This window comes from Vibrio sp. LQ2 (genome assembly GCF_023920125.1).
In the GTDB taxonomy this organism is placed as follows: Bacteria; Pseudomonadota; Gammaproteobacteria; order Enterobacterales; family Vibrionaceae; genus Vibrio; species Vibrio fluvialis.
This window is the reverse complement of sequence record NZ_CP085308.1, coordinates 745347-803017: the sequence shown is the minus strand read 5'-3', so window position 1 is coordinate 803017 and position 57671 is coordinate 745347. Positions and strand designations below refer to the sequence as shown.

58 protein-coding genes (1 of these 58 only partly in view) are annotated in these 57671 nt (G+C 50.2%); 23 read left to right on the top strand and 35 right to left on the bottom strand.

The annotated features are described in order from the left end of the window. The 10 genes from LGV68_RS03800 to LGV68_RS03755 form a co-directional block, all read right to left on the bottom strand. A protein-coding gene (locus LGV68_RS03800; RefSeq protein WP_024374476.1) for an ammonium transporter crosses the window boundary here: on the bottom strand, window positions 1-959 show its 5' portion. Its footprint begins 262 nt before the window's first position; only the first 959 of its 1221 coding nucleotides appear in the window; the start codon lies at window positions 957-959; the stop codon falls past the left edge of the window. 314 nt (window positions 960-1273) lie between these two features. Then, window positions 1274-1696 carry a hypothetical protein gene (locus LGV68_RS03795; protein WP_020331057.1) on the bottom strand — a complete coding sequence of 141 codons (423 nt, stop codon included), beginning with the start codon at window positions 1694-1696 and terminating at the stop codon, window positions 1274-1276. Beyond that, a complete protein-coding gene (locus tag LGV68_RS03790) occupies window positions 1683-2747 on the bottom strand; it encodes a formate dehydrogenase subunit gamma (protein WP_061057217.1) in 1065 nt (354 codons plus the stop codon). The genes LGV68_RS03795 and LGV68_RS03790 overlap by 14 nt, the downstream gene beginning before the upstream one ends. 6 nt (window positions 2748-2753) lie before the next feature. After that, window positions 2754-3362: a formate dehydrogenase FDH3 subunit beta gene (fdh3B, locus tag LGV68_RS03785; protein ID WP_004725926.1), complete on the bottom strand. Its 609-nt coding sequence runs from the start codon at window positions 3360-3362 to the stop codon at window positions 2754-2756. Between the two features lie 11 nt (window positions 3363-3373). Then, window positions 3374-6229 (bottom strand): formate dehydrogenase subunit alpha, encoded by a 2856-nt coding sequence (locus LGV68_RS03780; protein WP_020331055.1) that lies wholly within the window; start codon window positions 6227-6229, stop codon window positions 3374-3376. A 10-nt stretch (window positions 6230-6239) separates the two neighbouring features. Then, entirely contained in the window at window positions 6240-6437 is a 198-nt protein-coding gene (locus tag LGV68_RS03775; RefSeq protein WP_032081416.1) for a twin-arginine translocation signal domain-containing protein, read from the bottom strand. A gap of 75 nt (window positions 6438-6512) precedes the next feature. Continuing rightward, window positions 6513-7157 carry a molecular chaperone gene (locus tag LGV68_RS03770; protein ID WP_020331053.1) on the bottom strand — a complete coding sequence of 215 codons (645 nt, stop codon included), beginning with the start codon at window positions 7155-7157 and terminating at the stop codon, window positions 6513-6515. Window positions 7158-7167: 10 nt separating this feature from the next. Further along, window positions 7168-8829, bottom strand: a complete 1662-nt coding sequence (locus LGV68_RS03765; protein WP_252536289.1) for a 4Fe-4S binding protein — start codon at window positions 8827-8829, stop codon at window positions 7168-7170. Between the two features lie 198 nt (window positions 8830-9027). Continuing rightward, window positions 9028-9555, bottom strand: coding sequence for a DUF3306 domain-containing protein (locus tag LGV68_RS03760; RefSeq protein WP_252536288.1), 528 nt, complete (start codon window positions 9553-9555; stop codon window positions 9028-9030). After that, window positions 9545-10006: a DUF3305 domain-containing protein gene (locus LGV68_RS03755; RefSeq protein ID WP_252536286.1), complete on the bottom strand. Its 462-nt coding sequence runs from the start codon at window positions 10004-10006 to the stop codon at window positions 9545-9547. Before LGV68_RS03755 ends, LGV68_RS03760 begins: the two co-directional genes overlap by 11 nt. A 270-nt stretch (window positions 10007-10276) precedes the next feature. Here LGV68_RS03755 and LGV68_RS03750 point away from each other — a divergent pair, with 270 nt between their 5' ends. From LGV68_RS03750 to LGV68_RS03740, 3 genes are all read left to right on the top strand, one after another. Next, complete coding sequence (locus tag LGV68_RS03750) at window positions 10277-11116, top strand: formate dehydrogenase accessory sulfurtransferase FdhD (protein WP_020331049.1); 840 nt, start codon at window positions 10277-10279, stop codon at window positions 11114-11116. A gap of 143 nt (window positions 11117-11259) precedes the next feature. After that, window positions 11260-13608, top strand: a complete 2349-nt coding sequence (locus LGV68_RS03745) for an AAA family ATPase (RefSeq protein ID WP_252536737.1) — start codon at window positions 11260-11262, stop codon at window positions 13606-13608. Next, window positions 13608-14507: a mechanosensitive ion channel domain-containing protein gene (locus LGV68_RS03740; RefSeq protein WP_222726943.1), complete on the top strand. Its 900-nt coding sequence runs from the start codon at window positions 13608-13610 to the stop codon at window positions 14505-14507. Before LGV68_RS03745 ends, LGV68_RS03740 begins: the two co-directional genes overlap by 1 nt. 39 nt (window positions 14508-14546) lie before the next feature. On the opposite strand, the gene LGV68_RS03735 is transcribed toward LGV68_RS03740, so the two are convergent. Then, entirely contained in the window at window positions 14547-16589 is a 2043-nt protein-coding gene (locus LGV68_RS03735) for a cache domain-containing protein (RefSeq protein WP_104408507.1), read from the bottom strand. Further along, window positions 16567-18018 carry a sigma-54 dependent transcriptional regulator gene (locus tag LGV68_RS03730; protein ID WP_252536284.1) on the bottom strand — a complete coding sequence of 484 codons (1452 nt, stop codon included), beginning with the start codon at window positions 18016-18018 and terminating at the stop codon, window positions 16567-16569. Before LGV68_RS03730 ends, LGV68_RS03735 begins: the two co-directional genes overlap by 23 nt. A 259-nt stretch (window positions 18019-18277) precedes the next feature. On the opposite strand from LGV68_RS03730, the gene LGV68_RS03725 reads away from it, so the two are divergent. From LGV68_RS03725 to LGV68_RS03700, 6 genes are read left to right on the top strand one after another with little or no spacing between them, the layout of a single operon-like run. Further along, on the top strand, window positions 18278-19093 hold the full coding sequence (locus LGV68_RS03725; RefSeq protein ID WP_047456839.1) for a substrate-binding domain-containing protein: 816 nt from the start codon (window positions 18278-18280) through the stop codon (window positions 19091-19093). Window positions 19094-19102: 9 nt separating this feature from the next. Next, complete coding sequence (locus tag LGV68_RS03720) at window positions 19103-19801, top strand: ABC transporter permease (RefSeq protein WP_020331043.1); 699 nt, start codon at window positions 19103-19105, stop codon at window positions 19799-19801. A gap of 9 nt (window positions 19802-19810) precedes the next feature. After that, complete coding sequence (locus tag LGV68_RS03715) at window positions 19811-20521, top strand: energy-coupling factor ABC transporter ATP-binding protein (RefSeq protein ID WP_061056508.1); 711 nt, start codon at window positions 19811-19813, stop codon at window positions 20519-20521. Further along, window positions 20469-21086: a molybdenum cofactor guanylyltransferase MobA gene (gene mobA, locus LGV68_RS03710; RefSeq protein ID WP_172557374.1), complete on the top strand. Its 618-nt coding sequence runs from the start codon at window positions 20469-20471 to the stop codon at window positions 21084-21086. Before LGV68_RS03715 ends, mobA begins: the two co-directional genes overlap by 53 nt. Next, window positions 21083-22879, top strand: coding sequence for a bifunctional molybdopterin-guanine dinucleotide biosynthesis adaptor protein MobB/molybdopterin molybdotransferase MoeA (locus tag LGV68_RS03705; RefSeq protein WP_252536282.1), 1797 nt, complete (start codon window positions 21083-21085; stop codon window positions 22877-22879). The genes mobA and LGV68_RS03705 overlap by 4 nt, the downstream gene beginning before the upstream one ends. Window positions 22880-22907: 28 nt before the next feature. Further along, window positions 22908-23177 (top strand): DUF2960 family protein, encoded by a 270-nt coding sequence (locus LGV68_RS03700; RefSeq protein ID WP_020331039.1) that lies wholly within the window; start codon window positions 22908-22910, stop codon window positions 23175-23177. 38 nt (window positions 23178-23215) lie between these two features. On the opposite strand, the gene nagK is transcribed toward LGV68_RS03700, so the two are convergent. Continuing rightward, window positions 23216-24127, bottom strand: coding sequence for an N-acetylglucosamine kinase (nagK, locus tag LGV68_RS03695; RefSeq protein WP_020331038.1), 912 nt, complete (start codon window positions 24125-24127; stop codon window positions 23216-23218). 161 nt (window positions 24128-24288) lie between these two features. After that, on the bottom strand, window positions 24289-25026 hold the full coding sequence (locus LGV68_RS03690; RefSeq protein WP_024374413.1) for a tRNA-uridine aminocarboxypropyltransferase: 738 nt from the start codon (window positions 25024-25026) through the stop codon (window positions 24289-24291). Window positions 25027-25145: 119 nt separating this feature from the next. Here LGV68_RS03690 and LGV68_RS03685 point away from each other — a divergent pair, with 119 nt between their 5' ends. Beyond that, on the top strand, window positions 25146-25937 hold the full coding sequence (locus tag LGV68_RS03685; protein ID WP_252536735.1) for a sterol desaturase family protein: 792 nt from the start codon (window positions 25146-25148) through the stop codon (window positions 25935-25937). Here the strand turns inward: LGV68_RS03685 and LGV68_RS03680 are convergent. Then, window positions 25934-27967, bottom strand: coding sequence for a methyl-accepting chemotaxis protein (locus LGV68_RS03680; protein ID WP_252536280.1), 2034 nt, complete (start codon window positions 27965-27967; stop codon window positions 25934-25936). The genes LGV68_RS03685 and LGV68_RS03680 overlap by 4 nt on opposite strands. 98 nt (window positions 27968-28065) lie before the next feature. Between LGV68_RS03680 and LGV68_RS03675 the strand changes: the two genes are divergently transcribed. Then, on the top strand, window positions 28066-28587 hold the full coding sequence (locus LGV68_RS03675; RefSeq protein WP_020331034.1) for an NlpC/P60 family protein: 522 nt from the start codon (window positions 28066-28068) through the stop codon (window positions 28585-28587). Here LGV68_RS03675 and LGV68_RS03670 read toward each other — a convergent pair. Continuing rightward, complete coding sequence (locus LGV68_RS03670; protein WP_020331033.1) at window positions 28584-28925, bottom strand: DUF3802 family protein; 342 nt, start codon at window positions 28923-28925, stop codon at window positions 28584-28586. The two genes, LGV68_RS03675 and LGV68_RS03670, sit on opposite strands and share 4 nt — an antisense overlap. A 396-nt stretch (window positions 28926-29321) precedes the next feature. Between LGV68_RS03670 and LGV68_RS03665 the strand changes: the two genes are divergently transcribed. Both LGV68_RS03665 and LGV68_RS03660 read left to right on the top strand, forming a co-directional pair. Next, on the top strand, window positions 29322-30188 hold the full coding sequence (locus LGV68_RS03665; protein ID WP_020331032.1) for a fructosamine kinase family protein: 867 nt from the start codon (window positions 29322-29324) through the stop codon (window positions 30186-30188). A gap of 166 nt (window positions 30189-30354) precedes the next feature. Beyond that, window positions 30355-30558 (top strand): CPXCG motif-containing cysteine-rich protein, encoded by a 204-nt coding sequence (locus tag LGV68_RS03660; RefSeq protein WP_020331031.1) that lies wholly within the window; start codon window positions 30355-30357, stop codon window positions 30556-30558. A 28-nt stretch (window positions 30559-30586) separates the two neighbouring features. Here LGV68_RS03660 and LGV68_RS03655 read toward each other — a convergent pair whose 3' ends face one another. After that, window positions 30587-31198: a riboflavin synthase subunit alpha gene (locus LGV68_RS03655; RefSeq protein ID WP_158125010.1), complete on the bottom strand. Its 612-nt coding sequence runs from the start codon at window positions 31196-31198 to the stop codon at window positions 30587-30589. Between the two features lie 114 nt (window positions 31199-31312). On the opposite strand from LGV68_RS03655, the gene LGV68_RS03650 reads away from it, so the two are divergent. Both LGV68_RS03650 and LGV68_RS03645 read left to right on the top strand, forming a co-directional pair. Then, window positions 31313-32683 carry an MATE family efflux transporter gene (locus LGV68_RS03650; protein WP_020331029.1) on the top strand — a complete coding sequence of 457 codons (1371 nt, stop codon included), beginning with the start codon at window positions 31313-31315 and terminating at the stop codon, window positions 32681-32683. A 95-nt stretch (window positions 32684-32778) separates the two neighbouring features. Further along, complete coding sequence (locus LGV68_RS03645) at window positions 32779-33750, top strand: DUF3080 domain-containing protein (RefSeq protein ID WP_222753696.1); 972 nt, start codon at window positions 32779-32781, stop codon at window positions 33748-33750. Here LGV68_RS03645 and LGV68_RS03640 read toward each other — a convergent pair. The 9 genes from LGV68_RS03640 to LGV68_RS03600 all read right to left on the bottom strand — a co-directional run bounded on the left by LGV68_RS03640 (window position 33744) and on the right by LGV68_RS03600 (window position 41624). Continuing rightward, window positions 33744-34592, bottom strand: a complete 849-nt coding sequence (locus LGV68_RS03640; RefSeq protein WP_020331027.1) for a DNA ligase — start codon at window positions 34590-34592, stop codon at window positions 33744-33746. The genes LGV68_RS03645 and LGV68_RS03640 overlap by 7 nt on opposite strands. Window positions 34593-34835: 243 nt before the next feature. Continuing rightward, window positions 34836-35672, bottom strand: coding sequence for a patatin family protein (locus LGV68_RS03635; RefSeq protein ID WP_020331026.1), 837 nt, complete (start codon window positions 35670-35672; stop codon window positions 34836-34838). Between the two features lie 103 nt (window positions 35673-35775). Further along, complete coding sequence (locus LGV68_RS03630; protein ID WP_155393391.1) at window positions 35776-36543, bottom strand: siderophore ferric iron reductase; 768 nt, start codon at window positions 36541-36543, stop codon at window positions 35776-35778. Window positions 36544-36738: 195 nt separating this feature from the next. Further along, a complete protein-coding gene (locus LGV68_RS03625) occupies window positions 36739-37914 on the bottom strand; it encodes a tetratricopeptide repeat protein (protein WP_252536734.1) in 1176 nt (391 codons plus the stop codon). Next, the gene (locus tag LGV68_RS03620; protein WP_020331022.1) at window positions 37914-38534 is read right to left on the bottom strand and encodes an energy transducer TonB; all 621 of its coding nucleotides are present in this window, start codon (window positions 38532-38534) and stop codon (window positions 37914-37916) included. Before LGV68_RS03620 ends, LGV68_RS03625 begins: the two co-directional genes overlap by 1 nt. Further along, window positions 38534-38938 (bottom strand): biopolymer transporter ExbD, encoded by a 405-nt coding sequence (locus LGV68_RS03615; protein WP_020331021.1) that lies wholly within the window; start codon window positions 38936-38938, stop codon window positions 38534-38536. Before LGV68_RS03615 ends, LGV68_RS03620 begins: the two co-directional genes overlap by 1 nt. Continuing rightward, window positions 38935-39480 (bottom strand): MotA/TolQ/ExbB proton channel family protein, encoded by a 546-nt coding sequence (locus tag LGV68_RS03610; protein WP_020331020.1) that lies wholly within the window; start codon window positions 39478-39480, stop codon window positions 38935-38937. The genes LGV68_RS03615 and LGV68_RS03610 overlap by 4 nt, the downstream gene beginning before the upstream one ends. Window positions 39481-39489: 9 nt before the next feature. Next, complete coding sequence (locus LGV68_RS03605) at window positions 39490-40830, bottom strand: MotA/TolQ/ExbB proton channel family protein (RefSeq protein ID WP_252536732.1); 1341 nt, start codon at window positions 40828-40830, stop codon at window positions 39490-39492. Window positions 40831-40856: 26 nt separating this feature from the next. Continuing rightward, window positions 40857-41624, bottom strand: coding sequence for a DUF3450 domain-containing protein (locus tag LGV68_RS03600; protein ID WP_172465290.1), 768 nt, complete (start codon window positions 41622-41624; stop codon window positions 40857-40859). Between the two features lie 175 nt (window positions 41625-41799). On the opposite strand from LGV68_RS03600, the gene LGV68_RS03595 reads away from it, so the two are divergent. After that, window positions 41800-42327 carry a lipocalin family protein gene (locus LGV68_RS03595; protein WP_252536278.1) on the top strand — a complete coding sequence of 176 codons (528 nt, stop codon included), beginning with the start codon at window positions 41800-41802 and terminating at the stop codon, window positions 42325-42327. On the opposite strand, the gene LGV68_RS03590 is transcribed toward LGV68_RS03595, so the two are convergent. Together LGV68_RS03590 and LGV68_RS03585 are read right to left on the bottom strand one after the other, a co-directional pair. Next, on the bottom strand, window positions 42292-43077 hold the full coding sequence (locus tag LGV68_RS03590; RefSeq protein WP_252536276.1) for an MBL fold metallo-hydrolase: 786 nt from the start codon (window positions 43075-43077) through the stop codon (window positions 42292-42294). The two genes, LGV68_RS03595 and LGV68_RS03590, sit on opposite strands and share 36 nt — an antisense overlap. 113 nt (window positions 43078-43190) lie before the next feature. Further along, window positions 43191-44144, bottom strand: coding sequence for a malate dehydrogenase (locus tag LGV68_RS03585; RefSeq protein ID WP_032081390.1), 954 nt, complete (start codon window positions 44142-44144; stop codon window positions 43191-43193). 322 nt (window positions 44145-44466) lie between these two features. On the opposite strand from LGV68_RS03585, the gene LGV68_RS03580 reads away from it, so the two are divergent. The 6 genes from LGV68_RS03580 to LGV68_RS03555 all read left to right on the top strand — a co-directional run bounded on the left by LGV68_RS03580 (window position 44467) and on the right by LGV68_RS03555 (window position 50307). Further along, on the top strand, window positions 44467-45759 hold the full coding sequence (locus tag LGV68_RS03580; protein ID WP_024374063.1) for an extracellular solute-binding protein: 1293 nt from the start codon (window positions 44467-44469) through the stop codon (window positions 45757-45759). 146 nt (window positions 45760-45905) lie between these two features. After that, on the top strand, window positions 45906-46787 hold the full coding sequence (locus LGV68_RS03575) for an ABC transporter permease subunit (protein ID WP_020331013.1): 882 nt from the start codon (window positions 45906-45908) through the stop codon (window positions 46785-46787). Window positions 46788-46812: 25 nt separating this feature from the next. Further along, complete coding sequence (gene ugpE / locus LGV68_RS03570) at window positions 46813-47655, top strand: sn-glycerol-3-phosphate ABC transporter permease UgpE (RefSeq protein WP_020331012.1); 843 nt, start codon at window positions 46813-46815, stop codon at window positions 47653-47655. A 7-nt stretch (window positions 47656-47662) separates the two neighbouring features. Continuing rightward, complete coding sequence (gene ugpC / locus LGV68_RS03565) at window positions 47663-48802, top strand: sn-glycerol-3-phosphate ABC transporter ATP-binding protein UgpC (protein WP_354668684.1); 1140 nt, start codon at window positions 47663-47665, stop codon at window positions 48800-48802. 8 nt (window positions 48803-48810) lie between these two features. Next, entirely contained in the window at window positions 48811-49569 is a 759-nt protein-coding gene (locus tag LGV68_RS03560) for a DeoR/GlpR family DNA-binding transcription regulator (RefSeq protein ID WP_252536274.1), read from the top strand. Window positions 49570-49599: 30 nt separating this feature from the next. Beyond that, entirely contained in the window at window positions 49600-50307 is a 708-nt protein-coding gene (locus tag LGV68_RS03555; RefSeq protein ID WP_055452778.1) for a glycerophosphoryl diester phosphodiesterase, read from the top strand. 69 nt (window positions 50308-50376) lie between these two features. Here LGV68_RS03555 and LGV68_RS03550 read toward each other — a convergent pair whose 3' ends face one another. Then, a complete protein-coding gene (locus tag LGV68_RS03550; protein ID WP_252536272.1) occupies window positions 50377-50865 on the bottom strand; it encodes a YhcH/YjgK/YiaL family protein in 489 nt (162 codons plus the stop codon). Window positions 50866-51057: 192 nt separating this feature from the next. Here LGV68_RS03550 and LGV68_RS03545 point away from each other — a divergent pair, with 192 nt between their 5' ends. Next, window positions 51058-51888, top strand: coding sequence for a CPBP family intramembrane glutamic endopeptidase (locus LGV68_RS03545; RefSeq protein ID WP_252536270.1), 831 nt, complete (start codon window positions 51058-51060; stop codon window positions 51886-51888). Between the two features lie 38 nt (window positions 51889-51926). Here the strand turns inward: LGV68_RS03545 and LGV68_RS03540 are convergent, their stop codons facing one another. The 6 genes from LGV68_RS03540 to hppD all read right to left on the bottom strand — a co-directional run bounded on the left by LGV68_RS03540 (window position 51927) and on the right by hppD (window position 57487). Further along, on the bottom strand, window positions 51927-52493 hold the full coding sequence (locus tag LGV68_RS03540; RefSeq protein ID WP_020331005.1) for a DedA family protein: 567 nt from the start codon (window positions 52491-52493) through the stop codon (window positions 51927-51929). A 48-nt stretch (window positions 52494-52541) separates the two neighbouring features. After that, on the bottom strand, window positions 52542-53456 hold the full coding sequence (locus LGV68_RS03535; protein ID WP_203344477.1) for a hypothetical protein: 915 nt from the start codon (window positions 53454-53456) through the stop codon (window positions 52542-52544). 141 nt (window positions 53457-53597) lie between these two features. Continuing rightward, window positions 53598-54245, bottom strand: coding sequence for a maleylacetoacetate isomerase (gene maiA / locus LGV68_RS03530; protein WP_252536268.1), 648 nt, complete (start codon window positions 54243-54245; stop codon window positions 53598-53600). Then, window positions 54238-55275: a fumarylacetoacetate hydrolase family protein gene (locus LGV68_RS03525; RefSeq protein WP_020331002.1), complete on the bottom strand. Its 1038-nt coding sequence runs from the start codon at window positions 55273-55275 to the stop codon at window positions 54238-54240. Before LGV68_RS03525 ends, maiA begins: the two co-directional genes overlap by 8 nt. 9 nt (window positions 55276-55284) lie before the next feature. After that, entirely contained in the window at window positions 55285-56421 is a 1137-nt protein-coding gene (locus LGV68_RS03520; RefSeq protein WP_104966906.1) for a homogentisate 1,2-dioxygenase, read from the bottom strand. Further along, a complete protein-coding gene (hppD, locus tag LGV68_RS03515) occupies window positions 56414-57487 on the bottom strand; it encodes a 4-hydroxyphenylpyruvate dioxygenase (RefSeq protein WP_252536266.1) in 1074 nt (357 codons plus the stop codon). The genes LGV68_RS03520 and hppD overlap by 8 nt, the downstream gene beginning before the upstream one ends. Between the last annotated feature and the right edge of the window lie 184 nt (window positions 57488-57671).

Genomic DNA, 57671 nt, shown 5'->3' with positions numbered 1-57671 from the left:
ACACCCAATACGTCATCAATTTTGGTTTTATTCTGTAACTGAGTAAACAGCCAGACAAACAATGCGCCAGCGACAACGCCAGTGACCAGTGCGCCCAGTGGGTGCATCAGATCGGAGCCAGCACACACAGCGACTAAACCAGCAAGCGGACCGTTGTGGATAAAGCCCGGGTCGTTTTTACCCACGACCAGTGCGGCCAGAATACCACCAACCATCGCCATCAATGAGTTCATTGCCACCAAGCCACTGATACCATTCAGTGTTTGCGCAGACATGACGTTAAAGCCGAACCAACCTACACACAGGATCCAAGCGCCTAACGCCAGAAACGGAATGTTGGACGGCGCAAAGTTGGTGTGTTTGCCCGCACGAATACGGCCTTTACGCATGCCGAGAAAGATAACCGCGATCAGCGCAATCCAGCCGCCAACGCCATGAACCACCACAGAGCCGGCAAAATCATGGAAACCCATACCAAATGTGGTTTCAAACCAGGCTTGAATACCAAAGTTACCGTTCCAGATGATGCCTTCGAAGAATGGGTAGACCAAACCAACGGTAAAAAATGTGGCCATCAGGATTGGGTAAAAACGGGCGCGCTCAGCAATACCGCCCGATACGATGGCGGGAATGGCTGCGGCAAACGTCAGCAAAAAGAAGAATTTAACCAGCTCGTAGCCGTTGCCTTGCGACAACGTGGCGGCATCAGAAAAGAAGTTGGCGCCATACGCTATCCAGTAACCAATAAAGAAGTACGCGATGGTAGAGACGCCGAAGTCGGCGAGAATTTTAACCAACGCGTTGACTTGGTTCTTCTTTCGTACGGTTCCCACTTCCAGAAATGCAAATCCCGCGTGCATCAAAAACACCATAATGGCGCCAAGCAGCAAAAATAAGGTATCTGAACTTTGGGTCAGGGTTTGAACGGCACCTTGTACCTGACTTACGGTTTCACTCATTCTCGTTATACTCCATTGCAAAGTGGTGCACTAATCCTGTGCCACTTGTTTAAAAATTCACCAAATTGGTGAGAAAGTTATAATTTTTCTCTCATGGAGCAAGATGTGTTCCAATTATTAATAAGAGTATGAACAAGAAACTATTTTTATTTAACTTAATGATAAATATGGTTTTAGCTGAGATTGGTAATCGAGAATGATTCGTTATTGAGTCAAGTGAGGGCGCTTTGTTGCACTAGTATGGAGCAAAAGCACAATATTGATGCGCACAGAGATGTGGCAAAAAAACACCCGGTATTAAACCGGGTGCGTAATCAGAGGTTGGGACCTTTGGATGGTTTGTGAGGAATGTCGTTTTTTAACTGACTCATCCCCTGCACCATTCGTCCTATCCAGATTGCGATGGCAAACAGTGCGATGAACGCACCGATATACGGAATAGCATAACCCACGGTGCTTAACCAGGAGTGAGCATACCAGTACCGGTTCACCCCGATGATCAACCCATTTGAGGTCGCGACCGTGACGAGCAACACCACGAAAAACGTCAGGAACAGAAAGAAGCTGCGAATCAGTCCGTAATAGTGAGAATTCGCCACCTCCCCATCTTCGTTCTTGTCCAGACGATAGCCTGCGTAAATAATCCCGATAACCCCGGACAGCAGACAAGTGAACGGGGTCAGCAGGCTCGCAATATACACAAACCACAACGCACTATTTTGACTAGCGGGTTTCATGCTTTGGCTCTCCTGTAGCGACTTTCGGTACCTTGGTTTCTGCGGTTTCAGCCGCTTCAATCTGGCCTTGCTGCTTCATCTCTTCGTACCAAAGATCGTGATGCTCTTTGGCCCAGGTTTCATCCACTTTACCCGTCACCATGCCTTCCAGCGCGCCTTCCATACCGAACAAACCGATGTAGATGTGGAAGATAAAGCCACAGATCAGGATCAACGCTGACACCATGTGCGTCAGATTCGACAGCTCCATATCTCGGCGAGTCTGGCCGAAAATTGGGAAATCGAGTACCAAACCGCTGAAAGCGGCAAAGGTTCCAAAGAAGATCAGAAGCCAGTAGATGGCCTTTTCACCGCCATTGGAGAATCCGGCCGAAGGATGACTGCCTTTATGTTTGCCCGCCATACCGCCCAGCTTCATAAACCACTGGAGATCCACTTTATTGAACAGCGATTTACGCCACCACTTGAGCAGAATAAACAGCAGCAGAACGAAGAAAATCGGGCCCATATAGTTGTGATACTGCTTGGCGGCATACACGATAAAGCCCCACAGTTCTGTCGGTACATACGGCTTAAGGAAATGTTTGCCATAAACCAGCATCAAACCACTAAACGCCAGGGTCAAAAAGGTAAACGCCATGCTCCAGTGCAGCGCACGATCCAGGCGCGACCAGCGTTTGAGCTTGCGGCCAGTTCGCGGCTTGCTCAGCATTAAGGGGCCAAGCAGCACGTACGCCAGAATCACCATGGCAATGCTGCCAAAAATGGCGACTGCACCGGCTGGAGACATCCATTTCTCTTTCAGGATGAACCAGGTTTCACCGGGTTTACTGATCAAAACGCCGTGTTCAGGAGATTGAGAAGTCGTATACCCCTCTTCTCCTTGGCGAACCTGACGCCAGTAATCAGCCCCGGCCAGTTGGGTTATTTCTCTTTGCACCACGTCCGGTTTGCTTTTCTCTTCGGCAAACGAAGGTTGAACAGCAAAGCACATCAGTGCTGCCAATAGCGGCAGCACATAACGAGTGGCGCGCATCAATCTGTGTCGCATCACCACTTAGCTCCTTGTTGCGTCGTAAGAGAGATCTTCACCGTCTGTCCAACCTGCACCTTTCGCTCCGCGCTCCACGACGCGTTGACGGAAGATGTCAGACACTTTTTCGGCATCACCTGCCATCAGTGCTTTGGTTGAGCACAGAGAGGCACACATGGGCAACTTGCCTTCAGCAATACGGTTGGCACCGTATTTCTTGCGCTCTTCCTCAGAACCGGGCTCAGTTTCAGGACCGCCGGCGCAGAAGGTACATTTATCCATCTTGCCGCGTTCACCGAATGCCGATTGTTTCGGAAACTGTGGCGCGCCAAACGGACACGCAAACAGGCAGTAACCACAACCGATACACAGATCTTTGTTGTGCAGCACGATCCCGTCTTCGGTATGCACAAAACAGTCCGCTGGACACACCGCCATACATGGCGCATCCGTACAGTGCATACACGCCACGGAAATCGAGTTTTCGCCCGGCTCGCCATCGTTCAGGGTGACAACGCGGCGGCGCTGAATGCCCCACTCTAATGCATCGTCGTTTTCGTTCTTACATGCGGTGACACAACCGTTACACTCGATACAGCGTTTGGTGTCACATAGGAATTTCATTCTGGCCATGATTGCGCTCCTTACGCCTTACGAATGTTACACAGGGTGACTTTGGTTTCCTGCATTTGAGTGGTTGGATCGTAACCGTAGGTGGTCGCAATGTTCGCTGAATCACCGACAACGTAAGGTTGAGTACCTTCTGGGTATTTGCTGCGTAAATCTTCGCCCTGATAAATACCGCCGAAGTGGAATGGAATGAACGCCATGCCCGGTTTCACGCGGCGTGTGACCATGGCTTTCACATGGATGCGGCCTTTTTCTGCGCCTTCCACCCACACGTACTCGCCATCTTTAAAGCCGAGATCGTTGGCATCTTTCGGGTTCACTTCGACAAACATCTCTTGTTGAAGCTCGGCCAGCCAAGGGTTTGAACGAGTTTCTTCACCGCCACCTTCGTATTCCACTAAACGGCCGGACGTCAGAATGATGGGGTACTCTTTCGAGACGTCTTTATCCTGAATCGATTTGTACAGGGTTGGTAAACGATAAATCGACTCGGCATCGTCCCACGTTGGGTAATCGGCAATCAGGTCGCGACGCGGCGTATAGAGCGGTTCGCGGTGCAGAGGCACGCGGTCAGGGAAAGTCCAGACAATCGCACGGGCTTTGGCGTTACCAAACGGAATACAGCCGTGTTTGATCGCCACACGTTGAATACCGCCGGAAAGGTCGGTTTTCCAGTTCTTACCTTCGGCTTCCGCTTTCTCTTCTGGTGTCAGATCGTCCCACCATCCCAAATGCTTCAGCATCTTGTCGCTGAATTCCGGATAGCCGTCTTCAATCTCACTGCCTTTCGAGAAACTGTCTTCCGCCAGCAGACTCTTACCTTCGAACTCCACCCCGTAGCGCGCACGGAAAGTACCACCGCCATCGGCAACGGTTTTGGACGTGTCGTACAGAATGTGTGTGCCCGGGTGTTTCATTTCTGGCGTGCCCCAACATGGCCAAGGTAAGCCGTAAGTTTCACCGTGCACTGGTCCGCCTTCTGCTGCCAACGTGGTTTTATGGAATGTGTGCCAGTTTTGTTGGTGCGCTTTGAGACGCTCAGGGCTCTGACCGGTATAACCGACTGTCCACATGCCGCGGTTGAATTCGCGAGTAACGTCTTCAATTACCGGTTGATTGTTCTCAACCTGAATGTGTTTGAATACTTGATCGGCGATACCGAGTTTTTTCGACATCAGGTACATGATTTCGTGGTCTGGCTTAGAGTCGAACAGCGGTTGAATGACCTGATCACGCCACTGAATCGAGCGGTTGGACGCCGTCACACTGCCGTAGGTTTCGAATTGTGTGGTAGCCGGCAGCAGATACACGCCGTCGGTACGATCGTTCATGACCGCAGCAACGGTGGGATACGGGTCCACGATGACCATCATATCCAGCTTTTCCATCGCCTTTTTCATTTCAACACCGCGGGTCTGCGAGTTCACTGCATGGCCCCAATAAAACATGGCGCGAATGTTGTCGCGTTGTTCGATGTTCTCTTTGTTTTCCAGCACGCCATCAATCCAGCGAGAAACCGGAATGCCCATATTGTTCATTGGTTTCTGACCGCGATATTCGTTTTGATCAAAACGATCTTTCAGCCAGGCAAAGTCAATATCCCAAACGCGGCACCAGTGTTTCCACGCACCATCTGCCAGTCCGTAGTAGCCAGGCAGCGTATGCGACAGCACGCCAAGGTCTGTTGCGCCCTGCACGTTATCGTGGCCACGGAAAATGTTTGCGCCGCCACCCGACTTACCCAGGTTACCCAGTGCCAGCTCCAGCACACAGTACGCACGGGTGTTGTTGTTACCTGTGGTGTGCTGGGTTCCGCCCATACACCACACTACGCAACCCGGACGGTTCTCAGACAGAATTTTCGCGGTCTGGTAGACCTCTTCCTCTGAAATGCCCGTGACGCGCTCAACTTCTTTAGGGTTCCATTTCTCGACTTCAGCACGAATCTCATCCATGCCAAATACGCGCTGACGGATGAACTCTTTGTCTTCCCATTTATTGTTGAAAACGTGCCACAGAATGCCCCAGATAAAGGCCACATCCGTACCTGGACGCAGAGCGACAAAATAGTCCGCTTTTGCTGCGGTGCGAGTGCGACGAGGATCCGCAACCACGATCTTACAACTGTTCTTCTCTTTCGCGATCAGGATGTGCTGCATCGCTACCGGGTGCGCTTCGGCGGGGTTGGAACCGATAAACAGAATCGACTTACAGTTGTGCATGTCGTTAAACGAGTTGGTCATTGCGCCATACCCCCAGGTGTTGGCAACACCTGCGACCGTGGTGGAGTGACAGATACGCGCCTGGTGGTCGACGTTGTTGGTGCCCCAAATCGACGCCATTTTGCGGAACAGATACGCTTGCTCGTTGCTGTGTTTGGCACTGCCCAGCCAGTAGACCGAATCCGGGCCGGACTCTTCACGAATCCGCATCACCTCGTCACCGATTTCATTGATGGCTTGATCCCAGGAGATCTTTTTCCATTTGCCACCTTCCAATTTCATCGGATATTTGAGGCGGCGTTCACCGTGGCCGTGTTCGCGCAGCGCAGCGCCTTTTGCACAGTGGCCGCCGGCATTAAACGGATGATCGAAAGCAGGCTCCTGGCCGGTCCATACGCCATTTTGAACCTCGGCGTAAATGCCACAGCCCACAGAACAGTGTGAACAAATGGTACGTTTGACTTCGGTTTTTGCGCTGCGATCGACTTCATTCGCTTGCGCTTTCTTAATCATGCCTGGCGCAAATAGTGCAGCGCCAACCGCAGCACCGCCAGCGGCCAAAGAGGTATTTTTCATGAATGCACGGCGGCTGATGCCCAGCTGATTCTGTTCCTTGCTCGTGCTGTCTGAACGTTTGGTTAATCTCATCGCTGCGCTCCTATAGCGTTTCGTAGTAATCACGAATGTGCTGAGTTTCGTGATACCCTTTTTTCAGAGTGTTTTTAGTTTCGACAGGACTCTCGCTCGCGACAGCTTGCTGAGAAACACCAGCGACAACGGCACCTGCAACAGCAGCGGTTCCCAGACCTTTGAGCAGTTCACGTCTGCTTTCGTTAATCGGTTTTTCTTTTTTCATCATTGCTTCCTTTTCCCGTTCCCGCTTTCCAATACGGAGTGGTCAACATGGATTGGTTCGTCTGCTTTGTTGTATTCATTGTTGAGCTTTGTCGGTGAGGTTTTTCACCTCAATCCGGTGTGTATTTCGGCGGCTCGGTGGTGCTTGCGTCAGGGCGATATTCTCCAGTGAGAGAAAGGCCTGAAGCAGCTGAGCCACAGACAGATAAAACCGGGCGTGCTGAGCGTGTTGAATCTGATCCACCAGCTTTTCAAACCACGGTGAAATGTGGCGATTAAAGAACGCCTGTTGCGCGTTGTCGTCGCCCTCGCACAGATACGCCATGGTTTCACACAATGCCGCCATGTGATCTTCGGGTTCTTTCACCGACTCATCGCGCTCGAGCCCGAGTTCATTTAAATGGAAGCGGATTTCTGCCAGCGGCTTTTCCATCAGCGAACCGGTCAGGTGCCACGACGCAAAAGGTACAACCTCGCCACGGCCGATGCCGATAAACAGCTCTTGGTACTCCTGTTCCAGTTCATCACGCTCAACGGTTTGAGCAGCAGCACTCAGTGCGCGCCATGCATCTGCCATCGGTGTGCCATTGTTCTCGTTCTCTAACTGGCTGAGGAAGTCCACCAGCGAAGGCGATGGAGCATCGCGCAGCAGCGTAGCCAGCAACAGATAGATATCGGATCGCATCGATGCGGTAGTTTCATTCAACGAATCGTGTTCCATCTCGTGCTCCTCAGTAGCGCAGTTGTTTTTCTGGATCGCTCGCCATCGACTCAAACACATCGACAACACGGCAGTCCTCGCACATCGCAATGCGATCGAGTGACGCCTGATCAGAGAAATGTGAGTGACCGCGTAACTTATTTTGTAGCATGGTGATCATTGATTGCGGCGCAAAAGGTTTATGGCAACGCAGGCATTTTGCTGGTTCTTCCTGATGCAAAGTCACCACCGATTGGCGCTGAGCGGCGTTCCAATTGAGTTGTTGAACCGCCGTTAACGCTTTCTCTGGGCATGCTTTCACGCACAAACCGCATTGCACGCAGTCTTGTTCAATGAACTTGAGTGAGGGGGAATCGCCTTCGTGATGTAGTGCTCGGGTTGGACACACCGCGACACAGCTCATGCACAAGGTGCAATCGGTAGTCGAACACTCAATCGCACCATAAGGCGCAGTGGCCGCCAGTGGTTGTGCGCCAGGTTCTGTGCCACGCGCTGTCGCCAGCGCATCAAGCGCGACATATAAACGGTCGCGTTTTTTGCCTTCCAGCTCTCCCAAATTCAGGCCAAATGGTTCATCGCACAGTGTTGGCGCCGCTTCGCGTAGTGATTCGAGATAGAGAATGTCGATGGTTTCTTTACGAATGCCGAGATGGGCCAGAAAACTCTGCGCCATACTCACTTCCTGATTGAGAATGCGCAGAATGGTTGGCGGCATGTGTCGACTGGCGGCAAACAGTACCTGAGTTGCGCCATTCACCAGCGCAGCAAACCAGGTATCGATACCGACCGAAGGCAGCTCTTCGACCGTCACTGGAATGACGTTTTCAGGCAGTACTCGCAGCGCCATCAAGTTGTATTGTTCGTGACGCGAGCTACAGATCAGCACTATCGGCTTTTCGCCGCCAGCCTGATGATAGTTATTCAGCAAACGCTCAATGAATTTCTGCGTATCGGTCGGGTTTGGCAGCGCGTAGTGAATTGCTTCTGTCGGGCAGGAGGTCGCGCAGGTACCGATGCCCTGACACAGATAGGGGTTGATTTGAATGCGATGACCGATCTTTTCTGACCCTTCACTGGACAAAGCGCCTGCCGGACACGCATCGACACAACGTTCACAACCTTTTACGCCGCGCGATGAGTGCGCGCACAAATCGTTATCAAGACGGAAATATTTCGGTTTATCAAATGTCCCCATCAGTTCCGGTATTTCTTCCAGCGCATCGGAGAGTTTTGGAAAGCCGCGACCGACTGGGAAATAGCCCGGAACAGGCACTTCTTCGTTCATCACTCCATTGAGCGACATATCCAGCACGATATCAAAGCAGTCGTGATCAATCGCCGCGTTGGCCAGATTGATATTCAGGCCATGATTCTCAACGGTGACTTTAAACGCACCTAAAAAGCCGCTGATTTCAACGGTATCCGCGAAGTAAAGTTTGTCATGAGTGCCCTGCTCGCCATCAATCGACAGCAGAGTGACGGAGGCCATTTGGGATAATTGCAGCGCCGTGCGCTCGATAAGACTGGTAGGACCGAGAATCAAAGTATGCCCGCCGCTTTCATAGCTGACGGTTGGCGGAATCAAATTAGTCAGTTCGACGGTGTTCTCAATAGCAAACCACCGCGCACTTCCATTCGGTGAAGTCGCTTGTTGCAGAAATTGTTTTAACATTGCTCGTTTCCATTATCTGAGCGAATCTCGAGTGTTCGCTCTTTTTGATGAAAATAGCAATTAGTGTTCCAACCTGAATTAACCATGAAATACAGTTGGTTAGCGTAAATAATCGCCACCAAGTTGGGACAAAAAAGAAAGGTGAGACAATTTGTCTCACCTTGTCGGTGTGTCGTTAGGTCAAAATGTACCTATTTTTCATGTGGTAATTTTTGTCTCAGGGATACCCGTATCGGAATCTGGGGTCTGGGTAAGTTCTGCCTCAGCGGTTTGTCCAGATTCACTTGGCGTTGAGTCGATGTGGATACTTTCACCTTCGTGTTTCTCGTCCGCGTCGGCAGTTTGCATATGGTCATCGGCTTTGTTCATCCAATCTCGTAATCCATGAGCCACTTCAGCGCTGAGCGATTTCACTGCGGTGTAGTCATGGTCGTAATCGTTGAGGCGATCGACTTCACTGAACTCGCCACTTAAAAACAGTTTACGCAGCGCCGCTTTTTTTACCTGCTGAGTCGCTTCAGAAGCGAGCAAGGAGGCAATCGAAGGCTCTTTGGTGTTTTGGGTAGTCTCTTCAGAACTACCTGTATGAGCTTCTGTGAGTTCAACGTCTTCGGTATGCTCCGAATCGGTTTCGACACTCGCAGTGGGCTCTTCAACTAACGCTGATTCCTCTTGAGGTTCCAGCTTACGCTTGGACCAACGAGATAAAAACGAATCACTGGCCACTGGCTCTCCCCGCGCCTTTGCGCTTTTTACGTTTTACTTCGAGTAATTCCCCATTGCGGCCGATAAAGGCTTCCATCCAGGCTTGCACTGGCAGAGGCATCTCATTAGACAGCACCAAATAGTCACCATCCATATACTGACCGGCCACACTCTGAGACGCTGTCAGGCGGATGATCTTTGGCTGGGTGTCCTCTTCCGGGTTTTCTAACACCAGAAACAGTTTGGGTTGCTGAGAGCTCAAGTTAAGGCGGTAGTCGGTGCGCTCATCGCGAAACAATTCCAACACGGCGGGAAATGGCGCATCCTTCGCTTGTAATTGAAATCCTTTCAGCTGCCATTGTGTGGTGACCCACATTCCCGTCGTGATTTCATGTGCCACCAGATCGCAGCCCATGGGCCAGATAGTTTCGGTTTTTTCCGTGTCCGGTAAGGAAGTTTGTGTTTCTGACATGAGGATACCTAATTCGTTCTTTTCTTATGCTGACTGACGAAAAGCCGTTCACGATCATCATCAGACATGTTAGTGCGGTTTGTCTCTGATTTAGCAATTATTGAGCCATCAGACAGTTATCGTGATGCAGGCAATAAATTTTGTGTATTAACGATTAGATCGTTTTTGCTTTTTTCGCTAGTGTTGAAGACAGATTTGGAACAATCCTTGCTGCTTGCGTTTCCCTAGCAATAAGCAATGACATCATGTGAAAAACGACAGGAAATGGCTGTGACCAAACTTTCGATTATTAAAACCAGCGAAAACCCACTGCAGACAATGGACGTAGAGGTGTATGACGAATACGGCGAAAAACTGGTGAAGTCTATCGCCTGTGAACGCCCTCTTACGGTGTTATTGAATTGGAAAGAGATTGTCACGCTCATGACGCTGGGCTCCAGGCCTGAAGCGCTGGTGCTCGGGTATCTGAAGAACCAGAGCTTTATCTCCGACCCGCAAGCACTTGACTCGGTGATCATCGACTGGGAAACGAATTCAGCGGCTGTGGTGACCAAAGAAAACATTGATCATCTCGAACCTGCATTGAAGAAAAAGACAGTGACGTCTGGCTGCGGTCAGGGAACCATGTACGGCAACGTGATGAAACAGCTGGAAAACTACCAGGTTCCTCAGCGACCGATTAAACAATCACAGATTTATACGGCGCTGGAAGCGCTGACTCATTACAACGATACCTATAAAAAAGCAGGCGCTGTACATGGGTGTGCAGTGTGTCAGGGCGATCAGGTACTTTCTTTTGTTGAGGACGTTGGCCGCCACAACGCGGTGGATACCTTAGCAGGTGAAATGTGGCTGAACGGCATGAGCGGCGAAGATAAGATTTTCTACACCACCGGACGCTTAACGTCTGAAATGGTGATTAAAGTCGCTCAGATGGGCATTCCCGTATTGCTGTCTCGTTCGGGGGTGACACAAATGGGGCTCGAACTGGCGCACCGCTTTGGCATTATTACGATTGCCAGAGCTAAGGGATTGCGTTTTCAGGTGTACAGCGGCGCAGACAAGGTCGAATTTGATGTCAAAGGCCATCTTGCTGAACCTGATGCGTGACATTGTCACCTAGCGCTTAGTCCCGCCTAGTGTAAATACTGCCTGCCTATGGAGTCGCGATCCCAATCTTGAGTCGCGACTTTTTTTGTCTTTCAGCTACACTAAATTCTGATAATCAATAAGTTAACTAAGTGAAAACGTCTATGCGGGCAGTGTCGAAATTCTTACTTTTGTTGTGTTGGTGCGTGGCTTTTCCAGCGCTGGCCGAATGGGAATATGATCAGGTTGATTTGATTCCAAAAGCGTCTGAACGCGTATTGCAGCTGGAAAACGAAGTCAGCGCCCTACCTGAGCCTCTGTTTATGTCTCGTTCGGATCAGCAGAAAGTGAATACCCTGCTGCATCAAGCTATTAGCGCGCAGCAAGATACTGTGGACCAATTTCAAACCTATCTGGCCAATTATCGTCACCAGAGCGATGAACTGAACTGGTTCAATCTTCAGCAAACTTACCTCTCTCTGGCCAGCCTCTCCCGCTCCAAGCAACACCTGCTCAGCCTGACCGATGGTTTTACGCGCGACCAATACACTGGCTTTGGTCCGGACGGCGTAAAGCAGTTTCAGGTTGAGTGGAAACAGATGCAGCTCAATCTGGAATATCTGATGCTGTTTCAGATTCGCAGTTTCGAATCGATGCTCGGCGATTTACTGATTTCACCCGTGCCGTTTATTTGGTCGGTCTGCAAGGTGCTGCTGATTTACTTCTTGTTGATTGGCTGGCTCAGGAACAGCAAACATCTCATCGATCTGTTTTGGCAGAGTTATCTGAAGGACAAACAGTCGCCGTCGCTGTTGGCGCGTGTAATTTGGTATATCAGCAGTGCGAACAAAGCGATTGCGTGGTTGATTGCGATTACGCTGTCCCTGCAGGTACTCAGTGCCATCAAGAGTTTGCAGCATTTGGTGTATCTGGAGATCTTTATTTGGTGGATTTGGGGTGGCGCCATTGCGGTAAGCCTTATCCTTGAATTTACCTACCGCTCCAGCCACACCTCCAACAAGGCATTGATAGCACTGCGTTTGAGCACGATTCGGCGTATTGTCTGGACGGTGATCATCACGGGTGTGGTGTTGCAGCTTTCCATGCGCACCTTGGGTAAAGGCACCATCTATACGTGGATTCTGACGACCATGTACCTGTGGTTCCTGCTGATGATCATTTCGGTGCTCAGTTTGTGGCGTGAACGGATTTTTGCCGTGGTAGAGAAAACGCCGGACAAGCCTTTGTGGGTTATGTGGGCCATGGGTAAAAAGAATAGCCTTCTGCTGCGTATTCCTGCGACGCTGGTTGCCATGGTGTGGCTGACCATCAACGGTATTGAACGCCGCTTGATCGCAGCGCTGTCCAATTACACATTCTTTAGTCAGGCGCTTGCTTACCTGTTTCGTATTGAGGCCGCCAAACAAACCACCAACATTGCGGCCGATCAGAACTATGTGCGTGTGCGGGGGGATGAGACATTTGAGTATATTCTGCCTGGGTCGTTCGACAGTGTGTTGGTCGACTACGCGAGTGAAGAGATGAAGCAGCTCTCCCGTTATCTGCTGACGGACAGTCCGGCGATTTGCGTGGTGACAGGCGAACGCGGGGTTGGTACGACGACACTGCTGTATAAGATTCTCAACAAAGTGAAAAACGCAGAGCCGCTTTATCTCAGCTGTCCTTATTCTGGTTACAACGAGCTGCTTTCGTTGTTGGCGCTCAGCCTGGGGCTAGATGAAGATGCCACTGAGGTGCAGATCCTTGCTTACTTACGCAAAAGTGAACAGACCTATCTGATTGCTGTCGATAACGCCCAGCGTTTAGTCAAACCTATGGTTGGCGGGCTGAGTAGCCTGATGCGTCTGACCAACCTGTTACGGCGTTCGAAAAAGAATCACCGAGTGGTCATGGCGCTTGAAAAATCGAGCTGGCGTTTTGTGGATCGCGCGCGTGGCGAACGGCTGCTGTTTGACTGGGTGACCGTTCTTCCGCGCTGGAGCGAAAAACAGCTTGCCGAATTGCTTGATAGCCGCATTAACCCTGATGTCGAACATCCCGTCTCATTTGACGGACTGGTGGTGCCCAAACAATGGGGTCAAGAAGAAAGTAGTGACGAAGAACGCGCGAAACAAGGTTTCTATCGCATATTGTGGCACTACTCGGATGGCAACCCGACAGTTGCGCTGCGTTTTTTCCGTCGTTCACTCAATCGCAACAAAGAAACTCAGCAAGTGGTCGTGCGCCTGTTCCATACGCCGGAATCGCAGGAGCTGGAAAAAATGCCCAAACCGATGCTGGCCGTCCTGCGCTCGATTGTTCAGCTTGAGATTGCTTCTCCGGAAGAGTTGTCGGAGTGTACTCAGCTGACGGTCCCCGAAGTGATTGGCATCATGCGCTATTTTGAAAGCCGCGGTTACATTGAATGGGCGGAAGACAAAACTCGTGTCTCTGACCACTGGTATCGCACCATAACCAACGTTCTTGATCGTCAACATCTGCTGGTGAAGTAATGAAAAGACTCAATCACATCGTACCTATCCACGGGTTGTTAGCGCTCCTGGCGTTTACGGCTTTTCCTGTTTTCGCGGCGGAGGATCTGGCGAATCTTGAAGACTTTCAACAGTTCGCCAGCCTTATCCGCTGGAGCGGCGTGTTTTTCTCGGTTCTGATCATCGCGGCGACCTGGTTGCTGTTGAAATTCATGAGTTCACTGGTGAACACCATCGGCGGCCAGTTTGTGCAGTACCGAATGGTGTTGCAGAAGTTTCATTCGTTCCTGCAGTTCTTCATCTACATGAGTGCCGGGATTGTGGTGTTCATGTTGAGCTTTCGCATGAATGACCACATTCTCGCGTTGATTGGCGGTACGCTGGCCGTCTCTGTAGGTTTTGCACTGAAAGACCTGGCGGCCTCCTTCATCGCTGGGATGACGGTGATGATTGACCGCCCGTTTCAGGTCGGTGACCGCGTCACGTTTGAAGGAAATTATGGCGATATTATCGCGATTGGTCTGCGCTCCGTACGTATGCGCACTCTCACCGACGACATCATTACCATTCCGAACAACAAATTTCTCAATGAAGTGACCATCAGTGGCAACTACGGTGCGCTCGATATGCAGGTAGTGATCCCGTTTTACGTCGGTATGGATGAAGACATCGTGCTAGCGCGCGACCTGATTCAGGAAGCCGCCTCTTCAAGCCGTTATATCCACCTGCCCAAACCAGTGACGGTATTGGTGAAACAAACCATTACCGATAACTATCTTGCGGTACAGCTCACGTGTAAGGCGTATGTGGTGGATACCGCCTACGAGAAACTGTTTGAAACGGACATTACCCTGCGCGTCATGAAAGAGTTTAAAAAGCACGGTATTAAGCCGCCAAAGATTGCCGTACAAGCACACTAAGTGAAAAACGCCTCCAGTCGGAGGCGTTTTTCTTGCAGGTTAAGAGGCTTTGGTAATCAATAAATGGGCATCGGCCTTGCTTGGCAGATACACGCTGAAGGTACTGCCTTTGCCCACTTCCGACTGAACACGAATCTCTCCGCCCGTCTGACTGAGTAAACTTTGTGAGACGGACAAACCGAGCCCGGTGCCTTCGCGCTTGGTGGTATAAAACGGGTCAAACACTCGCTTGAGGTGTTCCGGCTTAATGCCACACCCTTCATCTTCGATGTGGACGATGGCACCCAGCACTTCGCCATGTTCGCACCAATCTTCGCTGCGAATGGTCAGTTTGCCTTTGCCGTTCATGGCGTGGATAGCGTTCATCTGTAAATTGACCAGAATCTGCAATAACTGATGGCGGTTTACTTCCACCGAGCTTTGCGCATGCAGGTCGGTGACAAATTCCACATCGCGCTTTTTCGAACCGGTTTTGACCAGCGTGATGCTTTCATCGATGATCGGATTGACGTGCTGCCAGGTAATTTCATCCTGTACGCCACCGTGGCGGCTGTATTGCAGCAGACTGCGGGTAATATTGCGAATCCGGTCTATCTGCAACATGATGGCGTCGATTTCCTCTTCGACCCGTTTGGCGTCATCACCCAGCTCAAAGCGGATCAATTCCGTATTGCCCAGAATCACCGCGGTCGGGTTGTTGATCTCGTGTGCGATACCTGCGGTCAGTTCGCCCAATGCGGCGAGCTTTTCATGCACAATCAGTTTGTCGCGAGTTTGGTTCAGTAACTGAATGTGGTGTTCCAACTGTTCGGTTTTCTCTTGCAGGCTTGCCGTGCGATCGAGAATTTTTTCCTCCAGATCGTGGGCGGCACGCTGAATTTCTTCATTCCGCTGCTGCAGAAGATCGAGCATGTTGTCGAACTGTTTGGCAAGCTGTGCCAGCTCATGACGCTCATCCAAGCCAATGGCGCCGATGCGCTGATTTTTACCCAATTGAACCAGCTTTACCACGCGATGGATACGCTCTATGGGCCGGAACAGATCGCGTGAGCCACGATAGACAAACACGCCCGAAGCGAGCAGCAATAGCAGCGTCGCTACGCCGATTTCGACAATATTGGTCAAATAGGTTTTCACAAATGGCCACAGCAGGTAGCCGGTATACAGCATGCCGACAACGTTATCGTACTGGTCACGAATCGGCTGGTACGCGGTGATATACCAGGCATCATACACATACGCTTTATCGACCCACTCTTTGCCCTGATTCAGCACGGCGTCGCGCACTTCGTTCGATACGCGCGTACCAATCGCCCGGCCTGCGCGCTCATCACTGTTTAACGGCACATTGGTACTGACGCGCAGATTATCGAGAAAGATCGTCAGAGTGCCGATAGGACGCAAATTATCTTGTTTGGTGGGATAAATCAGATCGCGGATCTGATCCACCAGTGTGCTGCTGTTGTTAAGCAACAAGCCGCCATCAAGAAAACCGATGATGTCGTTATATTGATTCAGTACCGGAATGACTGTGCGGCTGACCAAGCCGCGCGTCTCGGTGCGATCGGCGTTAACCCGTTCGATTTCCGCGCGCTTAGCCAGTTGAGGATCGAGTTGTGCCAGCTCGCTTTGCGATAGCACATCAAAAAACGATTCACGTTTGGTTAAATCCAGATAACGAAACTTCTGCTCCAGCGTATCCACTCGCTCAAAGGTGAGAAAATCGAGATCGTAGCGCTGCTTCTGCTGATTCACCCATTGGTTGAGATCCGGCTCCTCACCCGCGTGCATTATGCGGGTACGAAACTCGTAAGAGTCGCCGAACGCTTTGACGTAACTGGCTTGCTTTTGTTGCAGTAACGTCATGCTGTTGTGCGCCACACCTAAGCGTTCAGACACATCGACCAGTGCACTTTGCCATGTGTAGTGAATCGACCAGTAGATAGAAATGGCGATCAACGCAATCAGCGTAAAGCCAATTGGCACTGAAGTGAGGATCAGCAGACGATAGCGCACCATGGTTTTGACCCGATGTCGCCACTTCTGCCACAGTGGAATCTTAGCCAAGATTGTCTTGCTCATCGCCGTCCCACTCTTTGAATTTGCGCTCTAAGGTTTTGCGTGCAACACCTAAGTCACGTGCAGCCGCCGATTTGTTGCCTTCGTAGAAATCCACAATCTGCATGATATGTGCTTTCTCTACCTCTTTGAGTGTCCAGTGGTTGGGATAACCCGTACCTGAAGTTTCCACCACAATATCGCTGTGGGTCATCTTATCATTTAATTTTTGTGACGTTGTCACCTCAATGGCGACAGGATAGCCGTGTAACTCGCGCCAGTAATGAGCGGGTGGTTTGCCGAGCAGAATGCAGCGTTCTATGAGGTTTTTCAGCTCACGAATATTGCCCGGCCAGTCGTAATCGTGCATGGCGGACACATCTTCATGTGCCCATTTGGGTACTGGCATACTCAGCTCGGCGCACAGCTTCTTGGTAAAAAACGGCACCAAATCTTTGAGATCGGCTTTGCGCTCGCGTAGTGGACTGACATCGATTTTGAGGACATTAAGACGGTAGAACAGATCGCCGCGAAAACGCCCCTGCTCGACTTCTTGCTGCAGGTTGCGGTTGGTCGCCGCTACGACTCGGACATCAATATTGATCTCTTTTTCGGACCCGACCGGACGAATGGCGCGCTGTTCCAATACACGCAGCAATGCGGACTGCATGGCCAGCGGCATTTCACCGATTTCATCAAGAAACAACGTGCCGCCATTGGCGACGCGAAACAGACCTTCTCGACTTTTCTTGGCACCGGTAAATGCGCCTGACGTGTGGCCAAACAGCTCACTTTCGAGGAGTTCCGGGGCAATGGCACCACAGTTAACGGGCACAAAAGGCCCCTGACGGTCGCTGGCTTCGTGAATCGCGCGAGCCACCAATTCCTTACCCGTCCCCGACTCCCCTTCAACTAAAACGGAGGCTCTTGACGGCGCGAACTGCAGGATCAACTGCTTGAGTTGCTCAGTTTTGTGTGAATGGCCCATGATCTGGGTCGCGCAGTGGCGTTGATAGTCTCGTTGCAATGCGTACTGCATACGTTCGTTAAGACGCTTGTCCATACAGCGTTTTACCGCTTGCAGCATCTGATCAAGATTAAACGGCTTGAGAATGAAATCCGAAGCGCCGAGTTTCAGCGCGCTGATGGCGGTTTCCAAATCGGCATAACCGGTCATGAAAATAACGTCTGCGCGGCGGTCTTCGTCACTGAAGGCCTCTTCCCATTCGATGCCGGAGCGCCCCGGCAGGTTGATATCAAGAATGATCAGGTCGTAATGATGTTCAATACGCAGCGCTTCAGCTTCTTCAATGCTGCCGCTGCTGTCGACTTTGGAAAACCATTTACCCAGCGCTTTTTTTAGAATGGCTTGCATGCCGGGTTCGTCATCGACCACGAGCACAGAAAAAGCCTGGTATTGGAGAGATGATTGCGAGTCAAATGATTGAGACATAATGGATTCAAATTTCCTGTTGGGACATAACGACGCAATTAACCTTACTCTCGATAAGAGTAAATTGGGACATTTTGTCCTAGCTTATGTGCACTGACACTTATTTTAGTCAGGATCTGTGGAATATCCTTTGTTTTTCGGCGGGAAATTGCGCTATTAGTTTTGGCATTCAGATTGCAATAAGCCTCGCTTTGTTCGTGACTTTTTGGTCACGAATCAATGCATTCGTAATCAATCTCATCAAAAAATGGAAATTAGAATGAATAAAGTGACTTTCAGCCTCGCTGCTACTTCTTTGCTTCTCGTCAGTTATTCCGCTACCAGTGCCGATGATGTTCATCGCATTCGTCTGGCCACCACAACCAGCACTTATCACTCTGGCCTTCTTGATTATCTACTGCCTAAGTTTGAACAAGATTCCGGTTACAAAGTCGACGTCATTGCTGCTGGTACGGGCAAAGCGCTGAAGATGGGCGAAAACGGCGATGTGGATTTAGTGATGACACACGCGCCGAAAGCGGAAGCGACTTTTGTTGACCAGGGCTTTGGTGTCATGCCGCGTAAACTGATGTACAACGACTTCGTGGTTGTTGGGCCGGAAAGTGATCCTGCGCACGTCGCTGACCAGAAAGACGTCGCGGGCGTGTTTAAACAGATCGCAACCAGTGGCGTAACTTTCATCTCTCGTGGCGATGATTCCGGTACGCACAAAAAAGAGCTGGGTATCTGGGCACAAAACAAAATTGAACCGAACTTCGGTGGCTACCGCTCTGTCGGTCAAGGCATGGGACCAACGCTGAACATGGCGTCTGAGATGCAAGCATATACGCTGACCGATCGTGGCACTTGGCTGGCGTACACCAACAAGCTGGATCTGAAGATTCTGTTCCAGGGCGACAAAGCATTGTTTAACCCATACCAAGTGATTCTGGTGAACCCTGAACGTTACCCAACCATCAACTATCAAGGCGCGAAAGTCTTCAGTGACTGGTTGGTAGCCGATAAAGGCCAGAAGCTGATTAACGATTTCAAACTCAATGGACAGCAGCTGTTTGTTGCCAACGCGCACGAGTAACCGCGGTTCATGAGCTTATGGCAAACCACATTGGAGGCACTCACCTTACTGGTGAGCTTTGACTCTGAGCTATGGGAGATCGTTGCGGTCTCCTTTAGTGTTTCTCTGGCGGCGATCGGTTTAGTGATCGTCCCGTCTGTATTGCTGGCTTTTGTGTTCGCGTATACCAATTTTCGGGGCAAATGGTTCCTGCTTTCCCTGATCAACACTCTGCAAGCTGTTCCAACGGTGGTGATTGGCTTGTTGCTCTATATGCTGCTGTCTCGGGCGGGTCCGCTTGGCGATTGGCAAATGCTGTTCACTCAAAAAGCGATGATCTTCGGTCAGATGCTGATCTGTTTTCCTATTTTGGTGTCAATGATGCACGGCGCGTTGCAATCGAGCGATCGCCGATCGGTCGAAACGGCAATGACGCTGGGGGTGTCGGTTCCGCGGATTGCTGCAACCATGGTGTGGGAAACCCGTTTTCCACTCTGTGCCGCGACTATTGCAGGCTTTTCTCGTATTGTGACTGAAGTCGGCTGTTCAATGATGGTGGGCGGCAACATTATGGGCCTGACCCGCAACATCCCAACCGCGATTGCGATGGAAAGTCACAAAGGCGCTTTTGCGCAAGGTGTTGCACTGGGAATGGTGCTACTCTCATTAGCACTGGCTCTCAACTTTTTGCTTACCAGTATGCGTGGCAAAGGCTATCTACGTACATAAGGATGTCGAATGTCGATTAAGCTGACCGCACAGCAGTTATCTATGCGTTTTAAAGATCGCGTTCTGTTTCACATTCCACAATTGTCGATTGGCCCGAATGATGCGATTTATCTCAAGGGTGACAACGGTGTGGGTAAAACCACGCTGCTTAAAATTCTGTCCGGGCTTCTGGTTCCGACCACGGGCAGAGTGTCTAACAGCCAGATGTGGTGGCGCAGAATCTGGCGTAGCAAAGCGCGCCGCAACGTTATCTACCTGCATCAAAGTCCCTATCTGTTCGACGACACCGTGTATCAAAACGTGGTGTATGGCATTCGTTTCTCTTCTCTGTCTGCCAAAGACAAGCGTGCTGAAGTGATCACTGCGCTGCGCATGGTGGGACTAGAAACATTGGCCGATGAGCATGTGTCGGTGTTATCCGGTGGTGAAAAGCAGCGTGTTGCGATGGCTCGCGCGTGGATTTTAAAGCCGTCTATTTTGCTGATGGATGAGCCGAGTGCGTCATTAGATCAGGAATCTATCGACAGATTAGTTATAATGGCCAAGGATTTACTGGACCGAGGCTCCAGTTTGGTGATCACCAGTCACCAGACCAACGCGCTCACTACATTGTGTAAAAAACAGTGGTGGATTAAAGACCGTACCTTGGTTGAATCACCGCTGCTTCATGTCGTCAAAGAAGAACAAGAGAATACCTATGTTACTTCCCTCTCAAACTAGTTGGGTGATTTTAGCGGGTGGGCAAGCCAGCCGCATGGGTGGAAACGACAAAGGACTGATCAAACTCAACGATAAACCTTTGGTTCAGCACGTACTGGAACGTCTGCAACCTCAAACAGACCATATCCTCATCAATGCCAACCGTAATCAGGAGTGGTACCAACAGTTCGCGCCTGTGGTTTCGGATCAGTTTGCCGGTTACCCGGGCCCACTTGGTGGTATTCACGCCGGACTCAACGCAGCGCAGACTGATTGGGTCGGCTTTGTACCTTGTGACAGCCCGATGATTGCGAAAGACCTTGTGGCGCGTTTTTGCGCCGCCGTGACGCCGCAAACCGATATTCTGGTCGCGACCGATGGTGAACATCAACAACCCGTGTTCACACTGTTTCACAAACGCGTGCTGCCAAAACTGGCGGCGTTTCTGGAGCGTGGCGACCGCAAAATTATTCTGCTGTATAACGAATGTCACACCGCCGAAGTTGATTTCAGCGATTCACCAGACTGCTTTTTCAATTTAAATACGCCACAAGAGCTGGCTCAATTCGGAGCATTACAGCCATGAATTCATCGCATTCTTCACGCCTATCCCTGCCTTTGCTCGGTTTTGCGGCGTACTCCGGAACTGGCAAAACCACCTTGTTGGAAGCCTTGGTTCCCAAACTTACAGCGGCTGGCCTTCGCTTAGGCATTCTGAAACATGCTCATCACAATTTTGATGTCGATAAGCCGGGCAAAGACAGCTACCGTCTGCGCAAAGCCGGTGCATCCCAGATGCTGATCGCCTCACGGAATCGCTTTGCGCTGATGACGGAAACGCCGGATGCAGAAGCCGAGTTTGACTATCTGTTGCAACGCTTTGATGCTCAGCAGTTGGATGTGATTTTGGTGGAAGGGTGTAAGAACATTGCGTTTCCGAAAATCGAACTGCACCGTGCCGAGGTTGGCAAACCGTGGCTTTACCCGAACGATGACAACATCATTGCGATTGCTGCTGATGAAACGGTGGAGTCGTCCCTGCCACAGATGAACATTAATGATTTGGATGCGATTGCCAAGTTTGTGCTCGATTACGTTGGCAAAGCAGGCGAGCCTCTTGAATCCAAAACCGGTAAAGCTGAAACCGGAAGCTGCGATTCGCTTTCCCCTGCCTTCTTATCAGTAGAACAAGGTCGCCAAAACATCCTTGATGCAGTAAAGGTGCTGACAGAATCTGAATCCGTTGCGGTCAATGAAGGCTACCAACGGGTATTGAGTGAGGCGGTAACGTCCCCTATCAATGTACCGGCATACCGTAATTCCGCCATGGATGGTTACGCTATTCGCAGTGAAGACATTGGTTTGGCGCAATTTGAACTGGTCGCGGAAGTGATGGCGGGCCACGGCTACAACAAAGTGATTCAAGCCGGGCAAGCGGTGAAGATCATGACTGGCGCGCCCGTTCCTGAGGGCGCAGACACAGTGGTGATGCGCGAACAGGCACAAACCAATGGAAATCGCGTGTCTTTCGGCGATGCGTACATCAAGCCAGGTCAGAACGTGCGTCAGGCAGGCGAAGATCTGGCGCTTGGTCAACATGTCTTCGAGTTTGGCCAACGAGTGCTTTCTGCTGAGATGGGCATGATAGCATCGCTGGGTTTTGCCACTTTGCCTGTTTATCGCAAACTCAAAGTCGCCCTGTTTTCCACCGGTGATGAAGTGCAGGCGCCTGGCAGTGAACAGAATGATCACTGCATTTTCGATTCGAATCGCTACACCCTGATGGGGCTACTGACGAACTTGGGGTGTGAGGTCATCGACCTTGGCATTATCGAAGACGACGAAGCGCGAATGATGGAAACATTGCAACACGCCGCAGAGAATGCGGATGTGGTAATGACCTCTGGCGGTGTTTCTGTCGGTGATGCCGATTTCATTAAGTCCGCACTGGAAAAACTGGGACAAATTGATTTCTGGCGCATCAACATGCGCCCGGGACGTCCACTTGCGTTTGGCCATATCCAAAACAAACCTTTCTTTGGTTTACCAGGCAATCCTGTCGCGGTGATGGTGTCATTCATCAATTTTGTCGAGCCTGCCCTGCGCAAGATGCAAGGTGAAACCAATTGGACTCCGTTGAAAATCAATGCGATCGCGATGGAAGAGCTGCGCTCCCGTCAAGGGCGCACTGAATTTAGCCGTGGTGTCTACACCCTTAATGAGCTCGGCCAGCTCACGGTCAAAACCACGGGTAAACAGGGTTCCGGCATTCTGCGTTCCATGAGCGAAGCGAATTGTCTGATTGAAATCAATCCTGCGATTGATACGGTAAAAGTCGGTGAAAGCGTGACAATCATCCCACTACAAGGCAGAATCTAGCCCATTCATAAGGTATGAGAGAGAAAACATGGCTCGCACCATTATTTACACCTACAAAAACGAAGAGAAAACGCTGACATTCTCATACGAGAAACATCGCAATATTCATGAAGCGGTCGCCGAAGCAGAAGGCATCGATTTGAAAGACTATCTGAAGATGGAACAACAAATTGAAGCGATTTCGGATACCAAAGCGGTACGTAACTACCGTGATAACCACTTCAAGAAGTTGGGATTTGGCACCATCACCCTGCAAGCCAAAGAGAACTTTGGTGTCGGTAAAAAGCCGAAACAGTGATGATGAAAAAAGGGCTTGCGACTGCAAGCCCTTTTTCTTTATTTGATGTTCAGGAATGCCGCGCCGCGCACACCACCTGAATCGCCATGTTTGGCTTTGATGATCTTCGGACATTTCGCTACCGACAGCAGATGCTTAGGTACGCGCTTTGGCATCTCTTCATAGATCAGTTCGAAGTTCGACAGGCCACCACCCAACACGACAACGTGCGGATCGTTCGCGGTAAAGATATTACCGAAACAGATCGCCAGCAGTTCCATAAAGCGCTCAACGTGCTCAACCGCTTTCGCCTCACCTTCTTTGTGCGCGTTGATGATCTCGATCGCTTTCTTCTTCTCGCCAAAGTAGTGTTCGTAAATCAGTTCAAAACCGCGGCCAGACAGGTAGTTGTCCATACAACCTTTATTGCCGCAACCACAGCTCAGCAGCGGCGCTTTATCAGAGCCTAAATGGAACCAGGCATCAATTGGCAGGCGCATGTGACCGATTTCACCCGCAACGTGGTTGCGGCCAGAAAATACTTTGCCTTCGTAAACCAGACCACCGCCAAAACCTGTACCCAGGATCAAACCCATGACGGATGGCGCGTCTTTCAGTTCATCATCCCACGCTTCAGACAGCGCGAAACAGTTCGCATCGTTTTCAATTTTTACGCTGCGGCCAATTTTGGCTTCCAGATCCGCGCGTAACGGTTTGCCTTTTGCAGACGGTACGTTTACGGTCAGAACGGTACCATCATCAGCATCTTCCATTCCTGGCAAGCCAAGACCAATTGTGCCTTGGACGCCAAATTCTTCATCGTATTTCGCAACCAGACCAGCGATCGTGTCCACTAATAGCTGGTAATCTTCTGTTGGTGTCGGCACGCGCTCAGTCGCTACGCGTTCAAGCTTCTCGTTGAATGCACCAAACTCAATTTTTGTCCCGCCGACATCAAAGCCGTAGTACATGCGATTCTCTCCTAATAAAGCACCCCAACCTTGGGATCAAAATAACAAAAGTTAAACAGCGGTATTATCCATAGACCACCTGACACAGTCCGTGACCAAGGACGGGTTTATTTTGTCACTTGAACTGATTGCGCAGTTAGCAACCAGCAAATTGCCAGAGTTTAGAGTGACTTCTCGCTTTCGCGATGCTCAATGAATCGTTTCAGGGCAATTTTTTCACCATCCACTTTGAGGCGAGACTTACACATCAGGTAGCTCTCTTTAAAGGCGTCGAACCACAGTCGCAGTGTGTCTGCGGCTTGATATTCCCCGAACTTATCCAAAACTAAACTTGCCACTTCAGCGGTCGCCAGATGTTGTTCGTTATCTGACTTACGCATGACGTAACGCGACAAAGTCTCCGGCTCGATCGATACTAAAGGCAGATTGGCGAGGTAATCCGATTTACGGAAAATGCGCTTCGCTTCGCGCCAACTGCCATCGAGGAAAATTAAAAGTGGTTTGCGACGGTCTGTTCTCTCAGGCAGCGCGGTCATGACGCGTTGTTTGTCTTCTTCAAGTTCCGCCGGGAAAACGAGAACCGGGAAATAGGCAGGATCGTTCAGGATCGCCAGCATCTCTTCTGCGGGTTCTGTCCGGCTCCACTGAAACACGTAGGTTTCTTTGATGATGTCGGCAATTAAACGCCCGGTGTTGCTGGGTTTAAACACTTCGTTTTCAGAGACGATCAACATCACCGCAACGTCGGTGTCGACATCAGGCTGGTGGGCACACAAGCAGTGCGCTTCACTGACATGGCAATACGGGCAGCGAATGATACGTGACCCGCGAGCCAAAAAAGGTTTAGTTGATCGTTCAAGGCGATACTGATACAAACGATGGAAGGCGTGAATTCTCATAGACGCAGTGACAGAGGAAAAATAGGCTGCGATTTTACTGACAGCTTGTGCCCTGCGCCAGTGTTGTCTTGAGGGAAACGTAAAGTTTTTAGCGAAAAGGAAATTTGCTGGAGGCGATGATGTTACAACACACAGAAACCGTTCGACTGATGATTTTCATGCTGGTGCTGATCGCATGTGCACTGTGGGAATCGAATCGTCCGCGAAAAATACTGACACAGAGAAAGTGGCTGCGCTGGGTAAATAACCTCGGCTTAGTTGGCCTCAACAGCCTGCTTTTGACGTTGATGATGCCGATCGTGGCGGTATCCGCGGCGCACTGGACCGAAGTGACTCACTTTGGCCTGCTTTACTGGCTGGAAATTCCGCCAGCTCTTGCCTTTGTCCTGTCCATTATCTTGTTAGACGGCGTGATTTACGCGCAGCATGTGATGTTTCATCGCCTGCCCGTTTTGTGGCGTTTGCACCGTATGCATCACGCGGATCAGGACATTGACGTCACCACAGGTACACGTTTCCATCCGGTCGAAATCATTATCTCGATGTGGATTAAAGTGGGTGCGGTGACGTTGATCGGTGTTTCACCACTTGCCGTGGTTGTGTTTGAAATTGTGCTCAATGCCAGCGCAATGTTTAACCACAGCAACGCTCGTCTGCCGCTTGCGATCGATAAATGGCTGCGCATCCTGCTGGTGACGCCCGACATGCATCGTGTTCACCATTCTGTGATTGACCGTGAGACACACTCCAATTTTGGTTTCTTTTTATCGGTGTGGGATCGGCTGTTTGCGACTTATATTGCCCAGCCAGAGTTGGGACATGAAGGGATGAAAATCGGTCTGCCGCAGTTTCAGCAATCCCGAGAACAATGGCTGGATAAAATGCTTACCCAGCCATTTCGGGAAAGTTAACTCAGAGTGTACTTGTGCAGCATCGCTTGCTGATGACCGGCGATTTCGGCCACGTGCTCTGAGCTTTCGACCATGGCTTCGAGCTGTAGCTTAGTTTGCTCACCTTGCTCTGAAATTTGTGTAATGGACTGGCTGACATCCGCTGTAGCGCGTTCTTGTTCTTCCGTGGCCACAGATATTTGCTCAACACGAGCGCGAATGTGGGTCACTGCCTGCTCAATATCAGAGAAGGTGGTTTTAACCTCTTCGCTGGATGCGAGAGCATGCGCCATTTCGGTACGTGAATCTTCCACTGCCTGACGAGAACGGCCAGCCGCTTGCACCAGCTCGTTCATCATTTCGCGAATATTGGCTGTTTGTGTTGTGGTGTCGCTGGCAAGCTTGCGCACTTCATCCGCGACCACCGCAAACCCTCTGCCCTGTTCACCAGCACGTGCCGCTTCAATCGCTGCGTTCAATGCCAGCAAATTGGTGCTGTCGGCAATACCGCTGATCAAATCGACCATTTCACGAATTTTGGTCACGCGAGTGTCGAGCTCCAGCATCGCCGATTCGTTGATGTTGAGCGTTGAATCGAGAGACTCCAGACGTTGACGGTTCAGTTCGACCACCTTCACGCCATTGGCCGAGTGCTCCGCGGCAGACAGTGAATCCGTGTAAGAATCATTGGTTACGCCCGCAATTTCACGAATAGATGCTTCGAGCTGGTTGATGGTGGTTACCATATTCATCAGTGCCTGGTTTTGCAGGGCCAGACTCTTATTCGATTGATCGGCGGCGTCGTAACTCAGTTCAGCCGTTTGGTACAGCGTTTCGCAGTTGCGTGTAACGGTCGAAATGGAATCGTGTGTACTGTCGATCACCTGATTGAGTTGGTTTGCGATGTGATGAAACTCTTGCGGCCCCGTCATCGAAGCTTGATGTGCCAGATCGTGTTCGGTCATCAACGTCAGATGTTTGCTGATATTTCGCATGCCGCTGTTGACCCATTTACGCAGTCCAAACCAGGCAAGTACAATCATCACCACCAGAGCCGCGCCACTCACCAATTGAATCCAAGTGACGCTTTGCATCGTGCTTTGCACTTCTTGCTCTTTGGATGCGATCAATGATTTGGCATCATCCGACAACGCATTCAGAATGCTTACCGTCTGTTGAGCGACGACGGCCGCTTGCTCAAATTGCTGGTTTTGTTGTTGTGACGTTTCTAACTTCGTGAGGATCTGATCCAGGATGCCGCCGGATTTGAACCCGGTTTTCACCATGTCATACGGCGCGGTCAGGCTGGCAAAGTCAGTAACATCCGGGTGCCACTCTTTGAAATCGTCATAGGCCAGTTCAAGGCCCGCAATGCGGCTTTTCAACTCTTTGTATTGGGTGTGTGCCTTGTCTAAATCGTCCTGCATCATCAGCATCAGGAAAGTACTTTCCATTGAGCTTGCCGAAGCGGTAAAGCGGTTAGCCGCATCCATAGATTCCGGGTTGTCGACAGAAAGAAATGAGGCAATACGGCTCATTTCTGGCCCTATCGAACTCAAACCATAACGAAAGCCTGTTGCCTGCTGGGCAATTTCTTGTTGTTGAGCAAGCTGTTGCTGTTGAGCGTTGAGAATATCATTCGATAAGTTGCTCAGTTGCGCAATGCTGTCAACCAGTGCCTGCTGTTTGCTGGCATCGATCAAATTGTTGAATTGAGCCGCGATGGTCTTCATCTGCTCAAGAGAATGCTGGGCTTGCGTATCGAGCTCAGAAATGTTGGACTGAATAGCCGTGAGCTCGTCAGTGGTTTTGGCACGCGTGCCGTAACCCAGGTATTTGACCTGTTCGAGAATGTTTTGGGTCAGTGTGGCGTTATTTAACGCGAGCGGCAATGCCTGCTCCGATAAGTGATTGAATTGATACCCCACCCGTTCGATGCCTTTGATACTGGTGACAGACAACACGATAACGAGTAGTGTGATCGACATAAAGATGGCAGTGAGTGTTTGGATTAAAGAAAACACTTTGCCCTGCTGAGTAAGCTGAGTCATAGGAAGTTGAGAGTCCGATTCCACTTTTAAAGATCCGTCGACATGGTAGGAATCGAATGTGTCAGAAATATTTCATTCAAATTTCAGTTAAGTGACAGATGATGAGAAATCGCATTCCCTATCTGATTTTATTGCTGGTTTTGGCCGGTTGTTCGTCAGCGCCGCAAGAGCAGGCAGAACCCGATACCGCCGTGTCGGTGCCGGAGAGTTTGACGCCATTTGAGCAAACCGAAGAGCGTAAAGAGATTGCGTTTTTTGATATTTATAACCAGTGGCAAGGTGTGCCTTACCAATTGGGCGGAAATACAAAACGTGGCGTGGACTGTTCGGCGTTTGTGCAAATTGCTTACCGCGAAGCCTGGCAGCAGCCTTTGCCGCGTACAACATCGTCACAGAGCCAGGTTGGCAATGCGATTAAGTACAAACAGGCAAAATATGGAGACTTGGTGTTCTTCAAGACATCACGAACGACGCAACATGTCGGGGTCTATCTGGGCAATAAACTTTTTATGCATGCATCGACATCTAAAGGCGTGATAATTTCGAGATTGGATAACCCGTACTGGGCATCTAAGTTCTGGCAATTCAGGCGGATTGAAGATCCGCCCGTTGTCAATTAATCATACTTGCTGACTGCTGAATCAAACAGGTTTTTTACCAGCGCAATATACTCATCCAGAAAAACGATTTGATCGTTTGTCGCTGGTTTACCCCATACACCTGCCAACACTTCACCGAGATCTTCTACAACAGAATCGGCTTCTTTCAATAACTGAAAACGTACGCTGGAGTGAAGCTCTGGGTTTTGCTCAAAGATAGCCATGATGTTGCTGGCGACCATATCCGTTACGACGTCTTCGACACTCTCTTTGCCAGTGTCGCCTTCGCGCGTAAAGATATCCATGTTCATTGCCAGATGTTCAATCAGAGCCAAATAACCATCGGTTTCTACAACCACTTTTCTTCTCCGCTATACCGCTTTGTGCCAGACACGACGTTACCTTGTGTAATACTAAGCCATGTGTCCGTTTTTTCACAGTTTCTTACCGAGGATAATTACCTCAGAACCTTGCCTAATATCAAGAGACGGACACATTTTGGCGAATCGATAACAGGACGTTGAGTCTTAGAAAGGCTCAATATTGCATTACAAGGCGACATTATTGCACCGGATCGTTATTGTGCGGAGATAACTTGCTGAAATGAGTTATCGTATTTTTGATAAAAGTCACATTTATATGCATTTGTAGGAATGAGTCAGTAAGTGAATGAAATTCTGTGCATTCGTGGTCTGAAATATTGGCAATGATCGCCTAAACTTGCATACAACGACGTACGGGGATGGAGCAACACTATGTGGCAAGCGATCGCTCAACAGCTCTCAGATACTCTGATGTTTCAATACGACATCACAGAAAAGACGAAGATCAATGGTGGAGACATTCATGAGTGTTACATGATCTCCGATGGTAGCGAACGGTATTTCATCAAGCTCAACCAGCGTGAGTTTCTGCCTCAGTATGAGTTAGAGGCGGAAAATCTGCGCATGATGCGTGAAAGCTCCACGGTGTTTGTTCCGGAGCTTATTCTGGTGGGTACCAGTAAGAGCCACGCGTTTATCATCCTCAATTACCTCCCCACTAAGCCATTGGACGATGCGGCCAACAGCTTTAAATTTGGTGTTCAACTGGCGCAACTTCATCAGTGGGGGGATCAAAAAGAGTACGGGTTCGATGTCGATAACTACATCGGTAACATTGTTCAGCCCAATCAGTGGACCAAAAAATGGAACCACTTTTTTGCTGAACAGCGTATCGGCTGGCAGTTGCAGTTGCTGAAAGAGAAAGGCATTGAGATGGTCAACATCGATGAATTTGTCGAGTTGGTCAAACAGCGCCTTGCCAACCACACGCCTCGCCCATCCCTGCTGCATGGCGATTTGTGGCATGGCAATGTGGCTAACTCAGCGTTCGGTCCGATTTGTTATGATCCGGCTTGCTACTGGGGTGATCGCGAGTGTGATATCGCCATGACGGAGCTGTTTGGTGGATTCCAACCCGATTTTTACCAGGGTTATGAGAGTGTCATGCCACTGGATTTCAACTACGGTGAACGCAAGGACATTTACAACCTGTATCACATCCTTAATCACTACAATCACTTTGGTGGTCATTATTTGGCTGAGGCGGATAGTTTAATTAAAAAAATTCTTTCTTTCTAACAGGTTAGACTGAGTTTTTTGACACATTTTGTGACGTTAAAGGGTTCCGGATTGGGGACCCTTTATTCGTTTTATGCCTTGCCTCAAGTTTTGTACTTAATTTATCTCTTTAACTAACTTCACGGCTTACTATTAATTCATCTCCCACAGATGTAAGGAAAGCGAGATGAAAGAATTCACTGAAAAAACGGTTCTATGCCCGCATTGTGGCCATTCCATCCGTATTACTCTGGACTCTTCCAACGGTAGCCAGGAGTTTTATGACGATTGCCCTGCATGTTGCCATGCGATTCATCTCAATATGATGGTCGATGAGCAGCAGGACACCATCGAACTTTATGTCGATGCGGATGATGAACAGATCTTCTGATAAAAAAAGAGCGCCTAAGCGCTCTTTTTTATGCCTCTCGCGCGGCGAGAACACGTTCTACGGTGTCGACTATCGCCTGAGTTTGCGGGTCGAACTCGACGTTCACGTGGTCACCCATCTGTTTGTTGCCAAACAGCGTACGCTGCATTGTTTCTGGAATGAGATGGACGTTAAAGCGGTTGGCTTTGACTTCGCCGATAGTCAGCGAGCAGCCGTCTAAACCGATAAAGCCTTTGGCCAGCACGTATTTCATATGTTGCGGTGGCAGTTCAAACCAGATAGTACGGTTGTTCGGGGTGTCAATCACATCCACAATGGTTGCCATCTGGCTGATATGGCCAGACATACTGTGCCCGCCAATTTCATCACCAAATTTTGCTGCACGCTCGATGTTGACAAAATCTCCGGCTGCGAGTTCACCAAGATTGGTCAGGCGCAACGTTTCCTGCATTAAATCGAACGAAACCTGAGTGCCGTCGATTTTCGTTACCGTCAGACAACAGCCGTTGTGCGCGACAGATGCGCCAATGGACAAACCCTGCCCCAACGCTTCAGGCAGTTCAAGTACGTGAGTCTGGAATTTTTCTTTCTTTTCGATGGTCACAACTTTTGCTGTGCCTTGCACAATACCTGTAAACATTTTGTGATTCCGGCAGTTTTTCGTGGAGCTTAGTGTGACATTTCTTTATCATTCACTCCAGCATCAAAATTTGCTTTTGGTGCTCTCTTGCAGTTATTCCTTCCGGAGAAATTCGTGCACCGTTATAAAAAAGAAGCGTCTAATTTAATTAAGTTAGCCACGCCAGTCCTGATTGCATCTGTTGCTCAGACGGGTATGGGTTTTGTCGACACCATTATGGCTGGTGGCGTGAGCGCTATCGACATGGCAGCTGTGTCTATCGCGGCCAGCATTTGGCTGCCTTCTATCCTGTTCGGTATCGGATTATTGATGGCGCTGGTACCTGTGGTTGCTCAGCTTAATGGCTCTGGCAGGCAGCATAAAATTCCGTTTGAAATTCATCAAGGTGGTGCATTAGCGCTGTTGGTGTCGGTGCCCATTATCGTGGTGCTGTTGCAGACTGAATCAATCCTTGGATTGATGAAAGTCGAGCCGCTGATGCAGGAAAAATCGATTGGCTACATGCACGCGATGGTGTTTGCGGTACCTGCATTTTTACTGTTCCAGACACTGCGCAGCTTTACCGACGGCATGTCGCTGACTAAACCTGCGATGGTAATTGGTTTCCTAGGCTTGCTGTGCAACATTCCGCTCAACTGGATCTTTGTTTACGGTAAATTTGGCGCGCCAGCACTAGGCGGCGTCGGGTGTGGTGTCGCGACCATGATCGTCTACTGGATGATGTTTTTGATGCTGCTGTTCTATGTGGTGACATCAAACCGTTTGGCGCACATCAAATTGTTTGAAACGTTCCACAAACCACAACTAAAAGCCCAGGTACGCTTGTTCCGCCTTGGTTTCCCGGTTGCTGCTGCCCTTTTCTTTGAAGTTACCTTGTTTGCAGTGGTTGCGCTGATGGTAGCGCCGCTCGGTTCACTGGTTGTTGCTGCGCATCAGGTTGCACTTAACTTTTCGTCTCTGGTGTTCATGTTGCCCATGAGTATCGGTGCGGCCGTGTCGATTCGTGTCGGACATACCCTGGGTGAGAAAGATTTCCGCGGCGCGGCTATTTCCTCGAACGTTGGTCTGATGTTGGGTGTCGGCACCGCCGTGGTGACTGCGGCCCTGACCGTTTTGTTCCGCGAGCACGTATCAATGTTGTACACCGAAAATATGGCAGTGGTGAGCATGGCAATGAGCCTGCTGATTTTTGCTGCGATTTATCAGGTGGTGGATGCGGTTCAGGTCATCGCTGCAGGCGCTCTGCGCGGTTACAAAGATATGGCTGCAATTTTTAACCGAACCTTTATCGCGTACTGGATTCTGGGTCTGCCTTCGGGGTACATCCTGGGTATGACCGACTTAATTGTTGAACCGATGGGCGCCAAAGGATTCTGGATCGGCTTTATTATCGGTTTGAGTTCGGCGGCCTTGATGTTGGGGCTGCGCCTGCGCTGGGTACACAAGCAAGATGACGAAATGCAGATGCACTTCGCCTCTCGCTAAGCGAATGATTTAAAAAGGCCAGCATTGAGCTGGCCTTTTTTCTATGCTGAATAAAAGAAGACGGAGGTGATGTGCGCTATTGGCTAATCGGCTTGATGACACTGTTTATCGCAGGCTGCGATCTCTCGCGGGCGCCTGTTGAGCGTGATTTTGCCGATTACATTCAGCGTATCGCCAATGTTCAAGATGCTGAACTTGTTGCTCTACCCACTACGCAAAACCAAATCCTGCCTGATAAGCGGGAACTGGCCATCACATTGGAACCTTTGACTATCGGCCTGCTTGATAGTTACGAACTGCGCAAATGTGCGTTATTTTCTCTCATCGCAGAACGCAACTCGGTACTGGGAAAGGTGCAAGATGAGTTTCGCCGTTTTGATTATGAAGTAACGCTGCTGCAGGGTCTGACCCGCTGTATTGCTGACCAGGATATTTCACCCAAGCTGCGCCAGCAGCTCACAGAGATTGAAGCGGTTAAGCAGCAGGAACTGCCCGCATATTGGTATAACCTGCTTTACACCAGCGAAGCGATGCGCAAGCAATTGACAGGCCACGAATGGCTTCAAGGTAGCTGGGATGTGACTCAATTCGAAGAAGCACTCGCAGCCTTTACCACGATTGACAACGCCATCAGTCAGCAGCAACTGGAGCTCACGTTACCAGCCATTACGCCGTATCAGGAGGTACTGGAAAAACAGCCGTTACTGGGTCAGTTGAAATTTTCGCTCGATAACTCGGCACAGTGGCTTTCGGCAGCCACCGCTCAGCTCACCACTTACGATGCGGCCATCATCTGTGGGGCTAACCGAAATCAGACCAAACTCAATTACCTGCGTAATGTCTTTCAGTCGATATACGTCGAAACTCTGCAACTTTACCTTGCCAGAATTGACAGTATTTACCTGCAACTAGAACCCAACTTGGTGCCTTTCTCAAAGCACGATCAGGGAACATACTCATTTACGATTGTGCAAAGCCACCAAGCATTTCGTCACGCAACTAAACAGCACATGCAATATTGGCAAGCGCTGTTTCAACGCTGTTCTGTGGCGGTCGGCAATCAATAAATTTCTCTCACTCGTACAAAGCGGGCAAATCGTGGTTTGCCTTCGGCGGTGAGTCCGTTATAGCGGTACGTGATGAGGCTGCCAATTTCAGGTGGGTTCAGGCGCTGCTCGTCGGAAAAACCAGTGCCGACATAAAACTCTGTCCCTTCATCGGTTCGAACCAACACAGACCCCATCAGGCCTTTGTATTTACCGTTGCCGATTTTGTACCCCACGACTCTGGCTTCCGCATCCTGATGTTTCTTGAGTTTGAGCAAATCATTGCTGCGCCCTGCCTGGTATCGTGCGGTAACTTTGCGCAGCATAATACCTTCACCATTCTCATTAACCAGCGTATCCAGATAGCGCAGCAATTCCTGCTCTGATAATACAGGCGTGTGTTCAATGTATTTGATGTGTTTGGAAGAAGCGGAATCAACCACATGGATCAAATTGTAATAGCGTTTGGTGTAATCACCGGCGGCATCGGGCATATCAAACAGCATGAAATCGATCTTGCGCCACGCCTCATCCGACGGCGTATGATCGAGAACCGTCTGCTGAACCAGTGCAAAGTGTCCGCGTCCCGCCCAAAGTTCTCCTTCCAGTGCATAATCCGGCAGCGGATCGGTGAACCACCGCGGAGCATAGATGGGATTGCCATTACGAGTCAGGAGTTGTTTGCCATTCCAGATGGCTCGAATACCATCGAGTTTTTCACTCTGCCAGTATTCATAGATGTTGATGCCGTCGTGGTATTCGTTCGCCTGAGCGACAGGTACAAAAGCAAGGGGATTGGCCAACGCGGCCGAATGCTGCGTTGTGAGTAAAGCCGCAGCAATGAGAGTCAGTTTAAGTTGCATGAGCACGTCCTGGTGATCGGTTACGTGCTCTATTGTGAAAAGGTTATTCCGAGATACCAAAAGCGTGAGTAAGACATTGCGAGAACATTCAAGTTTTCTCTTCTCGAATGAAATTGGGCAGTTTCACAACCCGCGATCGGTATCAAACTTCTTCATCGTAAGTGTTAGCTAAACCAGCCAAAACATCTTGGTAAGTATCAATTTCACACACAAAAACGATCATTTTTTCTATAAAATTCATCGCTATTCTCCTAGTGTTTGCACATGATCACGACCAGCTTTGATGCCCATTTGATAGCCCAAATCCAGCAGTGGTTTTTTCATCGTTAAGCGTTTAACGGCAAAGTTTTCCGGTGGCGCTATGACGCGAATGGTTGCGTCTTTTGGCGGATGACGAATAAATTCCAGTGAGCCATTGTATTTTTCAGCGCGGTGAATGATGGAGTTTGCCACGTGAGGATGACGTGCAAACAGTCGTTTCATCATCCATTCACTTTTGGGCTTTGCCATTTGATAACTCAGTGGATGTGACAAAATCACCGTAATATCACGCGCTCCGCGTCGGTAAGCTTCTTTGACCGGAATCGAATCCGCAATACCGCCATCGGTGTAGCAACCACCGGAAAAACACGGCATCTGTTTATAAACCAACGGCAATGCAGAACTCGCTTCTATTGCGGTCACAAAGTTATCTTTGGTCACCCGGTAGTAATCGGCTTTACCCGTTTCCACGTTGGTCGCTGCCGCGTAAAACGGTACTGAAGAAAACAGGCGCTCTTCATCGACAGGATAGATACGGTTGGCTTCATCAAGCAGCCAGCGTACATCCACCAGACTGCCGCCGCGCAAGAAGCGTCCTGGATTGTAAAAATCTTTACTAGTTGCCAGATTGGTAATGACCTGATAACTGCGCAGAGGTTGATGAGATAAATAACCGACAAGATTGGACGCCCCGGCAGACACACCCATGACGAAATCATAAGGGCGGTAGTTAAAGTCCATGAAGGAATCCAACACTCCGCTGGCAAAAATGCCGCGCATCGCTCCACCTTCGACGACCAGTGCTGTTTTCTCTGCCATCTGCGTTCTCCTCTTATCGTTTGAATGAGATCAGAATAGGCCTAAGAACGCCATACGCCAAATGGGTTTTGGTTATTAATCAGATAGGTATCTTATATGTAACTTAATGAACAAGGGTTAACTCAATGGCCAGTTCTTGTTTATTTGCTGCGGCACGTGGGCAATCGGCACACACTGAACGGCCATGACATTTATAAACCAGACAACAACTGCTGCGTATCAGTTTGAGCTGTTGAGTTTCGGGATCGAGCTTGAGACTAGCCAGATGTTTTTCCTGCAGTTCAAAGGCATCCAGCCACAAGCGGGCCTGAGTCAGGATTTGAGCGTTGGAATAATGCGGACGCAATTGTTGAAGTCGCACCAAGCAACTAAGCAGCATGTCGGCGAGCAAATGTTGGGTAAAACCAGGGCGAATGCGGACAAATTGGTTCATCGCCTCGCGGTACTGTTCAAACAGCGTATTGAGTTGCTGCGCAGCTTGATAAATGAGCTGAGTCCGTTTGCCTGTTTGCCATTCATGCGGCTCGAAACTGAACCCAGCAACAAACATCGGGCGGCGATACTGAGCAAGGCGGGTAAAATCCGGTAGCGCTTTTTGCGTGTATACCGACAAAAACGACAGATAAACCGGCTGCCAGCATAGCAGACCCCACGTGCGTGTTAACCAATACGCCTGCCCGGCTTCCGGCGTCGCGGCTTTAAGCTCTTCATAAAGCGACGCGAATACTTCCCCATTATTGCGAGTCAGCGCGATAACGTCTTCGTTGCCCTGTGCTGTGCCGACACGACCATCAAGGTATGGCGTAATTTGCTGAGCATAATGAAAAAGAGATTCAAAAGCTGCCTGACTCTGCATGCTGACCTGATGCATGGGTGCGGTTTATCCTGTAATGCGGCTAAGACCTAAAGAATACAAAGAACTATTATCATTTGCAAACTAATGCTATTTGCAAATAAATATTATTTACTCTTATTGCAATGCCATCTTATCGAATATTTCCGTACTCGTACCGCCATAAAAAAAGACCTCACTAAGAGGTCTTTTTAATGCAATATCGCGCGGTGTTCAGGATGTTTGACGCGTCTGGATCTCACGCAGTTGTGTGAGATATTTGATCCAGCCTTTGGCTTCATCCGATGGCTCAAGATTATTTGATTTCTTCGCCTGAATCAGCGCCTCTTCCAGTTGGTTGAGCTTGTAAAGCGCACGAGTGCGTGCAAGTGCAACCTGAGGTTGACGATCCTTCTCCTGCACTTTATCCAGTTCAGCCAGTGCCGAGCGGTAGTCACCTTGTTGGTTGAGAAGCTGCGCGACGTTCCAATGGTATTTACGATCGAATTTCGCGGCCAGCGTCCAGGTTTCAATCGCGCGATCCCACTCTTTGGCACGCTGCCAGTAAAACGCACGCTCGGTGATGAGTTGAATGTCTGAGTCAGCCTCATCCAGCAGTTCAATCACTCGCGCTGCCCGCTCTGGAACGCCGTTTTGCGCATAAAGCTGTGCCAGGAGATGCAAATCGTGCTGGCTTAGCTCAATCCCCTGAAGTTTGGCTAACCCAAGGCTGCTAAGCGCATCTTTTTTCTGTCCGGTGCGCAGTTCCAGACTCACCAACTGTAACCACCAGTTGCCCTTCTCTGGCTCCAGAGCTATCAAGCGCTTAAGTGTCGGGATAGCCGCTTTCCACTGTTCCAGTTGTAACTGCGCCCCGAGCTTCACTGACAACGGTGACACTTCATCCGGTCTTTTAAAGCTTTCATAGCGAGCGATCGCCTCAAGAGATTTTTGCCACTGCTGCGCCTGATAATGAATCTGTCCGATACGCAGCCACAGCTCATATACTTTCTGATCTTTCGGCGCTGATTTCACCAACTCATAGTAGTGTGGCAGGGCTTGCTTGTACTGGTGGTCCATTAAAAGCAGGTCTGCCAGCATACGACGCGTCGTCCAACCCTGATCGTCCGCCAGTTCACCACTAGTGACAGCGTCACTCAACGATTGAATGGCGGGTTTAAGCTGCTCGTTCTGCCAATAAAACACGCCGAGCATGCGCGCAAAGTACGCTTTATCGTAAGCGCGAGAGACATCGGAGTTTTTCAGCGTACTGATGGCGTCGTTTAGCTTGCCGTCTTGTGCCAATTGGTTCGCTTTCATGGCTTTATTAGCCGCGTACTGGCTAAGCTCCACGGCCATGGCGAACGATGTTGAGCTCATCAGCAGTAGACAGACGATTAATCGTTTCATCATTTGGCTAGTTTAAACTCCAATTTTACGGTTTGACCCGGCTGAGAAACCGCATTGCCATCCAACAATTTCGGTTGGTATTTCCAGTTTCTCAGCGCATGCATCGCTTCACGTTCAAACATGCGGCGCGGATTCGCGTCGACGACTTCAATATCGGTCGGACGACCAGTTTCATCAATGGTAAATTTTAGGACCACGTAACCTTCCACACCACGTTTCAGGGCACGAGGCGGATAGCTGGGTTCAACGCGATAGAGCGGCAGCGCCTGCTGGTTTACGCCAAAGTCACCAAATGTCGGCGCACTGATCTCAATGCCGTTGATTGCGGTATCCAGCCCCAAAGACGGTACGCTGGTTGGCGACACGGTATTGCTGGCAGCAGTTTGTTGCTGCGACACTGGTGTTTCCGGTGGCTGTTCCGGCGCTTTCGGTTGCTCCGGAACACTACGCTGGCGGCGTTGAACATCTTGTTCCTGCTCCACCATCACCATGTTGAAGCTCAACGACTGCCCTTGTTTGGGCGCGCGCATACCGTCGTTGTTGACCATCCATGCCATAAAGGCAAACAACCCAATCGAGATGCTTGCGGCAAATGGCATGGCTAACAATAGACGCCCCATCAGCGTTTCTCCGCAGCCAGCGCGATGTTCTTCACACCTGCCCCTTTCGCAGCATCCATCACTTTTACGACGGTGCCGTTATAAGCATGCTCGTCAGCCTGAATCACCAGTGATGCATCAGGTTGTTCCAGTAACAGGTGCTCCAGCGTCGCTTGAACGCGTTCTACGTCAACCTGACGTTTATCGATATAGATGTCGTTGGCTGAGGTGATGGCCACAAAAATGCCCGCATCTTTCTGCGCCACCACATTGGCGGCTGACGGACGATTCACTTCCACACCGGACTCACGCACAAACGAGCTGGTCACGATGAAGAAGATCAACATGATGAATACGATATCCAGCATTGAGGTGAGGTCGATTTGCGCCTCTTCTTGTTTCGACTGACGTCGACCGAGTCTCATCGCTGACTCCTTAACGATTTTTCTAATTTCAGTTCAAACAGGCGACAGGTTTTAGCCAAACGCGCGTGCACGAACATACCGGCCAGCGCAGCGACCATGCCCGCCATGGTGGGCAGAGTCGCAAGAGAGATGCCTGACGCCATTAATTTAGGATTGCTGCTGCCTTGGGTTGCCATTACGTCAAACACCGAGATCATTCCGGTGACCGTGCCAAGCAGTCCGAGCATCGGACAAATGGCGACCAGTACTTTGATGACATTGAGGTTTTGGGTCAGCGCGATATGCGCCTGACCAATCCAGCCCTCGCGAATGGCGTGCGCGTGCCACGATTGGTGATCGTTACGGGCATGCCACTGTTCAACCCACTGCTTACGTTGTTTCGGAAAAGTGAACGCGAGATAAATCACGCGCTCAACCACCAACAGCCAACATAGAGCGACGACCGCAGCCAGCCACCAAAGCACTGTTCCACCCTGAGCCATAAACTCAGACAGTGGCAAAAACAGATTTTTCAGTGAAAACAACCAGTCTGCTTGGTTCATCTTAATTCCTTACGCTGCGTTACCAACAACACGAGAAGCGGGTGTGATACCACATTCGCGTTCAGCTTCTTCCGCAACCAGACCAATCCCCTGCTTCTCGAGAATATTGCGAATGTTCTCGGCTTGCGTGCTAAGGATGTTGTGCGCCAGCAGCAGTGGCATGGCAGCTACCAAGCCAAGCACAGTAGTCACCAGTGCCATCGAGATACCGCCCGCCATCACTTTTGGATCGCCGTTACCAAACTGAGTGATCACCTGGAAAGTCTCAATCATCCCGGTCACCGTACCGAGCAGACCCAGCATAGGGGCCAGTGCAGCCAGCAGTTTCAGCATCGACAAGCCTTTTTCCAGACCCGTTTGTTCATCCACGACCGCTTCAAGCAGACGCAGTTCCAGTGCTTCAACGCTACGATTCTGCTCTTTGTTGTACACAGAGAGAATACGACCCAGCGGGTTATTACCCGGTTGATTTGGTGTTTTCAGCTGCGCTTGAATTTTCTGACGTGCAATCGCCAGCACGATGCCGCGATAAACGCCGATAATCAGGCCAACGGCCAGCAGCACCAGAATGATCTTACCAATCACGCCACCTGCTTCCAGACGCTGTTGCAGTGTCGGAGCTTGAGCCAATTGCTCCAGCAGCGTGCCACGTGATGGATCCAGTACCACAGCAGCCGTGTCACCCTGTTCGATAGACGCTAGAGAAGACGATGTCGGGCCATTGTCTGGTTGCTTTTGATACGCGATGGCGTCTTTACGCGCGTTGTTCCAGTTGACGTAACCTTGCTCAGTCACCAGGCCCAGCGCACCAATGCGGGTCGCGGAAGTTGTTTGTGTGCGACCTTCACCGTCAATAAACGCAATATCGTGCGTGCTGATTTCGCCGCTGGCGTGGATTTGCTCATCCATCGCATGCCACAGACCAATCAACTGTTTCATCGAAGGTAAAGATTTTGCCGCGACGATGTCATCGATGACCGATGCGTATTGCTGACGGTCAACACCCGTGACGGAGTTTTCCAGCTCCGCACGAATCTCTTTCGCATTTTGACGTACTACGCCAAAAATTTCGCCCAAACTGCCAGTTTCTAAACGCAGTTTTTCTTCCAGACGCGCCAGACTGTTTTCGTTTTTGCTGAACTGAGCAGAGAGCTTGTCCGCTTCGGCTTGCAAAGCGTTACGTTTGGCAACCAGCGCGGCTTTTTCTGCTTTCAGTTCTTGTTCTGTTTTTTTGAAATCCGCTTCGCGCTTCACGTTGTGCGTCTGCTCTGTGCGGTTTTCAGTTTTTGCTTGTTGAACGAGATTCGTTGCTGCCAAGGTTGGCGCAGTCAGAATCAAGCTCAGCCCCATCACAGAGACAAGTTTATTCAATGTCATCATTTTGCCTCCGCTTTAGTCAGGGATACAGGAAGAGTCAGGAGTGTTGGTGCAATCTGTTGGTTTGCCAGATTAAAGGCAGTATCCAGATCTGCCTTGTTGCCGCTCTCTACAGACAGCCATTGCTGCTGCTTTTGATCCCAAGACCAGTACTTGGTCGCATTCAGGTTACGAGCAATCAATGCTACTCGGCCTAAATACAGGATATCCGCCTCTACAGCGTCATTATCCGCCAGTTGGATTTTGTCCTGATAGATGCCCAGTTTCGAACCGTAGTCCATTTCAATTTGATACGCTTCAAGGATACGACGGTATTTCTCGGCATCGCTGACATCAGCGCGTGGCATCAGCGCTTTAAGTTTCTCAATACGATCTTCACGAGCGGTCAGACGAATCGGTTTATCCTGACTCAGATTGGTTTGCAGTCCATCAATCATCTGGTACATCAGCGGCACAATGCCCTGGCGAGTCTGGTTGATTTCGACGATTTGCTGTTGAAGACTGGAGATCTCGCTTTCCTGACTGACCACCAGTGACGCCAGGTGATCTCGGTACACGGCAAGGTTTTTGACCTCTTCGCTCAGTTGTTCAATCTCAGATTGCAGCTCCATCGCGGCGGCCGAGCTTTTATCGATCGTGCGCTGACTAGAAGCAGAGGCTGCATTAGTTTGGGTCTGAATGGCTTTCGCATCGTCCAGTGTATTGGCATAAGCTGGAAGCATGGTCGCTGCTGAAAGCAGTACAAGGCTAGGTTTTAAAAGGTTCATCATCGTAATCATTTACCGCGTGAGAATGCGAATATGTTATTGATAAAAGCTCTCATTATCAACTAAGTTTGCCATTCTAGCCGCTTTTCTTGCTGGCGACAATCGTGGGGTGAAGAATGATCGCATAAGCTCGGTGTTACGTATGCCCTTTCGTCTTGATAAAAAGGATAGTGTTATGAAATTGTTGAAGTTTAATGTGTTTGTCTTGTTGGCAATGTTGCTGGGCGGCTGTACCGGAATACCGGAGAAAGTGACGCCCGTAGGCAGTTTTGAGCTCAATCGTTATTTAGGGACCTGGTACGAAATCGCTCGGCTTGACCACAGTTTCGAACGCGGTTTGAACCAAATCAGCGCCACCTATTCACTCAATGACGACGGCAGCGTCAAGGTCATCAATCGGGGCTGGAATGAAGAGGCACAGCAATGGCAGGAAGCGGAAGGCAAAGCCAAATTTGTCGAATCACCGGATATCGCTCACTTAAAAGTGTCGTTCTTTGGCCCGTTTTATGGCAGCTACGTGGTGTTTGATTTGAAAGATGATTACTCACTGGCGCTAGTCAGCGGCTACAACACCGACTATCTGTGGCTGCTGTCACGCACACCGACCATTGCCGATAGTGAGTTGCAAGCCGTCATCAAAAAAGCGCAGGCGGCGGGCTTTGATACCTCAAAGCTGATTTTTCCGTTCCAGAAAGCCAAATAACCATATTGATTTCATCACACTTTTGGCTTTCAGTTTGGTCACCCGCCAGTGTGTGGCCGGGCGAACGGGTGTGGTGTCAATCAGATGTTGATACGCCGCTTCATCAAAGGGAATGTCTTTACCATGAGCGAGCAATAATGTGTTAGGTGCAAGGTCCAGTACGCGCTTGACGGAGAGGCGATACTGATTCGGATAGAAGATGGGAAAAGGAGAAATCAGCCGTTTCTTCACTTCCACAATCAAATCTGCCACATACAAGATACCCTGCTGGGGATGGTAAACCGATAAATCGCGATCGGTATGCCCCGGCGTTTCCAGCACCTGCCAATCTTCAAACCCCGGAATCACGTCTCCGTCACACAAACGAATGTCTGCTCGCAGCTTGCGGGCGAACCACAAACGGCGCTTCGGGCAGCGCAAGCGGTTTGCTATCCAGTGCGCTAACGCTAAATCGGTCAGGTACATTAACACGCCATCCCAGCCCTGATACCAATGGTTCGTTTTGTTAGCAGAAACGATTTTGCACCCGGTCAGTTCGCGCAGCTTATGCGCACCACCGGCATGATCCGGATGCATGTGGGTAACGACCACCGCTTTTAAGTCGCGGAATGGGCGCTCAAGTGTCTTTTCAATGAATGCCTGAATCACGGGCACATCGGCACGGCTGGCACCATCAAGCAACAGCAGTTTATCCGGGTATTCGGCGAGATAGATGTTTTGGATATAACCTTTAAGAGTATGTAATTTCACGCGTTTCCTTCGCTGGTCTGTCCACTCCTTGGATTAAACTAAGCATAGCATTACCGGCGGCTCTGGCACGTAAAAAACGAAAACGGGCGAGTAAAAACACTCGCCCGATCAAATTAGTAGCTAAATCCTGTCGATTTGGCGACGTTTATCATGTTTTCCCGCAAGTTATCTGCGATTGATTTCAGGGTCTGCATTTCATCATCGGTAAACGGATGAATCAGGATTTTTTCCACCCCGTTGCGCCCAACCACGGCTGGCAAACTCAGCACCACATCTTTCAGACCATACTCTCCGCGTAGCAGAGTACCGACTGGCAGCACCGAATGTTCGTTGATGGTCACCGCCTGAATAATACGAAATACACTGGCTGCGATACCGTGCGTGGTGTTGTTTTTACGTTTGAAAATTTCATAGCCCGCCTGTTTGACTGACTCAAGCAGCTCATCGGCGTCAATCCGGTCAAGATGGTTCGCATCGCAGTAATAGTCTGCGGCTTGTCCGGCGATACTGATTAAACTTTTGGGCGTAAAACAGTGGCTACCGTGTTCACCCAGTACATAGCCAAACACATTTTTCGGATCGAGATTGACGCGTTGGGCAACGATGGTCATCAAACGCGCGGTATCCACCACGCAACCTGCCGAGATCACCCGGCCCGGACTGTAACCGGTGTTGGCGACAATGCTGTGCGTGACAATGTCACAGGGGTTGGTCACCACAATCAGTACCGCTTTAGGTGCCACGCGTTCGATTTTCTTGGCGATATCAACGCCAATTTTGCTATTGATTTCAGCCAGATCCATCCTTGACTGGCCTTGCTGAATTTGCGCGCCAGCGGTGATTACCACAATATCTGCGCCGATCAGCTCCAGATAATCATCCGTGGGTACGATGCGGGTATTTTTAGAAAACGTCAGCGCCGCCGTATGGCGAAAATCGAACACTTCGCCTTCTGCGCGAGCAACATCCCGGTCCAACAAAATCAGTTCACTGACGCTGCCTAAGGTCAACAGGTAGTTACAGATCCCTACCCCAACAGCACCTGCACCTATCACACCTATTTTCATTTTCTTTCCCTGATAAAAACGACAATAACTTCAACTGATGTTACTAATGTTAGCAATCTTTGTTCCAATTTTATTTTGTATTTTTCTCATAATCTGGCGTTTTGGACTGAGATATTGCGCTTTGTTAGGTCATTTGAATGATCACTTGCGCCATAACTGTGCAATTGTCCGATGAACCACAGAATGTGATTTTGCTCAATCGATCCATAAATCTTTCATAAGAATGAAATTTAACGTCCACGGATGTGAAACATTTTTTCGCCACCATAGCGTCAAACGAAACAAGAACAGTCTCGTTCGAAACTCAACAAGGGAAAACACAATGAACAAGCTATGGTTAGCGGGTCTGCTGTCAGCAACCTTTTCAGGATCAAGTTTAGCGGCAACAGAAATTACCTGGTGGCACGCCATGGGTGGTCAGCTAGGCGAAACCGTGAACAAGATTGCGTCAGATTTCAACGCGTCACAGAACGACTACAAAATCACTCCCGTTTATAAAGGTGAGTACACCGAAACATTGACGGCCGGTATCGCGGCATTTCGTGCGGGTCAGTCGCCAAACATTCTTCAGGTGTTTGATGCCGGTGCAGCAACCATCATGAACGCGCCGGGTGTGGCAAAACCTGTACAAGACATCATGATCGATGCGGGCTATTCGTTTAACTCCAAAGATTATCTGGCAGGTGTGCGTAACTTTTATGCCGACAACAACGGCAAAATGGTGGGCATGCCATTCAACTCTTCAACGCCCGTGTTGTACTACAACAAAGACATTCTGAACAAAGTGGATGGCGAAGCGCCAAAAACGTATGAGCAGCTTGAAGCACTGGCGGCAAAGCTGAAATCCAAAGGTTACGTGGCATTTTCTCAATCACACACACCTTGGATCATGTTTGAGAACTTCAAATCTCGCCATGATTTGCCCCTCTCTGACCACAAGAACGGCTATGAATCACTCTCTTCTAAGCTGATGTTCAACACCAAAGACATGGTGATGCATTTCAAGAAACTCAAAGAGTGGTCGGACAAAGGTTACTTCAAGTACTACGGCAGTAACTGGGATGCAAACCAGACGCCATTTGAACGTCAGGAAGTGGCGATGTGGATGGGCTCTTCGGGTTCCTTCGGCGGCCTGCGTAACCGCGTGAAGTTTAACTTGGGCACGACGTACCTGCCTTACTGGCAATCTCTGAACGCCAAAGGCACACACACGTTCATCGGCGGTGCGGCGCTGTTTGCACTTAATGGTCATCCTAAAGCGGAAGACAAAGCGGTCGCGGCCTTCTTTGCTTACCTGACCCGCCCGGAAGTACAAATGTACTGGCACGAAACCACAGGTTACGTTCCCGTCACTAACGCCGCCTATGACATGACCAAAGCGTCAGGTTACTACACCAAGCAACCGGATGCGGAAGTGGGCGTGAAACAGCTGAGCCTGGCATCGGGTGAATGGACCAAAGGTTACCGCCTGGGTTACTACCCGCAGATTCGTGAAGTGATGCACCGTGAATTCGATAACATTTTCGCAGGCCGCTCTTCGGTTGAAGAGAGCCTGAACAAAGTCGAAGACGAAAGTGAAAAACTGCTGAATCGCTTTGCACGCACCGTGCAATAACGCGCTCGCCTGCTTACCTGAGTAAGCAGGCTTTCTTTTTGATGCTGTTTTCGCTTGCGCGAAAAGTAGCTAACCCAACCCCAAGATTAAGTGAAGATTATCGCTTCACAGAATGTCGCCGGGGTTAAGAATTACTGGAAAGAGTCGTGGAACGTCGACAACAATTTTTTCACTCACCACTGCCTTATTTTTTGCTGGCGCCTCAAATCGTGATCATCGCGATCTTCTTCGTTTATCCAGCCGCTAAGGCAGTTTATCTCTCATTCATGCTGGAAGATCCGTGGGGCATGTCCTCCACGTTCGTCTGGTTTGAAAACTACCAGATGCTGTTTCAGTCGAGCGACTACCTGGAATCACTCGGTTTCACCGTGCTGTTTTCGGTACTGGTCTCGTTTCTGTCGCTGGCCATTGCGCTGTTGCTGGCCGTCAAAGCCGACAATGTGATTCATGGCCAAGGCCCGTACAAAGTGACGCTAACCTGGGTTTACGCCGTTGCCCCAGCCATAGCGGGCATCATTGGCGGGTTTCTGTTTAACCCACACATCGGTGTGCTGACCGATTTCTTCGCCAAAGTAGGTTGGAAGTTCAGCGTTCAAACTGACCCGTTCGATGCCACTTTTGCATTGATTTTGGTTTCAGTATGGAAACAGGTCGCGGTCAACTTCGTCTATTTTCTCGCCGGATTGCAGTCGATTTCTTACGCGGTCAAAGAAGCGGCCACACTCGATTGTGTCAGCGACAGCAAACGCTTCTGGACGATTACGTTTCCGCTGCTGGCACCAACGGGCTTTTTCCTGTTGGTGATCAACCTGACGTACGCCTTCTTCGATACGTTTGGCGTGATTGACACCATGACCAACGGCGGCCCGGGCGGCACCACCACCTCGCTGGTGTACAAAGTATATCGCGACGGTTTTGTCGGTGCTGATTTGGGCGGCAGTTCGGCGCAATCAGTCGTGCTTCTGCTGCTGGTGCTCGGCCTGACATTTATTCAGTTCCGCTTCGTTGAAAAGCGCGTGCACTACTGATTGGCGCGATGTTTAAGGAATGACTATGAAAAGCAATAAACTGTCGGATCACGTGATCCTGATTGCCGGCGCACTGTTTATGCTGGCGCCGATTTGGCTGATTTTCGCCAGTTCGACCCACAATCCGAACACCATCATCAGTGAAGGTCTGCAATGGAGCATCGGTGACAACCTGTCTGCCGTGTACGACGAAGCGTGGAATAAGAGCCTCGGTTTTGCCGGTAACGTCACCGCCAGCACCATGATTTTTAACTCGATGGTGATGGGGCTTGGCTTTGCGATTGGCAAAATCATCATCTCCATGATGGCGGCGTTCGCGCTGGTTTACTTCCGTTTGCCGTATGCCAGCGCGTGGTTCTGGCTGATTTTCGTCACGCTGCTGCTGCCGCTGGAAGTACGCATCATCCCCTCTTATGAAGTGGTGTCCGGCCTTGGCATGCTCAACAGTTACACCGGATTAATTCTGCCGCTGATTGCGTCGGCAACCGCGACCTTCTTCTTTCGCCAGTTTTTTAAAACCATTCCTGACGAATTGCTGGAGGCAGCGCAACTCGATAACGCCGGACCGATTCGATTCTTCATCGATATTCTGTTTCCGCTCTCTAAAACCATGATGGCCGCGATTTTTATCATCATGTTTGTCGTCGGCTGGAACCAATATTTATGGCCCATCATGATGACCACCGATGAACACTACAACACCATCGTGATGGGCATTAAACAGATTCTGAACAACATTAATGAGACCAACCTTCCCCGCTATGACTACGCCTTCGCCATGGTCATTCTTGCGATGCTGCCGCCCGTATTGGTGGTGGTGGTGTTCCAGCGTTGGTTTGTGAAAGGACTTGTCGAAAGTGAAAAATAATTCCGTTATGCATTTAGTACACAGCGCAGCGCGCAAGGAGCAGGACAACGTGATGCTCGATATCAAACAACTGGTAAAAACTTACGAAAACGGCCACCGCGCAGTCAAAGGGGTCGACTTGTCGATTCAACAAGGTGAATTCATTGTGCTGGTTGGTCCGTCAGGCTGTGGCAAGTCGTCTATTCTGCGCTCCATCGCGGGGTTGGAGTCGATCAGCAGCGGCGAAATTCATTTGGGCGGCCGTCGTGTCGATAATGAGAAACCCGCCAAGCGCGACATCGCCATGGTGTTTCAGAACTACGCACTCTACCCGCACATGAGCGTGTACGATAACCTGGCGTACGGGCTGAAAAACCGCGGCGTGGATAAGAAAACCATCGATGAGAAAATTCGCAAAGTCGCCAAAACCCTCAAAATTGATGAATACCTAGATCGCAAACCATCGAAACTTTCGGGCGGTCAGCGCCAGCGTGTGGCCATGGGCCGTGCGATTGTGCGCGATCCGCAGCTGTTTCTGTTCGATGAACCGCTCTCTAACCTCGATGCGGCACTACGTGCGCACATGCGTCTGGAGATTAAAAAGCTGCAACGTGAACTGGGCGTGACCAGCGTGTATGTGACCCACGATCAGGTTGAAGCGATGACGCTGGCCGATCGCATCGTGGTGCTTAAACTGGGTGAAATTGAACAGGTTGGCACGCCCGCAGAAGTGTATCACCAGCCGGCCAGTACGTTTGTTGCCAGCTTTATCGGCAGCCCGGCGATGAACTTTCTGCCTGCGTCGCTGAAAAACGGTCGCCTGCATGTCGCCGGACAACAGTTTTACCTGCCCGAGTACGACGGTTTGAACGCCGAATCGATCACGCTGGGCATTCGTCCTGAGCACGCAAAACTCAATTGCAGCGAAGAAACACTGTGCTTTGAACTCGATATTAACGTCGTCGAACCGCTGGGCCCAAACCAACTGGTGCATGGCCGCATCATTGGTCTGGACAGCGACAGTGATTTCATCGCAGTGACACCGGAAATGGCGCTGCAGGTCCACGATCCGCTCACACTGTCAGTGACACCAGAAAACCTGCATCTGTTTGACGAACATGGCAAGCGCCTCTGCCCGGTTTCTCTGGCTCAACGCGCGATTGCGTAAGGATACGTGTGAGTTTATCTACCCGACAAAAACAGATTCTGGAGTATTTGCAACAGGCGCACGGCGTGCTGTCCAGCGCGCTGTTGTCCGAACGCTTTGATGTTTCGGTGCAAACCATTCGCAAAGACATGAACGACTTGAGCGACAAAGGTATGGTGCGCCGTGTGCACGGTGGTATTTCGCTCCCCAGTGCCAACGACAACCTCTCCTTCACCAACCGGGAGCTGATCAATCTCTCCGCGAAGCAGAAAATCGCACAACGTGTGGTGGAACAGTTACCGGAAGGCAGCAGCGTTTTCCTTGGCATCGGCACCACGCCAAAACACGTGGCGCAAGCGCTGCTGGATCACCCGGGGCTGACCGTGGTAACCAACAACATCAACGCCGCATTGACCTTAAGCCGCAACCCCAACATTGCCATTCATCTTGCGGGTGGCGCGGTTCGCCCGTCGGATGAAGATACGGTGGGCGAATCCACCACCAACTTCTATCGCCAGTTCAACATCAAGATCGGTATTTTCGGTGTGGGCGGTCTGAACGATAAAGGGCAACTGTTGGATTTCACTCCGGAAGAAGCCAATCTGACCCGTGCCATTATCGAACAGAGCGAACAATGCTGGTTAGTTGCAGACAAAACCAAATTGGGGCGCTATGCTCCGGTGGTCAGCGGTAAACTGTCTGAAATGCAACGACTCTTTGTCGATTTCGCCACTCCCGAGATGACACAATTGTGTCAGAATCATCAAGTCGACATGTTAGTGGCGTAGTTCGCCATTCTCAAAGCTTAAGGAAGCGTTATGTCTCCGATTATTGTGGGTCACCGAGGCGTGGCCGGAACTTTCCCGGAAAATACCCGAGTCAGCGTACAGGCTGCGATCGATATGGGCCTCAAGTGGGTCGAAATCGATGTTCAGCCAACCAAAGATAATGTGCTGATCGTTTGTCACGATCACACCATCAACCGTTGCAGTAATGGCAAAGGCCGCGTCGATGCCTACACGTTGGAAGAACTGCGCGAATTTGACTTCGGCGGCTGGTTTAACGCCAAGTTCAGCGGCGAACCCATCATGACGCTGCAAGAACTGCTCGAACTGGCGGCAGCAAGCGATCTGGGTTTGAACATTGAAGTGAAAGTCGACAAGCACGATGTGGCGCAAGTGGCGTCGCAACTCAAAGCGCAACTGGATCAAAGCCCGTTGGCGCAAGAGAAGATTCTGCTGTCGAGTTTCAGTCATGACATCATTCGCGAGCTCCACCAGCACTGCCCAGGTTATAAACTCGGCGTGCTCAGCGAGCGATTGTCTGCCAAAGACAAAGCGGTGCTGAAAGAAGTGAATGCATTCAGTGCCAACTTAAATTACCGCTGGTTGACGGAAAAACACGTGCAAACCTTGCGTCAAGACGGCTATCAAATCTGGTGTTACACAGTCAATGATGGCGACAAGTTTCCCTTGCTCAACCAAGTGGATGCCATTTTCTCCGACTGGCCAAGCCGCTTTATCTAATCCACACAAAAACGCCCGCGATATGCGGGCGTTTTTTACAACGATCATCACTGAGCAGGCGCTGGTGACTTACGCAAACAGTGCTTTGTCGACCTTAATCACCATTTTGCGCACGGGCATCGGCTCATCTTCGGTCGCAATCAGCGGGCGGTGTGGTTGCCCTGGGTAAAACACGATGAATTCGCCGGCTTGAATCGAGACGAACAACTCGTCGTTTAGCTGTTCACTGAACGCCAAATCACGCTCATCTAACATGTCTTCGTCCAGCCCGTTGAATGGCGTCAGACTGTAGCCAAAGGTTTCGCGCCCCTCTAGCAGGACTTGCACATCCAGATAGCGGCGGTGACATTCAGATTTACGCTTAGCCAGCAATTGTGTGTGATCGTTCATGATGAAGAAGAACGCATTGTCACCGTCGAGATCGTGTCGGCCTGTCGCCATTGGCGCTCCGTGCATTTCCGCTTCGTTGAGCTGAGCCAACGCTTGGCTAATCAGAGGAAGCAGTTTAGGCGATAAACATTGCGCAAATTCAAGTTGTGAAGTCTTACCAATAAACACAAGTGTGATCCTTTATTTGTCTTTTCTGCTACCTATATTACTCTCATATTGGGCTCGAGAAAGTGATATTTGAAACATTGTTTCAAATAAAAGAGTTCAAACAAGGACTGGTAGAATCTGTTTGTCGGAATGAGTTGCATAGAATCGCCGCCTTTCTCGCGATGCGCCTCTATTAATACATGGAAAATCAATATGATTACTATTAGCTCGCTGTGGATTTGGATCCCTTTGATGCTCGCTGTTCTTCCTGCGCTTTTCAAACAACGCAATGCAACGTTAACCTTATTGGCTGTGGCGCTTGGCGGAGCCTGGATGGTCGATAAACTGACGACGCTCGCGTTAGCCATCAGTGTTGCCGGACTCGGATTGGGTTACGCTATCCCTAAGTTATCAGGTTATGTGAAAAACCTGGCTTGGACACTGTTGCTGCTATGGTGCGTGGCGTTGATGGTTCACGCCCTGCCCGGCTTTGGTAATACCAAGGTACTAGATACTGTACTGACCGGGCCGATGAGCACGCCATTTTCGCTCTATCTCAATATCGACAAACCCTTGGTGTTTTTTGCCCTGTGGCTGGCTTTTCCGTCTTTGCTGGGTACGCAGGCGCCGCCTCATTGGCGTAATACGCTGTTTGTTCTGCCACCGCTGCTCGGGTTGTTGTTGCTCGCTTGGTTTTTAGGCGCTCTGAAACCCGAGTTTTCGCTACCGGACTGGTTGTGGCTGTTTGCGCTCAACAACCTGCTGCTCACTTGCATAGTGGAAGAAGCCCTGTTTCGAGGCTTAATTCAACAAACGCTGACGCGTGTCGGCGGCGCAATCTTTGGTATCGCCACCGCTAGCGTTCTATTTGGCTTAGCTCATTTATCCGGCGGCATTTTGTTGGTGGTATTTGCTGCGCTGGCAGGCCTGGGTTATGGTTTGGCGTTTCATTTCAGTGGCCGGTTATGGGTAGCGGTGGCTTTCCACTTTCTGTTCAATCTCACTCACCTTGTTTTCTTTACTTACCCGGTTTTGGCGCGCTAACGAAAACGCCCTTGGTTTATCACCAAGGGCGTTGATGTTTACTCTGAATCACGCGATCGTTTTCTGCGATGGCGCAACAACCAAGCCACCACCCCACCGAATGCGATCAAGGCAAACGCCTGTATCTCATAATGTTTGATATCGCCGATGATGATTTCCAGCGTATTGCCAAACAAATAACCAAGCACCCCAACGGTTATCGCCCAAAACGCGGCGCCGATGACATTAAAAATCAGAAAACGCAGCGGCGGTACTTTACTCGCCCCAATTAAAAATGGCGTGACGGTGCGCAGACCGTAGAGAAAGCGAAACCCGAGGATCAATAAGATCTGGTGCTTATCCAGCAATTCGAATACGCGCCGGGATTTTTCCTCCCAATGCGGCCGCTTGGCTAACGCCTGTTTGCCCTTGATACGACCAATATAGTAATAGAGTTGGTCGCCAAATAAGGTGCCAGCAAACGCGCATGCAATAACCCACGGCAATTCGAGATAACTGCGATGCGCCGCAAAGCCGCCCAAAACCAGAATGGTTTCCCCTTCAAAAAAGGTACCGACAGCAATGGCCAAATAGCCGTAATCCGCAATCAATTGTTCTAAAGACATACTCTGCTTGCCGCTCCCTTTTTTTACTCAGCGTTAGCTTAATAGCACTTAATCATAGTGGCGTTCAATATCAAAACGTTCCATTAATTTAAATGCCATTTTCTTTACCAGATTGGGCAAGTAATAGGTGTGAACTTTTGCGTCGATAACGGTTACACCTTCGCAATACGATAAGGTGTGTATGCCATCGACGTATGGTTCAACGGCATGAATTTCATTGAAGACAGATTCTGCGTACTGAGTCGGCGTGAGCGTGTTAATCTGCATCACCAGCAAGCTCTTGCCATACGCACCATCGCAGTTCTGACCTAGCCGATAGTACTGATTGTCAAGTGACACAATCGCACCGCCATTGCGTCCACCGCAAATGTTGCGGCATATCGGTGATTGTGGATGTTCGTGATAGGGGCCAGCAAACTCTTCGGCGACTAACAATCTCTGCGTGAACGGATCGCGGGCGCCGGAAGTGAACAGATACCAATGCCCTTCATATTCGACTAATGATGTGTCGACATAGTCACCATCACTTAATAACGCCTGATGCCAAAGGAATTGTTCGCTTTCCCGGTCAAACCGATAAAGCGCGACTTCGTGGCGATCACTGGTTTCGGGAATGGCGTAGTATTCACCGCCATGTTCTACGATTAACGGATACGATTTGTGGCCGCCCAATGCATTGATGGCCTCAAAAAATGGGTATTCTCTCCCCGCTAAATCGAAGCATTTGAGTTTGCCTTTACCGCGCAGGTAATCAAAGACTTCACACGCGAGGTAGAGTTGATCATCGAGAGTAAATAAGAATGGATCAGCAACAAAGTCGTAACGATGGCAGTTAAACCACTCGATATTGGTTGGCTGAACGCCAGAGTTCAGTATCTCACTGAGGCTCTGATGCACTATCCCTATGCGCCATTTTTCCAGTTCAAACAGTTTGCTGTGCAGCGTTTTAATGGCAGTAAGCACATCTAAATCCCCATAATGATGGTCAGATGGCGCATGGCCACCTGACACATAGTGCGTTCATTATGGGATTCGTATCATCCTAATGCAACTAAACCCTTATTCATGAATGGTTATTTCTGAGCCAAGCTTAGAGTTAAGGCATCATTGCGCGTCAGGCTGATTCTCCGGTTCCGCTTTGATGAATCCGGGTATCGCACGTAAGGATTGGGTGATGCGTTGAATTTGTGGATACGGCGTCATATCCACGCTGAAACGTTCGGCGTTGTATACCTGCGGCACCAAACACACATCCGCCAACGACAGTTCATCGCCGACACAAAACGCCCCGGCGCGCGTGTTGAGTTTCTCTTCAAACGCGGCAAACCCGACCTGAACCCAGTGACGATACCATTCGGCTTTTTGCTCATCATTCACAGCAAGTTCGTTGCTCAGATACTGCAAGACACGCAGGTTGTTGATGGGATGAATGTCCATCGCAATATCATGCGCCAGCGACAACACCTGATATTTCTTGTGGCCACTTCTCGGGATCAACGGCATTTGTGGATACACATCATCCAAGTATTCGATGATGGCCAGAGATTGTGACAATGTCACACCATCATCAACCAAGGTCGGCACTAACTCACTGGGGTTTAACTGATGGTAGGCGGCGCTGTGCTGCTCGCCGACCTCTTTGACCAGATGCACCGGACAGTGTGTATATTCGAGTCCTTTGAGATTGAGTGCAATACGAACCCGATACGCCGCTGATGATCGCCAGTAGCCGTAGAGTTTACGTTCACCCATGAATCACCTGCTTGGGCGGCAAATATTGCACCACGCGCTGCTCAATGCTGCCAAAGATACTTTGACCGTCGCTATCAAGCATGTCGAGTTTGATGGTGTCACCAAACTTCATAAACTGCGTTGCCGGCTGACCATCGCGTATGGTCTCGATCATGCGCACTTCCGCAATGCAGGAATAACCAACGCCCCCTTCAGCAATCGAGGTGCCAAAATCGGTGCCTTGCTTATTCGACACCGTGCCCGAACCAATGATCGCGCCAGCGCCTAACGGGCGGGTTTTCGCCGCGTGTGCGACTAACTGTGGAAATTCAAACGTCATGTCCACCCCCGCATTCGGGCAGCCAAACGGCTCGCCGTTATAGGTCGACAGCAGCGGCAGCGTCACCTTGCCACCATCCCAGTGTTCGCCCAGCTCATCGGGTGTAACAGCCACTGGCGAAAACGCCGAAGACGGTTTGGATTGGAAAAAGCCGAACCCTTTGGCCAGTTCGCCGGGAATCAGGCCGCGCAATGACACGTCATTGACCAACATAATCAGACGAATGGCGTGCGCCGCTTGTTCCGCATCTGCGCCCATCGGCACATCGTCGGTGATCACCGCCACCTCACCTTCAAAATCGATGCCCCACGCTTCACTTTCCATCAAGATATCGTCTTTAGGGCCGAGGAAGGTATCCGAGCCACCCTGATACATCAGCGGATCAGTCCAGAAGCTTGGCGGCATTTCTGCGCCGCGCGCTTTACGCACCAACTCCACGTGATTAACGTATGCAGAACCGTCGGCCCATTGATACGCGCGTGGTAAGGGTGATTCGCACAGCGTCGGGTCAAAATCCATTTCGTTATACAGTTCACCATCATTCAGCGCCTGGTACACTTCATCCAGCATCGGCTCCGTTATGCTCCAGTTATCCAGCGCTTGCTGCAGGTTTTCAGCAACATCCGGTACTGCGATGCATTTGGTTAAATCGCGGCTGACGACCACAAGCAGCCCGTCACGGGTATGATTTTTCAGCGTCGCTAACTTCATTGTCTGTCCTTATTCTTTGACTTCTTTCCAACTGTAGACGTACTCGCGGTTTTCCACCTTTTGCGCCGCTTCACCAAACTGTAATGCATGACGAGTATCGATCATCACGGCCACTTCATCGGTGAATTTTTTCTTATATTCCATTCCGGCTTTAAACGCTTTCGGATGCGGGCCGTGGGTAAAGCCGGCTGGGTGGAAAGTCACCATACCCGCTTCGATATTGTCACGGCTGAAGAAATCACCAGCGTGGTAGAACAGCACTTCATCGTAATCATCGTTGTTGTGGTAGAACGGCACTTTGAGCGCGCCCGGGTCGCTTTCAATCGGGCGCGGCACAAACGTACACACCACAAAACCGGCACCGACAAACGTCGTGTGCGCAGACGGCGGTAAATGGTAGCGATGCGACATCAACGGGCGAATGTCGCGCCAGTTGAGTTTGACCACCGCCAAATCACCATGCCAGCCAATCGCATCCAAGGGGTTAAACGGATAGGTAATCACACTCACCTGTTCATGGCGTTTGACCTGAACCTGTGTTTGCTGCTCGGAATACTGCGCTTTGAACGCGTCATTGATGCTTGGCACTTCCAACACGGCAGGATCAAACACCGCGTGATTGCCGACAATGCCTTTTTCCGGCAGCGTATACGCCGCATCGGTGTTTTCAATCATCAATAGGAACAGCGGCTCTTGCGGTTCTAAACGCCAGTTGGTCGAGCGCGGGATCAACACGTAATCCCCTTCACTGATGCTCATGTGGCCGTAATCGCAGTACAAATCCGCTTTGCCCTGATGAACAAAAAGCAAGTCGTCGCCATCGGCGTTGCGCACCAAGCACTCCATCGGTTGCGCCAGCTTCCATACTCGAACCTTTACATCCTGGTTGTGCAGCAAGTGCGGCACAAACCAAGGCGAAAGCTGAGAGGCTTCGGCAACATGGTTGAAGTTAAACGCGCGTGGACGCAGTTCGCCCTCCCACTCGCTCCAACCCGTTGGGGCATGTTGATGATGGAAGTGTGCCGCCGGGCCGAAGAAACCGCTGCGGCCAGCCTCACGTTCATAAATTGCGTCACTCGGGAAATCGGCATGCGCCTGTTTAGAGCATACCCCTTCCCGGTGCGGGAAGGTCATCCACTTATGCATCGCTCAGTACTCCTCGACGAATCTGATCTTCTTCAATCGATTCAAACAGCGCTTTGAAGTTGCCTTCGCCAAAGCCTTCATTGCCTTTACGTTGAATGATTTCAAAGAACACCGGGCCAATCACGGTTTGGGTAAAGATTTGCAGCAGAATGCCGTCTTTCATCGGCGCGCCGTCAATCAGAATGCGCAACGCTTTGAGCTCATCGACATTCTCGCTATGCCCTTCAACGCGCGCATCGACTTTCTCATAGTAAGTATCCGGTGTCGGCATAAAGTCCATGCCACGTTCGCGTAGCGTGCGCACGGTTTGGTAGATGTTGTCGGTGCTCAGTGCAATGTGCTGTATGCCTTCGCCGTTGTATTCACGAATGAACTCTTCAATCTGTGATTTGTCGTCCGAGGATTCATTGATCGGAATACGGATTTTGCCACACGGCGCAGTCATTGCACGGCTTACCAGCCCGGTGAGTTTGCCTTCGATATCGAAGTAACGAATCTCACGGAAGTTACCGATGCGCTCATAAAAGCCAGACCAGATATCCATGTGGCCCTGTTTGACGTTGTGCGTCAGGTGGTCAATTTCCATCAGGCCAGCTTGCGCTTGTTGCATGCGCGCGGCGGCATCGTCATAGAAATGGAAATCGACATCGTAAATGCTGCGATCGCCGTAGCGGTCGACAAAGTACAACAAGCTTTCGCCAATGCCGTAAATCGCCGGAATACTGAGTTCCATTGGGCCGATTTCGGTTTTGTACTCTTCTGCGCCGTTGTTTAACGCATGTTTAAGCGCAGACGCGGCATCTTTGACACGAAAAGCCATGCCGCATACGGATGGGCCATGGACTTTGGCAAACGCTTCAGCCTGGCTGCGCGGCTGGGCATTGACGATAAAGTTGATGTCACCCTGACGATACAACCACGCCTCTTTAGAGCGATGTTTGGCAATCTCGGCAAACCCTAGCGAGGAAAACAGCTGTTTTAAGTCTTCAATACCTTTGGTACTTGCTGCCGTATATTCGACAAATTCAAAGCCATCTGTGCCCAGTGGGTTGATGTTGGCGCTCATGCTCTACTCCTTCAGTTCGATCATCACGTTCGTTGTTAAGTGTTTGTTATAAAACTGGATGATCGCGTCCCAAATTGGAATAGCCGCGCTAATAATTGCCTCTAATCTGTCGACCGGAATAGGTGTAACAAATTAATTACATTTCAGAATCGTCGATGGTTTTTGCTTCATTCGACTCGCTGTA

Coding starts and splice junctions, on each gene's coding strand:
- LGV68_RS03615 (WP_020331021.1), bottom strand. CDS start 38,938: ATGAGACTCGGTCGACGTCAGTCGAAACAAGAAGAGGCGCAAATCGAC.
- LGV68_RS03640 (WP_020331027.1), bottom strand. CDS start 34,592: ATGCAACTTAAACTGACTCTCATTGCTGCGGCTTTACTCACAACGCAG.
- maiA (WP_252536268.1), bottom strand. CDS start 54,245: ATGGGTGAACGTAAACTCTACGGCTACTGGCGATCATCAGCGGCGTAT.
- LGV68_RS03755 (WP_252536286.1), bottom strand. CDS start 10,006: ATGTCAGAAACACAAACTTCCTTACCGGACACGGAAAAAACCGAAACT.
- LGV68_RS03610 (WP_020331020.1), bottom strand. CDS start 39,480: ATGAACCAAGCAGACTGGTTGTTTTCACTGAAAAATCTGTTTTTGCCA.
- LGV68_RS03665 (WP_020331032.1), top strand. CDS start 29,322: ATGTGGCAAGCGATCGCTCAACAGCTCTCAGATACTCTGATGTTTCAA.
- LGV68_RS03655 (WP_158125010.1), bottom strand. CDS start 31,198: ATGTTTACAGGTATTGTGCAAGGCACAGCAAAAGTTGTGACCATCGAA.
- LGV68_RS03540 (WP_020331005.1), bottom strand. CDS start 52,493: ATGTCTTTAGAACAATTGATTGCGGATTACGGCTATTTGGCCATTGCT.
- LGV68_RS03715 (WP_061056508.1), top strand. CDS start 19,811: ATGTCGATTAAGCTGACCGCACAGCAGTTATCTATGCGTTTTAAAGAT.
- LGV68_RS03625 (WP_252536734.1), bottom strand. CDS start 37,914: ATGAAACGATTAATCGTCTGTCTACTGCTGATGAGCTCAACATCGTTC.
- LGV68_RS03630 (WP_155393391.1), bottom strand. CDS start 36,543: ATGCATCAGGTCAGCATGCAGAGTCAGGCAGCTTTTGAATCTCTTTTT.
- fdh3B (WP_004725926.1), bottom strand. CDS start 3,362: ATGGCCAGAATGAAATTCCTATGTGACACCAAACGCTGTATCGAGTGT.
- LGV68_RS03720 (WP_020331043.1), top strand. CDS start 19,103: ATGAGCTTATGGCAAACCACATTGGAGGCACTCACCTTACTGGTGAGC.
- LGV68_RS03700 (WP_020331039.1), top strand. CDS start 22,908: ATGGCTCGCACCATTATTTACACCTACAAAAACGAAGAGAAAACGCTG.
- LGV68_RS03775 (WP_032081416.1), bottom strand. CDS start 6,437: ATGAAAAAAGAAAAACCGATTAACGAAAGCAGACGTGAACTGCTCAAA.
- LGV68_RS03600 (WP_172465290.1), bottom strand. CDS start 41,624: ATGAACCTTTTAAAACCTAGCCTTGTACTGCTTTCAGCAGCGACCATG.
- LGV68_RS03605 (WP_252536732.1), bottom strand. CDS start 40,830: ATGGGGCTGAGCTTGATTCTGACTGCGCCAACCTTGGCAGCAACGAAT.
- LGV68_RS03780 (WP_020331055.1), bottom strand. CDS start 6,229: ATGAGATTAACCAAACGTTCAGACAGCACGAGCAAGGAACAGAATCAG.
- LGV68_RS03740 (WP_222726943.1), top strand. CDS start 13,608: ATGAAAAGACTCAATCACATCGTACCTATCCACGGGTTGTTAGCGCTC.
- nagK (WP_020331038.1), bottom strand. CDS start 24,127: ATGTACTACGGCTTTGATGTCGGCGGGACAAAAATTGAGTTTGGTGCA.
- LGV68_RS03545 (WP_252536270.1), top strand. CDS start 51,058: ATGATTACTATTAGCTCGCTGTGGATTTGGATCCCTTTGATGCTCGCT.
- LGV68_RS03585 (WP_032081390.1), bottom strand. CDS start 44,144: ATGAAAATAGGTGTGATAGGTGCAGGTGCTGTTGGGGTAGGGATCTGT.
- LGV68_RS03765 (WP_252536289.1), bottom strand. CDS start 8,829: ATGTTAAAACAATTTCTGCAACAAGCGACTTCACCGAATGGAAGTGCG.
- LGV68_RS03730 (WP_252536284.1), bottom strand. CDS start 18,018: ATGTCTCAATCATTTGACTCGCAATCATCTCTCCAATACCAGGCTTTT.
- mobA (WP_172557374.1), top strand. CDS start 20,469: ATGTCGTCAAAGAAGAACAAGAGAATACCTATGTTACTTCCCTCTCAA.
- LGV68_RS03675 (WP_020331034.1), top strand. CDS start 28,066: ATGATGAGAAATCGCATTCCCTATCTGATTTTATTGCTGGTTTTGGCC.
- LGV68_RS03735 (WP_104408507.1), bottom strand. CDS start 16,589: ATGAGCAAGACAATCTTGGCTAAGATTCCACTGTGGCAGAAGTGGCGA.
- LGV68_RS03725 (WP_047456839.1), top strand. CDS start 18,278: ATGAATAAAGTGACTTTCAGCCTCGCTGCTACTTCTTTGCTTCTCGTC.
- LGV68_RS03770 (WP_020331053.1), bottom strand. CDS start 7,157: ATGGAACACGATTCGTTGAATGAAACTACCGCATCGATGCGATCCGAT.
- LGV68_RS03520 (WP_104966906.1), bottom strand. CDS start 56,421: ATGCATAAGTGGATGACCTTCCCGCACCGGGAAGGGGTATGCTCTAAA.
- LGV68_RS03680 (WP_252536280.1), bottom strand. CDS start 27,967: ATGACTCAGCTTACTCAGCAGGGCAAAGTGTTTTCTTTAATCCAAACA.
- LGV68_RS03595 (WP_252536278.1), top strand. CDS start 41,800: ATGAAATTGTTGAAGTTTAATGTGTTTGTCTTGTTGGCAATGTTGCTG.
- ugpE (WP_020331012.1), top strand. CDS start 46,813: ATGAAAAGCAATAAACTGTCGGATCACGTGATCCTGATTGCCGGCGCA.
- LGV68_RS03690 (WP_024374413.1), bottom strand. CDS start 25,026: ATGAGAATTCACGCCTTCCATCGTTTGTATCAGTATCGCCTTGAACGA.
- ugpC (WP_354668684.1), top strand. CDS start 47,663: ATGCATTTAGTACACAGCGCAGCGCGCAAGGAGCAGGACAACGTGATG.
- LGV68_RS03555 (WP_055452778.1), top strand. CDS start 49,600: ATGTCTCCGATTATTGTGGGTCACCGAGGCGTGGCCGGAACTTTCCCG.
- LGV68_RS03745 (WP_252536737.1), top strand. CDS start 11,260: ATGCGGGCAGTGTCGAAATTCTTACTTTTGTTGTGTTGGTGCGTGGCT.
- LGV68_RS03795 (WP_020331057.1), bottom strand. CDS start 1,696: ATGAAACCCGCTAGTCAAAATAGTGCGTTGTGGTTTGTGTATATTGCG.
- LGV68_RS03620 (WP_020331022.1), bottom strand. CDS start 38,534: ATGGGGCGTCTATTGTTAGCCATGCCATTTGCCGCAAGCATCTCGATT.
- LGV68_RS03705 (WP_252536282.1), top strand. CDS start 21,083: ATGAATTCATCGCATTCTTCACGCCTATCCCTGCCTTTGCTCGGTTTT.
- LGV68_RS03790 (WP_061057217.1), bottom strand. CDS start 2,747: ATGCGACACAGATTGATGCGCGCCACTCGTTATGTGCTGCCGCTATTG.
- LGV68_RS03525 (WP_020331002.1), bottom strand. CDS start 55,275: ATGAAGTTAGCGACGCTGAAAAATCATACCCGTGACGGGCTGCTTGTG.
- hppD (WP_252536266.1), bottom strand. CDS start 57,487: ATGAGCGCCAACATCAACCCACTGGGCACAGATGGCTTTGAATTTGTC.
- LGV68_RS03685 (WP_252536735.1), top strand. CDS start 25,146: ATGTTACAACACACAGAAACCGTTCGACTGATGATTTTCATGCTGGTG.
- LGV68_RS03645 (WP_222753696.1), top strand. CDS start 32,779: ATGACACTGTTTATCGCAGGCTGCGATCTCTCGCGGGCGCCTGTTGAG.
- LGV68_RS03660 (WP_020331031.1), top strand. CDS start 30,355: ATGAAAGAATTCACTGAAAAAACGGTTCTATGCCCGCATTGTGGCCAT.
- LGV68_RS03635 (WP_020331026.1), bottom strand. CDS start 35,672: ATGGCAGAGAAAACAGCACTGGTCGTCGAAGGTGGAGCGATGCGCGGC.
- LGV68_RS03580 (WP_024374063.1), top strand. CDS start 44,467: ATGAACAAGCTATGGTTAGCGGGTCTGCTGTCAGCAACCTTTTCAGGA.